Origin of the sequence: Bradyrhizobium sp. ISRA430 (assembly GCF_029909975.1) — a bacterium.
Classification (GTDB): Bacteria; Pseudomonadota; Alphaproteobacteria; order Rhizobiales; family Xanthobacteraceae; genus Bradyrhizobium.
Genome location: NZ_CP094516.1, coordinates 7,560,102 through 7,617,772 on the forward strand (window position 1 = coordinate 7,560,102; position 57,671 = coordinate 7,617,772).

A 57,671-nucleotide genomic window follows, 5' to 3' on the forward strand; every position below is an offset into this window, starting at 1 on the left:
GAAAACGAACAGGCCGCCACATCTTCACTTCGAGTCGCTGCTTTTCTTGCTGGTGTCTCGCACGGAGATCACGTAGCGACATTGCTGACTGAGGCTCGCTTGCTTGGATCTGAGGCAGGCAGTGATGGCGGTGCGATCTGGTATGTGGCTGCTACAAAGGCGGAACACGTCCTCCATGCAAGCCTCTTTCTCTTCTGCGGTCGGCGTTTGATCGCGCGCGTTGACCGGCCCGGGGATTACAGCTGTCATTGCGACGACAAGAGCGATGGCGCAGTGGTAGATTTTGAGGCGCGAAGTCAACTGAGTTCGTTGATTTTGAGTCATGATATCCCTTCAAGTCCGTGTGGCTGCGTTACTGTTCTTCCTGCGCGAAGCGCAACATGACCTGTCAACCGGGAAACAGGCCGGAACTGATTAAGTACGGTAGTGTGAGAAATGCGGACGCCGTGGCCGGCGCGGCGCCGGGTTGAAGGGGCCGGGCCAGCTATCGCGAGGCAGAGAGATCAGGCAAAAGCGCAGGTGCGCTCAAGCCACTGTTGATGATGCATTCAATCGTTCAGAGCGAACCATGATGGCGCGCGCCGAGACTAGTTTGGTGTAATCGCGCCCGTGTCCCGCGTTATGTGAAGACGTTGGGTGGGGTATCTGGGATGGAGCCTCCGTCTGGCGTTCCTCTGAGGCTACGGTTATGGGAGCGCTCTGCCGTGCAGAGCTCGAAACGCGCGATTTCGTCCAACCGCGACAGGAATAGCTCCGACGAAGCGCGGACAAGGATGCACCTGAAGGATCTTATCGTCCTGATCGAGTCGCGCCAGGTGAGTTTAGAGGTTTGAAACATTCGCGATTCTCATGACGTCTCCGGAACCGTCTGGATTGTCGGACGTGGTTCCCACTTGTCCAGGATCGTACAATCTAACGCTACGTGCGATTCAAGTCCCTTCGTGCGTCCGATCGTCTGAGGACGGCAGGGCTGTGCATTCTTCGTACGAGCCTCGGCTGCAACGCGCACTTTGGTGTTTCAGAATAGCGGCCGTGCATGGCGACCGTCCGCTTCGGCGACCGAGGCCACGAGCGTCGCTGTTACGTGGTTATACGGAGCGCCGCTGTCGCATTTCTTTGATCTGCGAATTGCATGCTCTCGGCATGAATCCGAAAAGTAAACTCTACCAGCCCGACCACTGGCGAGGCCGTGCGGAAGCAACGCGAAAGAAAGCGGAAGCGCTCGCTGACGGAAAAGCCAAAGACAGGCTGCTCAAAATTGCCGTGGAATACGACAAGCTGGCTCGGCGTGCCCAAGTGTGGCAGATGCACAAAGACGAGGACGATACGTGGCGCGAGGAAGAGCTGTAAAGCGTCGCTGCGGATCATCAAAAGGCTCCAGCCTGTTGATCGCTACCCAATGGCCACGCAAATGTCGCTCAGCAAGCAAGTCAGTGCCTGAAAGGGACGTTGAGGGGCACCGTAGGGCGAGGCATCCTGACGGTCCTGTGCCGCGCTCCAGAGCGCAACACATACGTGAAGGCGGAGCAGGCCGCCTGCCCAACGCTCCTTCAGGTCTACTTGTTTAGTCAGCTTCTCGAAAGCTAATTCTTATATCACGAAAATGCGCAACCCTAGACCTCAATTTGCAGTCAATGCGTCGCGCTTAACGCGGAGGCCCGAATGCCATCCGCGCGGGGACGTGTTGAGCTGTTACAGGTCAATGTTTGGCACTTCGTCGCCGCTGCAATTGGCATATCAGCTTCGCCAACTCGAGATATCTGCGTCATGTCTCAATATTTCCTTTGCGTTCGTCGCAGGGGTGGATTTCCAGGTAGCCGCGCGAAGTGTGCGCTGGAACTAAGTCTGTGAAAGAGATCTCCACGTCCGATCGATGGTACGCACACGGTGCGGCCGCGGCATGCGAGAGGCGTCGGAAAGCCCCTCGCGCGTTTGCCATTTGCAGGATTATTTCAGAAGAACGCTGCGATGATCCAGTAGATACCGGCCCAAAGCAGCGCATTTATGAGGAGTGCGGCCAGCGGCCAAAGGTTCAACCTCCTTTGCGCCTTCCGGGAGCGACAATCGGCGCCGTAATGCTTGATCGTTGGGCGCTTTGGTGCGCGCCAATGCGTCATTTCGGTCCACGGAAAAATGCCGGGCTTTGCATGCATCGTACCACTCATAAGTTCGGAGTCCTCTTTCACAAGGAGAGTATCAGAATCGTTGTCTGTTGCGCGGCGAGCCTCCGGCCGATGGTATGCTCGTGTATGGTCGGTACGGTTAGGGTCGCTTTCCGTCACCGCAGCAATCTACATGCCACGACGCAGAAGTATCAGCACCGCTTTGATGCCAACAAAAGCGCGTATGTCGGGCGTTGTCGACACAGAGCCGCTGCCAGAGGTCGGATTCGCGACGTCCATGTCCGAAAGACAACACCCGCATTAGCAACAGAAGGCTGAGCGTATCGCGAGCGCCATACCGTGAGCAATGCGTTCGGACTTGCATCGTAGTGTCGCGTGAAGATCGGCCGACGATCGCCCTGAATGAGATCGGCTAATCATTGTTTCTGACCGTAAGCTTACGAGGAGAGGCCGAGATGGCAGGCGATCCGCTGGATGTCATCGGTTCGATGACAGTTCATGCCAGGCGTCCACGGCTCTGGGTGCAGGCCGGCTCGACGCCCCCCGTACATTTCAATCGTGTTCACATAGATGGGCGCATTGCCACTGTTCAGTCTCGACGAGAAAGCCGTGAATGATCAGGTACGATCTCACCAAGCAGTAATATCGTCGGTTCAGCTGGAGCCATCACTGGCTTTGCGAGTCATCATGGAATGTAGATGTCAAAGCCCGCTATAGAGAGAATGCCATGATGCCGACCAATTCATTGAAGAGGAGGTGGCGCCAGTTTCTTGTGCTCAAGCGCCATGACATGAATGCGCACTAACGCTTGCTTGAAGCGCGGGAGAGCGATGGCAGACATAAGTGTTGCTGATGCGCGCTCTATTCGGCGAATGTGCGACCAACACTGGCTGGCATCGATGAGTAAGATGCTTCGCATGAGAGGGGCTCGATGACAGAGTTGTATTATGAGCGGGAAGGCGCGTCGGCGGACTGATTCGCCATCGCTCAGATCGTGCTACCTCGCACTCACGTCATCAGTGGCCCCTGAGAGCGTTCGGCCCACGATGCGATCGTTGGAAGACTATAGCAGGAGAACGAGTGATGATGGACATCTGCGGCTTTCTCAGATGGTGCTCTGAAGAGCGGCATAGTAGCGCTTTGCGAGACAACGTAATCTGCGTCGGTTTCAAGGCCCTCCGAAAGGCAAAGGAGCGAGCGTGCGAGCGCAGTTGATAGAGAAGCTGGAGGCCGGCCGCGTGCAACACGGCCGGTTCGCTACGGTTCCGGGATCAGGCCCTTGCGGCGTGTTCTTTGTGCAGGGGCCTTGCGGGTGTGAGCTAAAGATAAGTGGATTTGTCCGTCCTGGCTGGGAGCATGTTGCGGTCTCGACGCCGCGGCGCTGTCCGAACTGGGAAGAGATGTGCTTTGTCAAAGACCTGTTCTGGGATGAAGAGGAGTGCGTCATGCAACTGCATCCGCCATATTCGCAGTATGTGAATAACAGCCGATATTGCCTTCACCTGTGGAGACCGACTCATCGGGACATCCCGATGCCGCCACCGAGCTTTGTAGGCATCGTTGGGCTAGGACCCTCAGAAGCAGCAATGTTGTTCGCGCGGATGAGCGCGGCACCATGATGAGCTGAGTTAGGAATATCCAAGCGGAAGGTGACGCCGAGCGGCTGCAGAAGCACCGATTCGGCGCCGCCGAACTGAGACGTCAAAAGCGTGTATATGTCAGGATCGATCGCCCGTAGCCGTGCGCGGGGGGGCTGAGCCGAATTAGCTACTATCGACTAGGAGCAGCTAACAGTGCACTGATCCCGGTAAAGGTCGCGGAGCCGTGCTGAACGCGGTTCGGCGGCCACAACAGCATATCGCCGGGCCGGCGATCCTCACAAGGCATCACTGGGCGATCCGACGACGCGACTTGCGCACTCTTTGGAGCGAGAAGTGTGTGCCGACCGGCGGCGTAACGCGATGGCTGTGAGATCGAGGCCAAGGCGACGGTCGAATTCATTTTGACGAAGGCGCTGTCGCCCCATCACCCTGACTGCATCCGGAATTGCACAAGGTCGGCCTGCCGTCGCTGTGCGACAGTCATCAGCTCGTCGGCCACAATCCCGCATCTGGAGCGGGGCTCGTGAGCAGAGATGGTTGAGACACAAACTAGGCGTGGGGGCGGTAGCTTCGGCAAGCTTATCTGGTTGTCAGCTCGTCGTCAGCTTGCCGCAAGATCATTCGCAAGCAGAGCGTAAGCAGCCCGCGCTCGCTCTGAGGAAACGTACGCTGAAGAATCAGGCGAACCGGCATGTATAATCGAGTTAGTGGCCGATCCACACGCCCTAATCAAGCTGACGAACCGAGTCGGTCCGCGGACAGTTACGAATTTGCTCAAACATTGACGGATCTCGCTCAACGGGAGAGCCCGCCATCTGGGGAATTGTCCGACAAAATGGGGCTCTGCTGCAGCAAGCCACAGACCTCAGATGCAATCATTTATAGTCCAAGCACCTCGGAGCCCAGCACATCCTCTCTGTCCACCAGCTCAAATCCAACCTCTCCAGCGAGGCCTATCCGTCCTTTGTTCGAATACAGGACTGCTGAATTGTCCGAGGCCAATGTCAACGGAATCTGCGTTGGATTGGCAGCGGAGTGGCTCCTCAATCTCCCGAGCAGCCCATCATCCCGGATGAGGGCGCTGCGCCCGGGGACTCAAAATCACAGCTCAGCGGCCATGCGGCAGCAGCGGTATGAAGACCTCAAGAGCCTGTTGCGAAGGAATAGGGCGGAAGGTTCTCACAACCTTCAGGCAAAAAGTACGATGTTACGCGAAGCCGGCCTAGAGCCGTTCGCCCAAGAGACGCGATATAGGTTTGGTACATCTTCGCGCATTGACCAGATCGTGAATGAGGTCGCCGACAATGGGTCGATCTACTTGGTCAGCTTGCGTTTCGCCGCAGGTGGCGCCCACACAATCGCAACGTCGACATCGAATGGAATGACGACCCTCTTTGATCCTAATTATGGGGAATTTACTGTTCGCTCAGATCAGATGGGTGAGTTGTTCAAAAGTCTCGCCGACCGCTACAGGAACCCGAACCGACATGATATATCGGCCGTCGTCACACAAAGGATGACGTGAGTGTTTCGGAGGTTGCAACAGACCTCGCCGAGGCCCGCGAGTGGATCCTTTCGCGATCGATGCCGGACATCCGCATCGCGTCCGGCAGTGCAACCGGCAGGGAACATGGATTGCGGCGCCCTGAACGCGCGCCCGACGTGAAGCAGAGCTCACCGCCGCCCTTCGGACGTTGGAGGGCCATGCTCGACGGAAGCTCTCTGGAAGTAATGCAGCGAGGGGAGAATGCTCAGAGAGAGGCTGGACGGTCACTCAGGTTGATGAGCTCGTGCCCTGGCGCGTCAAAGCCTGAATGGGCTGCGCTTGCACTCAAGCAGGACCGCTGGCCCATTAGACTTTCCTGAAAGTTGGCTAAGCTCCTCGTGTGGGTTTCGACGCCCTTGGCCCTTGCGCTCAGGGCTCAGGGCGGGCATCACGCATCCAACACAATCGGCACAAGTTGTATTTTCGTCTGCTTCGGAATCGTCGCTGGCCACTTCTCTACTGACCTCGCCAGCCAAACAGCTGCTGTCGACGACAATGCGTGCCGTCGCACCAGCGGACGACCGAGTCGAGGCTCGCCACGAGCTCCGCAGCAATCCGCGCCTTGTCCTCGTCGCTGCGCTTCCGCTGAGGTCCGACTCTGGTTGAAGATCTCAAAACCGGAACCGACAGTGATAACACTATGCACTGTGTTCGTTCCAAGCCTAACGGTCAAACGTTGCGCCGAGCCGACGATAGGTCATTTAACAATTTTCTGAATTTACGGCCTGGAGCCCCTCTCCGCGGAGCGGGCGCAAGCTGCCTATTAGTTTGATCTGGAAGACGTCGTCCGATGATTTACATATGATCCCAGTCTCACACCGGAAGCAGCGCGGGCACGACTCGGCGCTGGTCAGGCTGGTCGATCAGACGCTGTCCCTGCCACGCCCGCGCTGGTTGAAGTTAGCAGAAACGTGACTCGGCGCCCAAAAGCCCCACGCATACACAGGGCAAGCGCTGTCCCTACCACGCGCCGCTAACTTCGACGTCGCTGTACACGGACTAGCTTTCCGAAAGCTGACGAACCCGACGCGATTCACAAAACGAAGGCGGCCGGTGTGGGTCGATGCCCTCCTGTCTGGAACCAACCCATCTGTCCAGCGGACGTCCGACTTAAGGCTATGGTCAAGCTTCAAAGAGGTCGTGAAACTCGCATATGCCATGTGCCGCGAGAAGGTGTCAGCAGAAGCCCATCGATATTTGCGAGGCGCGGCTCTGCGACATCATTCACGAAAGACGATCCATTATCTCTGCGACTTCGACGACACCTAGGCCCACAGCTTCTCGTTCCCGTCGAGATCACGCCGGTGGCGGCTCCGATCTCGAGCGACGCGCCACAACCGGCGTCTTCCCCGTCTGCGCAGCGTGCAAGGGCTGCAATCATCGAGATCGAGCTTGGCGGCGGCTGTCGCGTTCGCGTTGACCGTGACGTGGACGTTGAGGCGCTGCAGCGAGTTCTTGAGCTGCTGCGGCGACGATGATCCCGATCCCGAGCGGCGTCAGGGTTTGGATCGCCACTGGCCACACCGACATGCGTCGCGGCATGCAAAGCCTGGCTCTTACAGTTCAGGAGATTCTGAAGCGCGATCCGCACGCTGGCGATCTCTACATCTTCCGGGGCCGCCGCGGCGATCTGGTCAAGATCCTCTGGCATGACGGATTAGGCATGTCGCTCTACGCCAAGCGTCTGGGTCGCGGCAAGTTCATCTGGCCGTCGGCGTCGGCCGGCGCGGTGTCGATCTCGGCGGCGCAGATGGCTTACATGCTCGAGGGCATCGATTGGAGGAATCCGCAACTAAGCTAGCGGCCGCAGAGCGCGGGCTGAGCGAAGAAACTACGGATGCAGGCAGTTTAGGGAGTCCCAACGCGTCCAATTTGTGATTCACTGCGTCGCATGGATGAGGATCGCGACGCTGTTCCGAATGACGTTGCCGCCCTGAGAGAGGCGCTGGCAGTCGAGCGCGCGAAGGGTTTGGAGATCGCCGCCGAGCTCGCGGTCGCCCGCGCGAAAGCGTCGGAAGACGAAGCGCTGATCGCCCAGCAGCAGCTGCAGATCGCCAAGCTGAAGCATCAGATCTATGGGCAACGGTCGGAGCGTTCGGCGCGGCTGATCGAGCAGTTGGCGCTGACGTTCGAAGAGTTGGAAGCCGATGCCACCGAGGACGAGCTTGCGGCGGAACGAGCCGTGGCGAAGACGACGACGGTGCGCGGATTTACGCGCAAGCGCGCTGAGCGCCAGACCTTCCTTGAGCACCTTCCCCGGGAGCGGGTGGTGATCGAAGGACCTACGGCTTGTGAATGTTGCGGCAGCAATCGCCTTCGCAAGCTCGGCGAGGACGTGACGCGCACGCTGGAAGTAGTGCCGCGCCAGTGGAAGGTGATCGAGACGGTGCGAGAGAAGTTCTCCTGCCGCGATTGCGAGAAGATCAGCCAGCCGCCGGCGCCATTCCATGCCATCGCCCGGGAATGGGCTGGCCCGAGCCTCCTGGCCATGATCATGTTCGAGAAGTTCGGCCAGCATCAAATCGCCCTTGAAAAATGCTATCAAACACTCTAATTTGATAGCATTACAATCAGTCTCCGGAGGGCGCCATCATGGCCGCCGTCACCATCCGCAACCTCTCCGAGGAGGCGCATCGCGCCCTGAAAGTCCGCGCGGCGCAGCACAATCGCAGCGCGGAAGCGGAAATGCGCGCCATTCTGGAGGCCGCCGTGCGTCCTGAAGGCCGGCTGCAGCTCGGCACCGCCCTTTCGGAGATGAGCCGGAAGATCGGCCTCACCAATGCCGATGTCGAGGCACTTGAACACGGCCGCGACGCGCGTCCCGCTGAGCCGATGCGCTTCGAATGATCCTGCTCGATACTAATGTGGTCTCCGAGGCGATGAAGCCCGATCCGCACCCAACGGTCCGTGACTGGCTCGACGCCCAGGCGGCCGAAACGCTGTTTCTCTCCAGCGTCACCATCGCCGAACTGTTGTTCGGCATCGGCGCGCTGCCGCGCGGCAAGCGCAAGGACAGGCTGGCAGCTGCGCTCGACGGCGTGTTGGACCTGTTCGCAACCCGCATCCTGCCCTTCGATACCGACGCGGCGCGGCGCTATGCCGAACTCGCCGTCAAGGCGCGCACGGCCGGAAAAGGCTTCCCCACGCCCGACGGCTACATCGCTGCGATCGCCGCCGCGCACGGGTTCGCCGTGGCATCGCGCGACACAAGTGCGTTCAATGCCGTCGGTCTGACGATGATCGATCCCTGGACCGTGACCAGCTGATAGGGTTGTCGAGCGGGCGCGTCACCGTGACGGCAGGCAAGGAATTGCTGATCCGGGTAAAAACCACCCCCTTCACCAAGCTTGAGCGAGACCGTTCGGAAAAACCTCGGTTGATTGCGAGTTCAACATTGTAGTCCGAATAGCCAAACCCCCGGACTGCTGAAGCGGTGATCCTGCGGCCTACGCCGAATGGATACGTTGATGGTGCGCTCGATCTCGAACAGCGCATCGAGCTGTCTGACCGCCTCCAGCGCGATCGGAGAGAACGGTTTGCCCTGCACCAAGTCGTCGACCGAGCGGGTTGAGACGACGGCGGTGAGCGCCTTCTCGGCCATGCGCGGGGCTCCAGGAAACCCGGAAAATAGGAGCGTTTGCGCGGCTTGGGGACCCGAAGCTCGATCGTGCCGGCCCGGGTCCCTCGAGGTCCGGTCGCGGCAACCGTTGCGTTCGGCCAGACGCTCGGGGGTCTTCTCGCCGTAGGCGGCGCCGGTCTGGCAATCGATTTCCAGCTCCATCAGGGGCTGGGCGGCAAAGCCGGTCATCTCGCGCAACAGATCGGCATCAGAGGTCTTCTCCACGAGCGTGCGCAGGTTCATCACGTCAGCCGGTCATCGGTGGTTCCTTGGTGACGTTGGCATGCAATGCGATCCTACCGGAGAACTGCCGGTGGCCACCGCAAAGCCGCCCGCCCGCTACTGCGCTATTTGGGCGCGCGTCCGGGCGGCTTTGCTCTACCGAGCTACACCATCACTCGGAACACGACCATGAGATGATGATCGCCCTGGATCGGCTCTACGAGAGAGTGTGTGCCGCCCTTTCGCTGGACCACCTGCGAGTGTCGCAAGTTCAAGCGCGGTTAACGAATGGCTCGATGATCTTAGTCGTAAGCCAGACCGTCAGACGGCTTACACATGGCTGATGGGTTCAGTATACTGGCTTCGCCGCTCAGGCCCGAAACAACAGAAGCCTCATGGCATGGCTAAGTCATGGCGATCATCTCCCTGCGGCATGCGCTTCGACGCCCCCGTTCCAATGGAGCGAAACAGTACCAGGAATGAAGGGCGCGGGGCTTTTGAGTGTAGGGCGGCACTTCGGGGCTACATAGCGCTTCTCGGGCGCATTACGAAAAATGTCGGAACACGCATCCCTATCGCGCAGTCGCCAGCCGCGAAAGCACGGTGGCCTCAGTATCGACCGTGGGGACCACGAAACGGTGGCTGGCCATCATCGATAGGGTACCGAACGTGCTCAAGTTGATCGACGCGGCCCATTCTTCTGAAGTGGCAGCGGGTCGAGGAGCGGTGTCGGGTCCTCCTGAACGCGAAAGCCTGCGGCGGCGCGCCGCCCGGAGCGAGATTAGGTTAGGCCCTCATAGCAGAGCCTGCCGGAATTTAGACGTGACAGTGCATCAGGGATGCTTCGCCTTTCCGCAGTTGCATCGTCGCGCGCGGGACCATCAGGTGGAAGACGTCCGGCATCCGCCAGGTCAGACATACTGCACCAGTCTGAGGTAATCGTCCGTGAGGACAGGTGAGCGAATCGAACAAGCCGCGTCTTCAAGGAAGGTGGTCAGAGTCCGACTAGCCCGATTGCGGACTTCGACAGATTGCCGGGCCGGCGCGCGAGTACGGAGAGTTGCAAGTTCGGAACTGACCAGGTCAGCCGCCGCTGCGGCGCAATCTGAGGCAGAGAAGCAGCCAGCAGACATGACAGCTTTTGCCAGCCCCAATGTGGTGAGCCAACCCGCATAGATCAGCACGGCACCGTCTGTCTCATTGAGCCCAGAGAGCTCCTCAATTGCAGCAGCATGGACTGATGCCGCTCCAACTGACCGAAAGAGATCGGCTATTTCGTCACGCGTGGCTTTAGAGAGGAGGCAGCGGCCGAGATGTGATAGGAGCGCCTCAGTCGGACCTTCGAAGATGCGAAGGATGCGAGCGTCTCGATAGATTTTGGCTAAAGGCGCTCCCTCATCGTAACCACGGCCACCTAACAGCTGGACGCATTGATCAGCGACAAGGCCGCACCACTCCGAGGACAAAACCTTCGTTGCCGACGTAAGGTGGACGTTTGGCGCGCCCTGCGCTGAAACAAGTCGGCAGGATGCGGCCAGCATCGCCTTCACGACTTCCCGCCGCAGCACCATCTGCCCAAATAACTGCTCGATGTAGCTGTTCTCGATCATACGCAGTTTACCGAGCCGACGATGGCTTGCATAAGAGGCTGCGACCTGGATAGCGCGCTCAAGGGCTCCAAGACCCATAGCAGCCACACCGACGCGGCCGCGGTTCATACTAGATGCCGCCGCGCCCCAGCCGTCTTGATCGCGAGAGAGCACGTAAGAACGCGGCACCTCGACATCGTGGAACTCCAGGGTATTCTGAATGATGCCACGTAGACCGAGTGTGCGATGCTCGTGCGTGACCTTGAGGCCTGGAGCTTGCCTGTCAACGAGTACACCAACGAGCCGACCTTTCGCATCGGGTCCAGACGCGCGCGCAAAGCAAACGATCCAGCGAGCCCAGTCAGCGAGGCCGATCCAGATCTTGCGGCCAGAGATACGAACTTTATCTTCGCGCATGAGAGCCGAAGCCTCTATATGCCTCGGGGCCGAGCCAGCTCCGGGCTCCGTCAAAGCGAAAGCGCAGAGATCGCCGCGTGTTGCACCCCAAATGATATGCTTTTGTTCGGGGATGTGCGGTGCCGCTTGGATGCAGGGCAAGGCCAGGAAGTTATGGATGACGAGGGTAGAGGCAGCGGAGACATCGAAGGATGCAGTGGCGGAGATGAGGTTGATGGCCTCCTGCAAGGGAAGAGCTAATCCGCCGTGCTCTCCTGGTGTGGTGAGCCCGAACAGTCCATGCCTTGCCAATATGCTGTGTAGGGTTGGAGGGAATGCTCGGCGGTCATCCGCGTCAGCGAAATTCAGCTGACTGAGGTCAGCGATCAAACTGGAGTATAGTGCAGCTGCACGGCCTTCGGCTGTGCGTTCCTGCGCCTCCCTGAATTGGGCGTAAACCTGAGTATACATAGCCATAAGGCCCACAATGAACCCGGTCGCGCTTCGTGCCAATTCATCCCCGTGGCTATCTCGGTTACACATTGGTATAGTGTGGATGCAAGCGCAGTATCAGCACGTTCTCCGGGACTTGGATTTATTGCGGCCGCCGCGCGGGATCTCATCAAGTTGCGTCTTTCGATACGACCTATCGGAGGCGTACGCTCGTTTCAGTGATCTCCCATTCTCCTCAAGACTCACTCAGCGTCGTCGATTGGTGTTTCGTCCCAAAGAGAGCCGACCGGGAGAGATCCGTCATGCACCAATCGGCAGCATAGCGAGGCGAACGTGAAATATGGCATTTAAATCATGTCCTCCGTGGCTGTTCGGCATAGCGTGGACATACGCGCAACACCAACGAACCGAATGATCTTGTGCTCGCGTCTGCAAGCGGATCGCTCGCATCGTGTTCACGGCCGCCTACCTTGATCTCTCGCGATGGGCACCCGGGAGATCGAACGGTGATGTCGGACAATGGTCAAGGAAGGAACGCTTTCGAATGTGAACCGAAAGCCGCGGTTCGATCCCTGGGCTGGCTCCCTGGTGCGGGCCGCCGATCGTCATTTGTGCAGTTCAGCTAGTCCTTGCTCGCGCGTTCGTCGAACGCAACCCCGAAGCCGGTGCGTAATCGGTCCGGCAGTCGTTCGGTAGATTTGATACCAGCGTGGCCGCCGCAACATCGTCGTGAACCGGCGAAGATCTCTTCGTGTACCTCGCAGCGCGACGGTGCTGACGGACAATGTTTCCGATTGCACCATCGCCGCGCTTTAGGCCGCGAACGAGCCCCAATGCGCCGGCGAGTCGCTCGACGGTCAGCCCGAACAATGCCCAGAACAGCCCGCTTTTAGCCCATAGCGCTCGCGCTCTTCGACGGAGAATGGAGGCAGGAACAGGTCATCGACGGCCAGAGCGGTGTCGACGAGAGTGGCGTGGATAGGACCTCGCTGACGCGGTAGGGCGAGCCACTCTCGAACGGATCGATTGCTTGGCGGGCGACCGACGATGATGGTATGATGTCGTGCAGGCGCAGAATGCGGCGGCCTGAAATTTTGTCGTACCCCGTGCAGGTAATCTGGGCCGGGCGCGGCGGTGGACGCTGATCGCGGCAGGGGGCTATCACCCATCACTGCCGTTGGCCACGATCATCGGTCCTGGTACGATCGGCAGCGCGCACAGCTTTGCGATGTGCTCACGCTCTCGGCCTAATAGCTTTCGCGAAAATCATGCTCAAGCAAGAACCTAAACCGCGATCACGATTGATCCTTTGGCGCTGTCTTCGCGGGCCCTTCATCTTCTCAATGTGGCGCCAGGTAGATCACATTCCATGACGCCGGCTTGAGCGTCGCCCGCAACCTCCCGCGGTCAAAGGCCACGCTTTGCAAGGGCGCCGGCTTGACCTTGTCCGGCGTATCCTCGGTATTTGTCGCCATCGGATCATCGTGCCGGAGCTCGAGCCGCTCGTGAACTGTCAGGGGACCAAAGCTTCTGGCCTCGACGCTCACCTCCATCTCCTGCCTCAGATCACGATTGAGCAGAAAGAGCGACAAGCCGCCGCCTTGTTCGGCGACTGCCGCTATCTTGAGATACGGCACGTCAGGCACTGGAAAGGTCTCGGCCGGTCTACCGTCAGGATTGTTGTACGACGCATAGTAGGCCTCCGACTCGACTTGCGCGCGCAAAATCCTGCCGCGGCCAAAGCGGCTCATATACGCAAAAGGAAAGAAGATGGTTTGGCGCCACGCACCTCCGCCTGTCTTGGTCATGATCGGCGCTATGACGTTCACGAGTTGCGCCAGACAGGCAACTCTCACCCGATCGGCGTGATTCAGCAGGGAAATGCAGGCGCCGCCGAAGGCGAGCGCGTCTTCCATCGTATAGATTTCCTCGAGAATGGGTGGTGCCACTGGCCAGCGGTCTACCACCGGGGCAACCTCGTTGCGCGTTCGATACCAGACGTTCCATTCGTCGAAGCTCAGCATAAGACGCTTTTTGGAGCGCCGCTTGGCCGCAACCGCATCAGCTAGGACGATGACCTCATCGATGAAGCTGTCCATCAGGTCGGTGCTCGCGAGAAACGATGCGGTGTCCTGACTGTAGTTCTCCAGATAAGTATGGATTGAAATGTAGTCGACGTAATCGAAGGTGTGTTCGAGGACCGTTTCTTCCCATTGGCCAAAACTAGGCATCTTGCGCGACGATGAACCGCATACCGCAAGCTCGATGGTAGGGTCCACCCGCCGCATCATCTTGGCCGCCTCTCTTGCAACTACCCCGTAAGCGGCGGCGCTCTTTTGCTCTATCTGCCACGGCCCATCCATCTCATTGCCGAGGCACCACAGCTTGATCCCATGAGGCCTCCGCCAGCCGTGCTTGCGGCGGAGCTCCGACCACGCAGTTCCTCCGGGATGGTTGCAGTATTCGACCAGATTGCGAGCGGCGTCGCCGCCGCGGGTCCCCAGATTGACGGCCATCATGGGCGCGACATCGGCGGCCCTGCACCAGTCCATGAATTCATTGGTACCGAAGCTGTTCGGCTCGGTGCTGAACCAGGCCAAGTCGAGGCGCGCCGGCCTCGTCTCCAGTGGCCCAACGCCGTCCTCCCAATTGTAACCGGAGACGAAATTGCCGCCAGGATATCGAACGAGGGTCGGGCCGAGCTCCTTCACCAGCGCCAGCACGTCCTTCCGAAAACCTCTTTCGTCTGCGCTCGGATGGCCGGGCTCGTAAATGCCACCATAGATGCATCGGCCCAGATGTTCGATGAAAGCACCAAACAGACGAGGGTCCGTGTGACCAATGATGAAGTCGCGGTCGATCAGAACTTTGGCTTTCCTCATGTTCTTCTCGGGTGGCTTGCGGTTGATGACAGTTACGAGGTGGCTGCTGCTCTGCGAAAGGGAACGAATCAAGATTCGTGCCGACACTGGAGAGAACTCCATGAAGCCGATCCGCATCTACTGTGGGATTTGCGGAGTGCGAGCATTCCGCGGCAGCGACGTCGTGGAGATACCGGAAAGGGCCTGCAAAGAAGTGGTTTCGACGATCCGCATCGATCAGGGCAGCGAGTTGGTCTCGCGCAATCTTGACTGAGGGCTACAGCGCGGCGTCGCGCTGGGGTTGGCAGCCCAAACACTCGGCAGAGGCAGCTTCGTGAGACTCAAATAGCGACAGGCCCACTTCCATCGCAGTGCTGGACCGGTTTTACCTTGGCCGAGGCCGTGTCGCCGAACGAAAAGTCACAAGCAAATTAGGTCTCATCTCTACCGCCGTTCATAGAGGCCGATGGGTTGGGCCTCTGGCGCGGCTTCCAAGGGCTACGTTGCAAGCTCCCCGACGCAAAAAACCCTGGCATTCCTGCCAGGGTTTCGCATGTCATCGACACTGTGGGAGGTGGATCAGAAGTCCATACCGCCCATGCCGGCGCCCGGAGGCATTGCTGGACCAGCCGCCGCCTTCTTCGGCAGCTCGGCAACCATCGCTTCCGTCGTGATCAGCAGCGCCGCCACCGAGGAGGCGTTCTGGACCGCGATGCGCACGACCTTGGTCGGGTCAATGATGCCTTTGGAGACAAGGTTGCTGTACTCGCCTGTCTGCGCATCGAAGCCATAAGAGTACTGGTCGTTGTCGAGGACTTTGCCCACCACGATCGAACCGTCTTCACCGGCGTTGATCGCGATCTGGCGGGCCGGCCAGGACAGCGCCTTGCGCACGATCTCGACGCCGGTCTTCTGGTCGTCGTTCTTGGTGCGCAGGCCCTTGAGCTGCTCGGAGGCACGGAGCAGGGCGACGCCGCCGCCCGGCAGGATGCCTTCCTCGACTGCCGCGCGGGTCGCGTGCATCGCATCATCAACGCGATCCTTGCGCTCCTTCACCTCGACCTCGGTCGCGCCGCCGACGCGGATCACCGCGACGCCGCCCGCGAGCTTGGCAAGACGCTCCTGCAGCTTCTCACGGTCGTAGTCCGAGGTGGTCTCCTCAATCTGCGCCTTGATCTGGGCCACGCGAGCGTCGATGTCGGCCTTCTTGCCGGCGCCGTTGACGATCGTGGTCTTCTCCTTGTCGATCATCACCTTCTTGGCGCGACCGAGCATGTTGAGGGTGATGTTCTCGAGCTTGATGCCGAGGTCTTCCGAGATCGCCTGGCCGCCGGTCAGGATCGCGATATCCTGCAGCATGGCCTTGCGGCGATCGCCGAAGCCCGGAGCCTTGACGGCCGCGACCTTCAGGCCGCCGCGCAGGCGGTTCACGACGAGGGTGGCGAGCGCCTCGCCCTCGACGTCCTCGGCGACGATGACCAGCGGCTTGCCACTCTGCACCACGGCCTCGAGCAGCGGCAGCAGCTCGTTCAGCGAGGAGAGCTTCTTCTCGTTGATGAGGATGTAGGCGTCGTCCATCTCAACGCGCATCTTGTCGGCGTTGGTGACGAAGTAGGGCGAGATGTAGCCGCGGTCGAACTGCATGCCCTCGACGACGTCGAGCTCGGTCTCGAGCGACTTGGCCTCTTCGACCGTGATCACGCCTTCGTTGCCGACCTTCTTCATGGCATCGGCGAGGAACTTGCCGATCTCGACATCGCCGTTGGCCGAAATCGTGCCAACCTGGGCGATCTCCTCATTCGAGGTGACCTTCTTCGAGTTCTTCTGGAGATCCGCGACGACGGCTTCGACCGCGAGGTCGATACCGCGCTTCAGGTCCATCGGGTTCATACCGGCGGCGACCGACTTGGCGCCTTCGCGGACAATCGCGGCGGCCAGGACGGTCGCGGTGGTGGTGCCGTCGCCGGCAGCATCCGCCGCCTTCGAAGCTACTTCGCGCACCATCTGGGCGCCCATGTTCTCGAACTTGTCGTCGAGTTCGATGTCCTTAGCGACGGCAACGCCGTCCTTGGTGATGCGAGGCGCGCCGAACGACTTGTCGAGCACGACGTTGCGGCCCTTCGGACCGAGCGTGACCTGCACGGCATTGGCGAGGATGTCGACGCCGCGCAGCATGCGATCCCGCGCGTCTACTCCGAATTTGACTTCTTTGGCTGACATAAAGAATTCCCTCAGTTCTTATTTTCTCATCCATCAGCGCGCCCAAGCGGGCGCTCGTCAGGGGGAGCTGTGCGAGCGCTGGGTTAGGCGGCTTTCTTCTTGGAAAACGCATCGGTGAGAACGCCCATGATGTCGCTCTCCTTCATGATCAACAGCTCCTCGCTGTCGATCTTGACTTCGGTGCCCGACCATTTGCCGAACAGCACGCGGTCGCCGACCTCGAGGTCGATCGGAATCAGCTTGCCGGTCTCATCGCGGCCGCCCGGGCCAATTGCAATGACTTCGCCCTGCGAGGGCTTTTCCTTGGCTGTGTCGGGAATGATAATGCCACCAGCGGTCTTCTCTTCTGCGTCGATACGCTTGACCACAACGCGGTCGTGAAGCGGACGGAAATTCATACAGCTCTCCTGAGCGTTTGAACAAGTTGGAGATAGTCACATTGTGACAAGCCCAATTATAGCAAGAGTCAGGCCAAAAATGAGCTGAACGATCGATGCCTGCAGTTCTGCTGAATCGTTGCCTGGCCTCGCGTGTCTTTGTCCGGAAGCAAACGCCCTCAGGTACACAGCCCGCCAAGCTGTTGCGAAAATGACATTGCGTTTCGTCGAAACACCCGGATTGAGCCCAGGGTTCCTCAACATTGCACGCGCGGCCGTTACACCGATCGAAGCGCCGCGTGTCTCAACGACGACGGCCGGGTGCTGCATGCACATGATTGCGTCGTCTGACGGCAGCATCTAGCAACTGACGCCGGCGGACCGTGCGGTGCACAAGACTCATCGATGAGCAGCGCTCGATCAGTCTGACGTAGTCGTAATAATATGCCAACTATCTCGAAAACTCAGGCGATGTTTCCTGTTGGAGGCGGCGTGCTCCAAGAGAGCCCATCATCGAATTGTCGATATCCAGCCGTGGCACGGTTGCTCAAACCTGTTGGATTTACCCCGATCGAGTGATCGAAGATGATCGCCGGAGGCTTGCCTGCGCGCGGCAACGCGTGCGTCGGAGCTTTGACCTCGTACGCTCTTTTCCGAAGAACAAATGATTCCGAAGAAGGGATCACCCGGAGCTGCTCGCAAATTGCGTCAGCGAATCTGAGATGGCGACCGTCAGTCGGCAGAGCACATTTCGCCCAACTGTGATCGAGGCCATTGGCTATTGCTGCGCACGAGAGATCACTCTGCCCGGCACGCTCCACGGAGAATAGCCGATAGGTGACATTCGAGCGAAGCCGATCTTTCGGCCGCCCCGAAAAAGAACCTCCGACGACGATCTAGCTCACAGAGGGCGCGTCTGCCGACGCTGGGTTGGAATTTGCATTGCAGGGCAGTGCTGCACCTGTCGGTCCGAGAGGTTTCCCTTCTTGATGTCGATGGCATCCAAATAGCCGTCATGGATCAAGGGGACTGAGGGGCATATGAATTATATACGTTGATATACGTTGTGCCGGCGCGTCTGGCGTGTGATTGCGGCTTCGAAGTTCGAAATTTACGCGATCTCCGTCCAATGGAAAAAGCACCTGTGTCCTCTGTAGAAGTACACCAGCACATCGTCTCACTTCTTCAGAAGCCGAATCCCGTCATCCTGGATATCGGCTGCAATGACGGGACCGATACGCAACAGTTTCTCAATCTGTGCCCGCAAGCTCAGCTCTACTGCTTTGAGCCGGACCCCAGAGCGATCGCGCGCTTCAAGAAGAAGCTGGGCTCATCCCTGAATAAGGTGAAGCTGCTTGAAATCGCCATCAGTGATCGAAACGGGATGATCGACTTCCATCCAAGCAATGCAGATGGTGATGCGAAGGAATGGGACCTCTCCGGCTCAATACGCCGCCCGAAGAATCATCTTACCGAGTATGATTGGGTTCGGTTCGATCGCCCTGTCTCGGTTGAAACGCGGCGGCTGGACGACTGGTGCAGCGAAGCGGAGCTGAACACGGTCGATTTCATCTGGATGGATGTCCAGGGAGCCGAAGCCGATGTTATCGCCGGCGGCATGCAGACCTTGAGCAACACGCGCTTCGTCTACACGGAATATAGCGACCGCGAGCTCTACGAAGGGCAGTTGTCCCTGCAAGCTATTCTTGACCTGTTGCCATCATTCGAAGTGGCGGCCCACTATCCCCGCGCGGTGGAGGGTGATGTATTGCTCAAAAATACGCGCTTCTAGTGGCGACTCATATCGAGCGCCTCATTCATCGCTGGAAAACCTGACCAGCGCGCTTATGCCGCCCAAAGCTGCACAACGGTGATCATTCGAGCGGATATCGGTGGCCGGACGGGCGCTCCGGTTTCCGGTTGCCATTACAGACCCCGCACGACGTCCGCGTCGGGCGGGTGGTAGGTTTCTAACACTGCCAGCCGGCGCTCGAAGCATTCAATCGTCTGAACGGCTGCTGTGTGGCCTGGTCCTCTAGGAAGCTGGTGCACTGCTTCGAACAAGTGCCAAAGCAATTGCATCAGTTCTCGTAATTCCTTGAGATGGGCGGATTTCAGCACGCGCTTGGCGTCGCTATTGTTGTGTCAATGGGAAAGCGAGCTGAAGTGTGTGTTCATTCCAGAACAAGATCGCCGTGAGGCGTCCAGCATAACTGCAGCAGCCGATTGTCCGGCAAGACGTCCTGGACGCGGCGCAGGAGAAGGCGGCGGCGATCATCAGCGGCCGATCTCGCGCCGGATCGGATCAAGATCGTCATCGCAATCGGGGTTACTTGCCTGCTCATTTGCCGCAGGTGGAGCTGATCATCGACTCTGCGAGCACGGTCTGCCCGTGCGGCTGCGGCGCGATGACGAACATCGGCGAGGACGTCAGTAAACGCCTCGACGTAATCCCGGCGCAATGGCGCGAAGTTTCTCCTAGCCGCGCCGCTCGATCACCCGCAATTCCAGATCGGCCCGATCGGCGTCCGCGTCCAGCATGGCCCGAAACTGCCGCCATTGTAGCGTCCGCCGCGGAAGCCGGGCCGGCCGAAATAGTGCCACTCGCCATCCCAACCGTAGTACTGAGGAACCGCGTCAATATACCAGTGGCGCCGGTCGGCGCGCGAGAGCCGGCGCATCGCGTCCTTCTGCTTGTAGAGCGGAATGCTGTTGCTCAGCGGCTGGCGATATCCGGGCAGGAAGCCGTAACTTTGCCAGACCGGCTTGGGCCGCTTTTGAATTGGCGCAGCGTTCGCGACAACCGGCAACAGCGGCAGGATGATAGTAGCAGTTAGACACACAAGGCGAGACATAGATCGACAATAGTCGGTCGGTTGCGCGGAGGCCATTCAAATTTGGGTGTAGAGTTCTGCGCAATCTTGCGTAGAATCTTTCTCAGCTGATCACGCCCTTTCCTGATCAGAAAGCACGCATATCCCCTGCTGTCACCCACCTGCACGACGCCGAAGCCCGAAGCCGTAGCGCGAGATAATCCGGACGCGAGAGCTTGCCGGGACTGATGGAGCGGCCGACCGAGCGCTCGATCTCGGCCAGCGCCGTGCGCTGCGTCCGGGCACACGGTCGGGATCGTCGACCGGCATCATCACGCGCACGGATCGACGAGATCGTCGAGCGGATAGAGCGTTAGGATGGCGCGGACGGTCCTCTCCATAACTCAATGCCCGGCAGCTGGATCAGGCGCTCCGAGCAGAGTCGAGGCGGCGATGCGGGTGGCCGGCGTCGACGGCCACGACGTCGCCGCCATGGCCCATGGAGGCGAGCAGCCAGAGCAGCTCGGGCGCTAGGATCGGATCGATCGATTTCAGCATGTGACGAACTATCCTCCCAATCGATCTTACGTTTTGTCTCTGTCTCCCTAACCCTTCGCAATCATCAGATACCGCGGGCCAGAAACTCCAAACTGTCGTTCATCGTTGGCAAAAAAAGCCCGGCCTCATTTCGATAGCCGGGCCGAAGTCAGTCGTCGACAGAGGGAGCGCTGCCGACGGTTATTTGCGGCAAAACGTTCACCGCAAATTCCAATTACGAAAGGATCAATGATCGGAGAAATCTGGCGTCGTTTCCTTTTTATCAGACGATATTGATGGAATGCGGCTCAACACCGGCTTGCACAAACCTTGAAGGGGGTATTGTCCGTTGTCCCGAGGATCGTCGAAGTCATGGTGATCAAATGAGCGGCGCCGAACAGAGACGATCCGCAGCTGTTCGAACGGCGTCAACGTGCCGGCCGCAGAGCGCAGCAACCCAGCATCCCCTGGGTTGTGACGAAGTACGTTGTTGTTCGCATGCGAGTACTCGGAGCCGGTTCGCGCGATCCCGCAGGCGAGGGCCCTCTGCTGTACACACGTCGACCGCATTGGTATCATCCTCTCACCGATCGCAGCAAGCAGCGGGCCGGTCCGATTTGACGGGCATCCTCGTCAGCTACTTCGCAATGGTACAACGTGACGCCACGTGCGATTCAAGGCCTTTTAGCTCATCCGCATAAAATTCAGGCCGCCGACCTCTCACAGGCAGCTCAGGGATCCGCAGCGGTCGACGTGCGTCTCGCATTTTGTTTTTGAATGGGCTTGTGCACGCGAGCGCTCAAGGCACATTGCACGTCATATTTCGAAGGGCCGCTGATGCACGTCGCGCGTCAAGCCGCGGAGGTGTCGAAGGAAGGAGGGAGGGGGACATGACCTTACCGATCCGCGGCTCGCTGTTCGAGCAGCGCGACGATAATTCGCGCTGGCGCGCTCGCCCGTTGAAGCGCCGAGCAGCTCGCGGGCGCGCCGGAAGCGAGATTGCCTTGTCTGATGGGCCCCCGCTGATGGACTAGATCAGGCAGCGCCTGTGAAGAAAGATGACCATGTAGATCCGGCATTGATCCGGTCTAGGCACGTTTTTGAAGCGCTTCAAGATGCGGAAACTGTCCGGGAGGCGCGGGCCGTTTTTTGCTTCGCGCCGATGGCAGCCGAGCGGTCGTGTGAGGAAATGGGGCAAGTGCACGTGCTTGTTGTCCGACTGCTCAGCTTCTCGAAGCTAGCTTAGCTAGGAACCCTGACGTGCCGGTAGGGCAACGGCGGATCAGACGAGCCTGCAGGCGAGCTTTGAACAGTAATTGAGCCAGTTGCAGACAACTTTGCTTGATGAGGGCGCTGGAGAAATCCGGAGCGCCGACCTGCGACAAGAGCCGTTTAGCGGTCCGACGGCGGCGACGCCAGGCCCCGGCCCGAACAGCGGGGGACAGCAACCGCGACCCTTGCCGAGCGACTACACCTTCACCGGCTCATAAGTCGCAAACGGCAAGCCGAAATCGTCAGTTGGCGCCGCTCAATGGCAAAGCGCAGATCACGCGGTCGGACCCCGTTGGGGACCCTGGCGAGCCGGCACCGTTCATCCGATTGAAATCCATAATGCTCTCCTTGCTCTTATTCGAACAAAATCTCTTGCCGGTCGTCGAGGGGGTACACCAGGTTCGTCACCAGTCCAGTCATAGGCGGCATCGGCATCTAGAGACCAGGTTCGAATGCTAGGAAGGTTGGCTTTCGAGAATCTGACTAGTGCCTATCTACGGTGATTCTTTGAAAGGTTGGGTAAGCGCGGCCCAAGCGCGAAGTAAGCAACACGTGCGAGGTTCGGGCACGATCGCGCCGGATAGTTACTGTGTTCCAATTGACGTTCCCGTCTTGCTGCCATGGTGGTTGAAAAGCGCCTGTCTGTCCCTGTACCGGTCTGCCGGGCGGACGTCGCTCGCTCCTTTCAGCGACGGTGGCTTCGAAGGTTCGTGAGTTGAGCCGCGAGCCGTTGCGCTGAAATGTAAGTGGATCGTGCTCGACACGACAATGATCAAGGCTGGGGCCTAGAGACCTATGAGAGCGGTCGTTATGTTTGCGACGGGGAAGGGATGCTCCACGGATATGAAGTGGTGTTTTGAGCAGCGCCTGACCGCAAGGGTCTCTCTCTCTCTCTCTCTCTCTCTCTCTCTCTCTCTCTCTCTCGTCCTTTAAACAAGGCCGGCAGGCCGCCAGGTCCTGTAGCTGCAGACAGCATCATATCGCAGGTCCGGCAATCCGTTGCTGCGGGGCGTGCGGAACGTGGATGAACCACTTCATGGAAATCCCGGCTGTGCTGCATTTCCGAGTAGGAGTCGGCCGGCGCTCTGGAGCGTTCCCTCGTTTAAAGCTGCGTGCTGGGCAACCACGAAGCTGTCGCACATGGCGCGCGCCAGATTGCTGGTGGTATAGAGCGACGCACTTCCAGCGAGACCGCTCGCAATGTTGCAGACCTCAGCGCTCTGCCGCGCGGCGTTCGTCGCGGCGAGTCGCATCAGCGTCGCCGTGCTCGTGTTTACCGCACCCTTGAGCGCTTCCTTCCACAGCTCCTCGGTAGCCTCATAAAAGAAGGAACGGGCGGAACGCAGCATGGCTTCGGCTCTGGCCATCTCCAGTTGGACATAGCCGCGCTCTGCCATCACGGGCGCTCCAGTGATTGAGGCGCGGCTTCCGGCCATGGCGATCACCTCGTCTAGCGCGGAGCGCGCAATACCGACGCCGACAATCGCATGCGCCTGCGCAGCGAAAGTCACGGAGGGATAACGATAGACCGGCGCGTCGAGTGTCGGCGGACCGCCGCGGATCAAGGTCCATTCCTCCGGCACAATGACATCGTTGACAACGACGTCGTGGCTGCCGGTGCCTGGCAGGCCGATGACGTCCCAATTGGGGCGGATTGTCACCTTCTCGGCCGGCATCACGGCTACACGCGCAAGGCCACCGGTCGGATCGTCTTCCACAGTGATGCCAACGCCTATCAGATCCGCGCCCGGTGAGCCGCTGGCGAATGGCCACACGCCGTTCACGACAAACCCGTCGGTGCTTCGCCTGGCGGGCTGGAGCGGGAAAAGCGCACCTGCCAACACCACGTCAGGTCCATTCGCGTATACCTTGCGAAGCGTGTCGTCCGGAAGAGCAGCGAGGTAGCGAGCCCCATCGCCGAAGCTGGCGACCCAACCGGCGGAGCCGTCGGCTTCGGAAATGCGCTCGATCAGGCGACAAAAATCGGCCGGCGTTCGCTCCTCGCCGCCGAATCGCTTGGCGGCCAAAGCCCGATAGACGCCAACGCGCTTGAAGCCCTCGATGATCTCGTCTGGAATCTTCTGCGCGCGGGCGAACTCGTTTCGACGCGCGCGGATATCGACTAGTAGCGGCGACAGATTATCCCAGGTCGCGGCCGTAGCGTCAGTTTCTGCAGTGATCTTCTCTGGTGGAGCGTTCATAAGCTGTCCTCCGTGTCTTGAGTCAATCGATGCCGCGATTCACTGATTTGGATTGCGCGCGCATGGCGAAGCCGGCCGGATTGATACCCAGTCGGAAGGGATCGTCGAAACTGTCGCAGTTGATATCGGCTGTGATGCGATTACAGGCGGTTGCCAGTCCAAACCACACCCCGAGCGGATTGACTCAAAGAAAGATGTTGAGGGCCGGGAAGGCTGACGGAGATATGGCTGTCGATGCTGCCATTGAGGCTGAACCGGCAAAGCAACCGATATGCGGCGGCGAGATCGATCCGCCTCTGCTGCACTATGTCTCCGACGGCCGACGGCAGCGCTCGTTTTGTCATGTCTTCTCCAATGGACGATTTGTCACACTTGGGCCCGGCCGGCTCGAACCACGTTGTGAATTCCTGACTTGCCGACCGCGAGGTCGCCCAAGCCGCGGCTCTTTTCCATGTCCCCAGCAATCGACGTGCCATCAATCATGGTCTGCCGGCCGTGTCTGAATCGAGCGAGATCACGTGGCTCATGCCGCGCCGGCAGGATGCTCGCGCCTCCCGTGTCTGATTCCATGCACAAGACGTCATCAACCGAACACGGCGGAAGGAGAATGACTGAAGTGGACCTCGAGCGCGAACCAGTCGGGCTCGGCTTGCCTGCTGGAGTTTCAGGCCCGCTCCGACCTCCTGACATTACCAACAGCGCAATTTACCGTGCTCGCGAATGTGGGTCTCGCTGAGAGAGTGTGCATTGTCCGGTCAGTACGAAGCTTGCGCGCGCATGGCGAAGCCCAATCTGCAAATAACCATCCGGGGCGGAATCGTCCGCGCCGCAACGGTTCCTTCTTTCGGCGGGCCTTCGGAAAGGCCATTAGGTGCAAAGGATTGGGGGCGCAGGTGTCTCCGCGTGGCGCTGGCATCAAGGTGTCCAGCGGCATCACTGGTATGGACGAGCAGGCCTTGGTATGCTCGTTCTGCCTGGCCGAATATCCGTCAAGCACGAGCTGGTTGTCGGCGTTGAGACATCGGAGTGTGCTTGCTCGCGACATCTACCCCAGCTCGGGACTTGTCCGCCGGACGCTAGTACATGACGGATGACGCCGGTGGCGCTCGGCGTCTTTTGACCAGCGCGCGTTAGATTATCCTGCAAATGTGTGGCGCGCCAGTCATACGAAGAAAGTTTGTGCGACGAAGGCTCGATCGCGCGCTCCCGCGGGGGCGGGATAGTTGATCAACAGATACGCCGTGACCTGCCAAAACCGAAACCGAAGCGCGGTCATCTACGTAATCGAAGAACTACAGTCGCCAATCATGGTGACGGTCAATGGGCGCGGCACTGGCTGCAGTTGTGCGTTCTTCGGGGAAGGGAAAAACGCGCAGGCCGCGCATCGTGCTGGTTGATGCGAGACAGTTGCCTCCGACCGCCATTGAAAGAATGGACGGCAGATCTTCATCTTTTTATAGCGATCACAGTCGTTTCACCATTGATGGCATTTGGCGGATTGAGCAATGCGTCCAACCCGTAGCAGCTATGCCGCGGCCTAGAAGCCTTCAGAGGAGACGATCTACTGCGTTGCCTAAAGCCGCGCGCAGGGACTGATTTTGCTTCGAACGATTATCTGGTCCTGGCGAGCGCGCCGCGCATGAAGAAGTCTCTGTTCACCGCGATTGAGGTCGGCGCGCCGATCGGAGCTGGTGGGTCACGGCTGCCGCGCGGCGATTGCGAGAAGCACGAAGCTCTCGAAGCCGAGGCGGCACAATTCTTCCGATCAGAGACAGCGCTGTTTGCTCTATGTGATCTTCGGAATGCCTCGCACCGCGATCTGCCGCTTGCACCACCTCTGTTGGCCTAGCGCATCAACGTGCAGGCATGAATACTGTCGGCCGCGGTATGAGTGTTTCTTGGTGCTGGCCTCGCGTTGCCAACATGAGCACGTAGAATGCGAGCAGAATTAAGAGGCCGCGCATACCAAAGGTCTTCCCGAAGCTATGACAATTGTGGAGCGGATTGTATTCGGTGCATTTGATGCAGCCGATGCACGAGCGAATTGCGCGGAACTCGACCGAAGCCCTGTATCAGGCGGCAAACGAATAGCCGGCTGCGCGAAGGTGCCAGCGTCAGCTCAGCAAATCGACCCTGCCGGTGTCGAGCCGATACAGGCCCCCGACGACCTTCAGTCTGTTCTGCTCAACTGCCGCGTTCAAAATCGGCCCCGTCGATTTTAGTTTGTTGACATTATCGATTACATTTTGTCGGGTTGCTTCGGCGAGCGTGTCACCGGTTTGCTGGCGAGATACTTTTACCGCAGGCGCAAGCGCAGCGACGAGGGATGAAATGTGCCCCGGCGGCGGCTTATCGTCGTGGAGCGACTTGATCGTCGCGTCTATCGCACCACAATGATCGTGGCCAAGTACCAGGATCAGCGGCGTGTTCAGCACGGCGACCGCATATTCCATACTGGCGAGCGTGTCATCGTTGGCGAAGTTGCCGGCGAGGCGGCAGACAAACAGATCACCAAGTCCGCTGCCGAAGACAAGTTCAGGCGCCACGCGAGAATCGGCGCAGCTCAGAACCGCGGCATATGGATTTTGCCCATCCACCAAAACCGGGCGCTCGCGCTTGAAATCGTCGCCTCGTGATACGCCCTGGACATAGCGATCGTTCCCTTCCATCAGCCGCTTAAGGGCAGCATCTGGCGAGAGCAGGTTATCTGGCTTGGGCGGCGCTTTTGCTTCCTTCGCATCGACAATGTTGTTGCCAAGCCGCAGGCAAACCGCCGAAACAGCGAACAGCAACAGCGAGCGGCGCGAAGGCGCGATCTTGGTCAGATAGGACATATTCGGAGAATGGCCTGCCTGCATGCATCTCACCTCATCGCGCGGCTTTACGCCACCCGGTGGCTTCGGCTTCCGCTTCGCTGCAGAGCCAGCGTTCACTGGGCTTCTTCGTCATGTCAATTTGCTTGTAACTGAGTTGCCCGGGCAGGTGATAAATGCGCTCGCCGTTGCGGTCCACGGTGCCTTTTATCAGGCACTCGGACGAGGGCGGGTCCGATAGCAGCGCGGATCCGAGCAGGAGTTCCTGAGCGTCGATCGGAACCGAGCTCGCGCCGATGATGATCGTCCCCTTGTTGCGGCGACGCCAGTCCCAGGGCGCGATGAACGCCCCCGACCACAGCCCCGCATAGGCCTTGCTCGCCACAACCTCATAGATAACGTAGGTATGGGTAGAAGGACCCGACGATAGTGCCCAGCCGGAGCGTACCATCCAGGCGTTCACGTCCTCGCCTTCTATGAAGCAACTGCCGCGTGACCTGCTGTATTCATCAACTCCTGTGGTATGACAATCCCACGTTCGTCCGTTCGAATGCTTGATCAGCTCGTCGCGAGCAGCTACGCCGCAAGCCCATTTCCGGCCGTGGGCGTCGAGGCAAATCTGGTCAGTCTCAGGAGCTTCGATGCCTGAGAGCCGAAGCTTGGTTTGCTCGATCTCGATCGTATTGCCGTCGAGGATGCGCGCAGGGCCGCTGAGCTTCGCTGCGCAGACCGGAGATGTGATGACAGCGAACAATGCGACCATCATTACGCGGTGTTTCATCCCGACCATAACCTTTCGCTCTTGATCCATGTTCACGCACGATCCGGCGCCGCCACATTCGACTGCTTAAACGCTATGTCCGTTATTCGGTCGGCATCTCTCGACGTTTGCTTTATGAAAGCTTGGCCGTCATTTCCAAGCTACGACCTGACGCTGCGTGAGGTTCAAGCGATTTCTTCCGGTGTGCGGGTCGCGGTATGGTTCGAGCTCGCCGCTCTCTCTCTCTCTCTCTCTCAGAAGCTTACGCGCCTTTGCCCACCCTGCGAAACTTCGTCGCGTCCCGGAATGAACAGCTCACCGCAGCTTGTTCAATAGCGCCATCAGCGTCTCGCGCTCCTTGGCATCGAGCGGCCGCGGACTACCTGCCGAGCGACGCCGAAGTCGAGAAGCTGCGGCCGAAGGATTGATGTCGCCGCTCTCGCAGCTGCCGTAGGGTGGGTTAGCCGACTACGTTCGCCGTCTCTCTCTCTCTCTCTCTCTCTCTCTCTCTCTCTCTCTGCGCGCACTGCACCCTCTTGACCTGAGGAGGAGATCCCCATCGCTCAGCCACGAACTCGGTATGCGGGAGAAAGCCGAACCTCGGATGCTGTTTCTCACGCGCTTGAAGAACAAAAGCGCCTGTGAATTTTAACGGTCGAGCGGAAGTCAGGCGTGGAGGAGCAACCTGGCTATGCTTTGTGCCAACCTCCATCGGCAGACATAGGCTGCCGATGGTTTCGGCGAGGGTGATGACATTTCGCCGTAAATTCTTGTCACGAAAAGACTTATGTCCGAAAAGTCTGCTCTCGCTCTCCTCTGAGAGTTGGACAAAGGCGCCACGGAGTTCAGCTCAACGCTCGCTGCGCAAATGAATCGGTATCGTTTGCGCAAACCGCGCAAAACCCGGAGCTCTCTTTCGGAGAGCCTGCCGGGATGGTCGTTGATGCCAATCGCATTTTGGCTTTTCGCACCTCTGCCCTGCACCTGGTGCCGCCGCCCCGTTCGTACAAGGACCGGATTTTTCATGACCCAGGCGGCGCGACTGGCGGCCGCTCCCTCGTAGTACGCTTCCCCGTGATCACATATGGAGCGTTACCCAGCAAGCCCGGCATGAGGGTGTGCGGTTGCGCCAGAGACATTTGGAAGGGCAACCATGTGGAGCCGTGGCTTCGTCGTATACGCACCGGGCGAGGGGTGAGCCGCCCTCGTGTTCGGGCGATCGCGAGTGCCATCCTGATGCCATTCGGCGAGGCGTCAATCCACAACATGGGTTGGTCCCATCGCGGCACTCGGGCAGGTAGCTCTGGTGCGGTTTGGCCGACTCAAGCTACACATCATTCTCAACCACCTCGCTACACAATGGGAATGAAATGGTTGCAGCCCCCCGGGAATTGCCGGTCTCTTCTTACGCGCTTGAAGTGGATGGCCGACTCAGAGCCGAATTCGCAACCAGAGACGGCGCCAGGGCAGGTGGGACAGAATTAAAGAAGCGTTTTCCCATGCTTCAAATCCGGATCTATGACGCGCAGACGAATGCGCGCGAGGAAATCTAGCGCCGACTCAGTTCGGTCCTCGATGCCTCGGCTCCGGGGATCCTCGCCGGGGGCGCTCGGAAAAGGGCCGGTGCTCAGGGGGTATGCCGGCCCCGCTAACACTGCCCCATTGCCCTCTTAACCGGTTTCGTCGCAGCACTCCCGGGTGCCGCCTCGACGTCGGCAGGCTCACGCTCTTGCGGGTGCCAGTCAGTCGCGCGATGCGCGGCGCACGCCGGATCGGGCTTGAGCCCGAGGCATCTCCAGGCCCGGTCCCGTGAAGAATGGCATGGAGAGCTGGTTCCCTCGCAGATTGGTGTCCTCTCACTGCGTCGGGGCCAAACCACGTCTCGCAAGCTGGCACGCGTCGCTGAGCTCGACTCCTCGCAGAATCGTGCCGCCCGATTTTTTCGATGACGGCTGAAGGCTGCGGGAAAGGCTCGCGACTGTTGCGAAGGCGTAAACACCGCGGTTTTAGAGCGGATATGTCTTGCAGTTGCTTTGAGGCGTTCGGCGCTAAAGGAGCTGCGGCGCGATCTTGCTCTGCGCGACCATTTACCAAGGCCTTTCGCTCCCCTCTAACTCTTCCCGTTCCTTTGGCTCCATGCGAGCGAACCAGGAGCCGGGAGGAAAGGCTGCGATACGCTTGGCAAAGGAGGATTGCGGCTCCCAATCTTGCCCTTCGCTCTTCTCGAAAGTGATGACCCCGTTGTGTGTAAAAAAACGGGGCCCTGGGATATTACAGTTCACCAAAAGCAAAACGCGCCACAGATCACCTTTCTCGGTCGGCTTGTCCTTCTGCTTCGGCAAGTAGTCCACTCCAACAGGCTCAACGATAGTGCAGCGGCCCTGCCGCAGAAGATCGCCGAGCCGGCCTTGCGTGGTCGTCACGAAGTTGAAGTTGCTCGGATCATGCAGAAAGCGAAGATTTGCGTCCCTTTCACCCTCCTTGACTTCAGTGGCGATCAACGAGAGCGCCAGGGCGTGCCAGCCCAATTCGATCGGCTTCGCATAGGTCGACGCAAGTTGAAACGTGCCGTCGAGCGCGATCCTCCAGGTGATAACGTACTGTTCGTCTAATGTATCATCCGGGTGCCTGGTCCACGAAACGAAAATATAGTCGTTTTCGTCAAGTTCAGCGACGCCCCACATTCGAGGGACGAACTGTGCCACCTTCGAGACGTTGGAGATAATTTGTTCTATTGTCTCACCGTCTTGCGCTCGCCACGTTGACTTGAATCTTTCGATATGGGGGCTCTCGATGGCGCGAACACTGTTGCTCGTCGCAGCCAGCCCGGCCAGGCAGATCAGGGGTCGACCGAGACAAAACCATAACGCGCGTCTTCTAGACACTTTTCTCATAACTGTCGGCCTATCTGGCTTCATCCACACGTCATTCCAAAGCGGGCAACCTTCAACCTGTTATGCGCGAGCGCAAGAAGTTAGCGGCGACGCGACGGGAGACCGGTGGTGTCCCGTGCGAGCAGGCGCTCCCCTCTATGTCACGCGCCGCTAACTTCGCTGCCGGCGACAGCCTCAAGTTGCTGTGCTGGACATGCCCAGCAGGAGGAGACTGGGCATGCCGAAGACTTGCATTCCTCGTGCCAGGTAACAGACGGCAATTCGCACCGCTTTTATGTCCTCTTTGTCGGCTTTCCGACTTGGGCACGTCTCGATGTCTCCGTTCAGCGCTATCGAGCGCGGCTTATGCATCCTCGTCACGGACCGGATATTCGACGGCGCAGCGGAGCGCCTCGGTGCCAAGTTCCTGATGAGAATTGGAATCACGTTTGTCGCCATAGAACCGTTTGGTTCGGTATCGTTGCCGGGATGTGGGCTTTCGATCTCTGACATGCCTCTGGGCACTTGCGGCCAAGAGGCCAGAGCGCGTTTGGCGCTTCTTTCGCGACATGCGGCGCTCGGAACTCGAGAGCGGCCTTCGTCAGGTGCGCTTTGCTGTAGAAGGCCAACGACGCGAAGCCGATCTTCACCGCCGAGCATTTGGAGTCTAGCTGGCACTGCAAATCAACGTGCCGGCCAGGTATGTTGCTAGCTTGGCCAGTGTCTTAGGCGTATTCAGCACGGATCCAGCTGGTCGAGAGGGCGGCTGGATGGCGGACGCGCTAAGAACCGCTGCCGAGCCGGGACACGCATCAAATGCGTTCTGCTCCAGGCGGCAGTCCCGACCGCGGAAGCCGCATTTGTCCCTTCCACCGATCTGGCGTGCGGCCAGGGGGCGGCTGCGATGGTCATTACAATATCGCGGGCTGGAGAGCGCTTCTACATCGACTCAACGATAAAGATGCGCAGTCATTCGCGTAGCGAATGTCGCAGCACCAGCTTGAGACATAATCTGAGAGGTTGACGGAAGACTTGTCTTGCCGATAATCCAAGTCGTCGAGGTTCTCCGGTTCCCACTTGATCCGGAGCTAAGAGGGAAGCCGGTGAATATGCCGGCGCTGCCCCCGCAACTGTGAGCGGCGAGCCGCTGTCCAACGATGTCACTGAAGCCTGCGCGGCTTCGGGAAGGCCGGACAGCAGCGATGACCCGCGAGCCAGGAGACCTGCCCCGACAATATATTCGTCCACGGGCGGGGTGTCCCGGTGGTGCGCCAAGCAGCCGTCGCACCGCGCGACTTCCCCTGCCTGCGTCCGCCATGGCCTTTGCCCCCAACATGGGGTTAACGCTATGTCTCTTCTCTCCCTTCCGGTTGCCACGCTCGGAACGCCACGCATCGGTCCAAGGCGCGAGCTCAAACTCGCTCTAGAAAGCTACTGGGCCGGAAAAATCAGCGAAAAGCAGTTGCTCGAGGACGCAGCTGGCCTGCGTGCCGCGAACTGGGCTCGTCAGAAATCTATCGGCGTCACGGTCATTCCATCGAACGATTTCTCGCTGTATGACCAGGTGCTCGACACAAGTGTCATGGTTGGCGCCATCCCGGAGATCTACGCCTCGAAAGCCGAATCCGTTTCGCTCAAGACGTACTTCGCCATGGCCCGCGGTTCACAATGCGACGACCAGGATGCGAGTTGCGGTCACGGATCGCGCGGATTTGGCGCACCCGCGCAGGAGATGACCAAGTGGTTCGACACCAACTACCACTATATGGTCCCCGAGTTTCACAGGGGACAGACTTTCAGGCTATGCTCTCGCAAGCCGATCGAGGAGTATGAGGAAGCCAAGTCCCTTGGCTTTCAGACCCGCCCTGTCCTGATCGGGCCGGTCACATTCCTAAAGCTCGGCAAGAGTCCCGATCCTGCGTTCCAGCCACTCTCACTACTGGATGACCTGATACCGGCCTATATCGAGGTTCTGCAGGAATTGGCCAAACGTGGGGCAAATTGGGTTCAGTTGGACGAGCCCTGCCTGGTTCTTGATCTGGATGAGGGGGCGCGAAAATCTTTGCGACATGCTTATGACCGGCTCGCCAAGGAGGGGCCGGCCATCAAGATCATGGTTGCCAGCTATTTCGGCGACCTCGGCGACAATCTGGACACCGCCTTGAGTCTGCCAGTTGCCGGACTGCACCTCGATCTGGTTCGAGCGCCACAGTTGTTGGACCAGATCATCGCTGGCGGCCGAAGTGATCTCGTCATCTCGCTCGGTGTCGTCGACGGCCGGAATGTATGGCGGTCGAATTTGTCGTCGCTGCGCCAGCGGCTAGAACCCGCGATTGCGAAGCTCGGCAAGGATCGTGTACAGATCGCCCCATCCTGCTCGCTGCTTCATGTGCCGGTCGATGTTGAACTCGAGACCAGGCTCGCTTCTGACGTAAAGAGCTGGCTTGCTTTCTCGGTCCAGAAGATGCGGGAGCTTGCGATCCTGGCGCGGGCACTCGCAGGCGACCAGAATGTTGCGCTAGCTCTTGCCGAGTCGGAATGTGCCGCGACCGTCCGCCGGACTTCGCCGAAAATCCGTGATGCCAATGTCGCTGTCCGGATGAGAGCGATCGATCAGCCCATGCGTCGGCGCGCCAGCCCATTTGCCCGTCGGGCCGAGATCCAAAGCAATCGTTTCGGACTGCCGGCTTTTCCTACCACGACGATCGGATCGTTTCCGCAGACCACAGAGGTCCGGAATGCCCGTGCTGCGCATGCGCGAGGCGCGATGAGCGACGAGCAATACGACAGGTTCCTCAAGGAGGAGACAGCGCGCGCCGTACGTTGGCAGGAGGACATCGGTCTTGACGTCCTCGTGCACGGCGAGTTCGAGCGCAATGACATGGTGCAGTACTTTGGCGAGCAACTCGCCGGCTTCGCATTTACCAGGAACGGATGGGTGCAGTCCTACGGATCGCGCTGCGTCAGGCCACCGATCCTGTTTGGCGATGTAGTGCGGTCGAAGCCTATCACCGTGGACTGGTGGCGCTACGCGCAATCACTAACGAGGAAGCCGATGAAGGCGATGTTGACCGGACCGGTGACGATCTTGAACTGGTCCTTTGTTCGCGACGATATTCCTAGGAGCGAGGTCTGCCGCCAGATTGCGCTCGCGATCCGAGACGAAGTCCGCGATCTCGAGAATGCTGGTGCGACCATGATCCAGATCGACGAAGCGGCACTCCGCGAAGGATTGCCGTTGCGTCGATCGGAGTGGACGGCTTATCTCGACTGGGCCGTGGATTGCTTCCGCATCTGCTCATCGGGCGTCGCTGATCAAACGCAAATTCATACACATATGTGCTACTCGGAGTTCAACGACATCATCGGTGCGATCGCTGCAATGGACGCGGATGTGATCTCGATCGAGACGTCGCGCTCGAAAATGGAACTCCTCGACGCGTTCAGGAGCTACGAATATCCAAATCAGATCGGGCCGGGCGTGTACGACATCCACTCTCCACGCGTTCCCGAGACGGGCGAAATGAAGGAGCTGATGGCGTTGGCTCGGACACGGCTGCAGGATTCGCAGCTCTGGGTCAATCCGGACTGCGGCCTGAAGACGCGCAAATGGGAGGAGGTTCGGCCGGCGATAACGAACATGGTCGCTGCCGCCCGCGAACTGCGCGCTGCATCCGATCCGCGAGGCCGTTGATCCGGGACTTGGGTCTCTTATCGACAAAGCTGATCAGCTTGCTGTCATTTGCGCTCTCGATAATCGAGGGAGCCTTGGGAACAAAAAAATGCCCGGCCTCGCTTAGCGGGCCGGGCGAGAGTCTGGGAGGAGCGACGCTGACGCATCGCGCGGACTTCCATCGGCGGAGGGAGGACAGCCGCCGGTTCGATCACGGCAAGGACATTCGCCGAAAATCTGAGCCCAGTTGAAGCACAAGCTCAGCGTAGCTCAATTATGCCATGGTATGCGACCGTATAGCCTGAGGTTTAGAAATCTACACCAAGGTTTGTCGCTCATGAGCACGTCGGCAACGGTTGCGACAGTAACGAGGGGCAGTGATGCCGGGCGGTCGCCGCAGGGCACCGACCCAAACTCGTGCGCATTCCTGCCTGGAATCCTTATGCTCGATCAGCACGACGATACCAAAAACCCGGCTCCAAGGATCTCGCAAGCGTAGCCAATGCAGAGCGGTTGCTATTGATTTGGACCCTGCTTAAGCCAGTCGTTGGTCAACCGGTTCCACCCGATAGTCGGGTTTCGGCTTGAGCCTCTGTTCGAGATCTATCAGCGGACCACGCAGAGGATTTCATCAGAGGATGTCACGAGCTTCAAAATGGCCCGGTGCCGATAGGGTGCTCCTAAGCCGTGAGCGTGGTCCGCCCCCAAGTTAGGCCAGTTAAGTGATGGCGATTTCGGATCCGACATGACTCGGATCGGCGCAGCCGGTTTAGACCGCCCGACTGTGTGTAGCCCCGCACCGAAGAAGATGAGCGTCGAACGCCGATGCGACGTTCCGGAGCAGGAACTCTACGGCCATCTGCTACGGAAAGCTGGCCATCATCGATCACCACGACGGTCTGCGATAAGGCTGTCGATTCGAGAACGATCGACGACGGCGAACTTCGGATCCAGACCGTGACGACGGGATGTCTCGGAGCGATCGACTGCCGTGTCCCACATGATTCGCTCGATGATCTCGGCGCGAAAGCGATCCTCCTCCGTCAGCAAATAGCCCTTCGCGGTGGCGAGCCGATCCTCGGCGATGCGAGCAAGGTCGTCCTTTGCCGAGATAGCGTTCGCGACGAACCCTTGCTGCATGCGCCCGATCGCGCTGGCGCCGAGCCCAATGAGGGCGTCCGCGCAATCGACAGTATAGTCTAGAAGTTGCGCTTCAGCCTGCCTTCCTGCCTCGCCACGGCAAGACGTCCGTGCGGCATACGTACGTATCCAGCATCAACTAAAGCTTCCGCGATCGCTTCGGATTGGAGGTAGCGATCGACGCTGTCGCAGCGGTCAATACGCCCCATCCGTCTCGGCGCCGTGTCGCGGGTTGCCGGCCTTGGCGGACGAAAACGCGACCGAGCTCCGTTCGGCCTCAGCTTCTTGTTCCAATTGCAGAATATGCGCTCTTAACGCATCGGAAGTCGCTGCCGCTGTCTCGCTGAATAGCGGATCTCCATGATCGGTGAGGGCGGAAGCGATTTCGGTCCAATCCTGAGCCGAGAGAGTCTTCAGGGCGGCGGGAAAGAAATCTCGCTCTTCCCACATCATGTGGTGCCGCTCGCGTACTATAAAGTCGTGTACGATATTGCCGACGTCTTGCCGAAGGAGTTCACGATCCGCCAGGATGGCGTCAATAGCTTGCGCGAAGTGGTGCAAACGGTCGACGACTTCCTGGTGTTCAAGCGCGAGATCGCCGACGATTGCAGCTGCATCCGGATCGCGAGCCTTGAGCTTGGAAAAAATCAAGTCTTCCTGTGGATGATGGTACAGCTCCGGGTAAACCTCGAAATAGCTGATAATCGCGCGAATGACCTCATAGTCGGGACGGATCCCTTTCTCAAAAATCTCCAATTCGCGTTGAAGAGCGACCAAAAGCAGATCAATGTTGCGATGCTCTCGAAGCAAAAGATCGATGATCATTGCGGTGCTCCTGGAGGCACAAAAGTAGGCTGGGAGCGTTTCTGCCATTGGCAAGATCGCCCGATTTCGGTGTCCTTTGCGCTGCAATTTGTCCGCGCTGTTCGACGCAAAAAGCAGTGCGCTTCAATCTGAGCTGTAAATCGACTTAGCCTAGGTTTTGCACAAAGCTCCTGGGCAATCTGTCGTTACGCAGCTCGACTCGGCGTGAGGTCGGCAGGGCGATCACGCCATTTTGCTCAAGTTGGGTAAAGGTGCGCGACACGGTTTCGATCGTCAAGCCAAGATAATCGGCGACATCCTGCCGTGACATGGGCAGTTCGATGGCACCGTTCTTCGTAGCGCGGCGAGACATATCGAGCAGGAAGGTGACGACCCGGTCTTCAGCGCTGCTGATCAGGAGCATCATATGTTCCTGAAAGCGGCGGAGCTCGAGCGCCATCGCGTCCCACAGCTGCCGTGTTAGCTCCCTCTCGTGACTGGCCCGAACAATGAGGGCGGTACGCTTCACCATCAGCAGCTGCGTCTCACAAATCGCTCCGGCCGAAGAGATATGGCTTCCTCCGGCTTCGAAGCCGAACATGTCACCGGGCAGATAAAACGCACCGATCTGACGACGTCCGTCTTCCAGAATCTTGTAGGTTCGCACAGCGCCCGACGCCACCTGATATACGTATTCCGCTGACTCCTCTTCGCTGTAGATCTCGCTATTGCGAGTGAACCGCATCGGTGTCGCAATCATGCCAAACGGTCCACAACCATGAGGTTGCCCACGCAAGACGCTGGTTGGATGGCGGCTGGTCTCGGTAAAACTGGCAACCTGAGCGTGCATGGCGGACCCTATCTTGCGAGCGTCGATGGCACGCGGACATTGGCCGCTCCTGACGAACTGGGAAATTTGGATGTTTCCCCTACGGAGAAGCCCTTAAGTATTTACACGTAAGTCCGCTGAGGAGGGCGTCTTGAATGGTTCGGCGGTCCGTTGGTTGCTCAAACATGCTCAAATCGGATTAGAAAGCTGCATGCTGACTTCGTCGGCCGCGCCCGTGAAGAGCTCCAGCCAGGCCGAACGCTGTCGTCCACCGCCACTTTCGGCTTGCTCCAGGAAGTCTTGTTTGGACGCCGGGACTCCGATCCCCGTCAGCATCGGTGGGCCGCGGTGGTGACGAGGCGGACATTGACCGCATCCTGATCGATGTACGCTGGCCGACGTGGACGACGTGTTTGGAAATCATCCGATACGTGCGCATGTGGACCGAGTTGGGACCCGGATCATAGAACTCGGCTCGCGTGATATATTGACCTGGCTCAAAGACCGGCCTTGCCGCTCTCCGGCGACTGTTGCAGCCGGAGGAAATCGTGACTTGGCCTGGCCTGAAGCTGAGCTCGGGGCATCGTCGGATGGCCGGTGACAGACTGTCCGCGAGCAGTTCCTGCGGCATCTCGACCGTTAGCGCACGTGCAACGTTCGGAGCAGTGTCGCATGATAGCGGGCCCGGCCGCACCTCGTCGTTGGAGCGCCGGCGAACGCATGGGGCCGGACAGACGGCACTCCTCGTTCCTGATCGGGCCCCTGGCGTCGCCATTGCGCCGATTGCAACGGCGTTCTGATCGCATCTGGAATTCGTGCCTCAGTGCGACATCAGGACTGGGATGGTGATTGCACGAAGGCCGCACGGCGGCTGACCCTCCCAGCAAATCCCGATTCGTCTGATCGAAAAAGTGCCATGGAAGATGGATGGGAGGTACAGAACAGGGCCGCCAGCCGGCAAAGGGAATAGAGTTATCGTAGCTGTCGTAGCCCCTCCGACGCTGTGTGACCATGGTCAGGTTGTAGATCCGCGCTCGCGCAGATGATCCGGCTCGCCTCGGCCGGAACCGCACTCAGCGCACGGCTGGTGTAGGAAATGCCGACGTTCCGTGCCCGCAGATCAAGTACCCGAAGTGCCGCTTCGGCCCGCTCAAACGGCACGCGCCTGCTTGATCTCGAAGACTGAAGCGACTGCGGCCCAGCCGAGCGCAATGAGCGGAATGATAGTCGTCTCTCAGCCGATCACCACAACCTCAAGATGCGCACCCGTCCCCAATGCGAAGGAAATCGAACCGTTTACTGCAGCCCGCACCGGGAGCTCCGTGGGAAGGACCAATATGTTCCCGAACAATGCCGATCTCCGGGAAGACCCGCTGTCCATCGGAGCACAAATCCGGGCCGGCAATTGATCTGCTTCATATGCCGTCGTGATTTTGTTTAAGCACGATCAAACCGGAAAGCGGCAAGCTCTCGCGATGGTCCGTAGGCAAGAACCAGCATTGCGTGTCTTGCATCGGTAACGTTAGCCGCGGCACTCTAGGATTTGTGCCCAGCCAATCTGCCGCGATACCAGTGCGGCGATCAGGGTGGCGACGGGATTGGGATTGCCGTCTCTCGCCATTGCCGGCTCGACATTCATGTCATGGCAAACCAGGCCTGCTGGAGGAACAACGAGCCAGCGAAGGTCATGCAGGGCTCGTTCGTCGCGGTCCCGCGGATCCGCCAGTGCTCGGATTCTTGAACTGCCGCTGGAAGGCCAATCAGAGCCGCTCGCAGATGATTGATGACGGCCGGCAGTGCTGTTGGATCGTTTCGGATCGTGATTCCCTCAATCGATAGATATCAGTGCTGCGTCCGAATTGGCGCTTCTCGGAATTGATCAGAATGCTCGAACGCACGCATCGCTCTCGGATCTGGTGATCGTCCTTATCCGGCGCGCCACGTCGGGGCCGGCGCCCTTGGCGCGATAAGACGAAAAACGTGTTTCGGAAGACCGTACAGGAAGTCAAAGCTGCTGCATCAGCTTGAATGCATGAATAAGCGTTTGCGCTGCTGCTAAAGTCCCGCGTTAATGGCGATCCGCATCAACTCGGACATGCTGCGGACATTGGTCTTGGCCATGAGGTTCGCACGGTAAACTTCGACCGTCCGGGGACTAATGCCAAGGTCATGGGCGATCACCTTGTTGATCTTGCCGGCTAATAGTCCCTGCAGGACGTCACGCTCGCGCGACGAGAGGTCCGCGAGGCGGGCTTCCGCCTGCAGTTTCGCTGCGTCATCGGCTGGCCTTGTTGGCCGCGCTTCCAAAGCACTATTGATCGCACGCAATAGCACCTCCTCCTCGAACGGCTTCTCGATGAAATCGACCGCACCCGCTTTCATCGCTTCAACTGCGAGCGATACGTCGCCATGACCAGTAATCAGGACGACGGGGCAGTCGACGCGATCGGACTTCAGTTTGCGCACCAGTTCGAGACCGCTCATACCCGGTATGCGAATGTCCGATACAATGCAGTCAACCGGGCCGCTCGCGCCATCATTGAGAAACTCAGTCGCGGTTTCATAGGTTGCTACGTAGAAACCGTTCACATCAAGCAGAAACGCCAGCGAGTCCCGCATCGCGGCATCATCGTCGATCACAAGAATGCGCCGCCCAATCATGCCTCTTCACTAACCTCCGCAAATGGCAGGGTGAACTGAAACATCGTGCCGCCGCTCGGATTCGCTTCCGCGGAGATGTGGCCGCCATGTGACTCGATGATCGTCCGGCAGATTGATAGTCCCACACCCATGCCATGCTCCTTGGTCGTGACAAAGGGCTGGAACAGGCGGTCGGCGATATCAGGGCTGATGCCGGGGCCCGTATCAGCAACGGTAAACCTGGCGAGGCCATCGACCTTCGCAACTCCGACGGTCAATTCGCGGCGCGGGCAGGAAGCCATCGCCTCGATTGCATTGCGTATCAAGTTAAGCGCGACCTGCTGGATCTGGATCTTGTCGACGATTATTGATGGCAGATCGCGGTCGCTGCGGATAGCGACGCGTACGCCTTGCTCCCTGGCGCCGAGTAGAGCCAGAGCCACAGCCTCTTCAAGGAGCGTGAGCGGATTCTCCACAGTGTGATGCGTCTCGCCCTTGGCAACGAATTCCCGCAGGCGCTTGATGATATCGCCGGCGCGCAGAGCCTGTTGGGCGGCGTGTTCGAGCGCATCACCAATGCGGTTGGCGTCCGGCTTGTCGGACGCCAACAGAGCCTTTGCGCCGCGCATGTAGTTTGTAATTGCGGAGAGCGGCTGGTTGATCTCATGGGCAATAGACGATGCCATCTCACCCATGGCGGTCAGCCGCGACACGTGCACGAGTTCAGATTGCAGTTCTTGCAAGCGCCGTTCCTGCGCCCGCCGTTCGGTGAGGTCTCGGATGAAGCCGGTAAAGAACCGTTCGCCGCGCACTTTGGCCTCACCGACGGCAAGCTCCATCGGAAAGGTCGAGCCGTCGCTCCGTTCGCCCACCACGATGCGGCCGATGCCGATGATGTGCCGCTCGCCGGTGGTCAGATAACGTTCGATGTAGCGGTCGTGCTCGGCGCGGTAGGGCCGCGGCATCAACCTCGATACATTCGTTCCGACCACTTCGTCCGGAGACCAACCAAATAAACGCACTGCCGCGGCGCTGAACGAGCGAATGATGCCCTTCTCGTCAATTACGATCATGGCTTCCGGCACGGTGTCCAGAATCGACTGCAGATGGGCTAGCCGATACCGCGCCTGCTCTGATTCCCGCCGCAGCCGATTGCCCATGAAGCCAAGCAGGGGACCAAGTACCGCGAATTCTGCGATATCGATCATGTTTGCGGAATCGGTGATGAGGACTTTTCCAAGAAATGCCAGGCTGATGACGAAGCAGAGCGAGGTAGCGAAGATCGCCGGTCCACGGCCGCCGGCGAAAGCGGCAAAAGCGACGACCGGAAGGTAGATGATCGTAAACGTGCGGTCCTGAAGATACGGGTTTAGCGCCGCGCGCAGCACGAGACCCAGCGCGGCGGCTGCCGCGGCAGTGCCGTAGCGGTACCAGATGTGGTCGGGCATGTTTCCTGGCAGACCCTCTCATTCGATCGACTTTACATTGTTTGCCCACGAGAGGCCACCGGAGGCAGCCGCGCCCTAACTCACGCCAATCACGGTCGCCCCTATCCAGGCCAGATGCGCCAGTGCGTCGGCTGCACGGCGACATGTTCACCGGTCTTGGCCTTGATCCAGCCGCCGAAGATCCGGCGGCAAGGAAAGACCACCCGGTGAATGGTATTACCCTCGATCACGGCAATCTCCAGATCCCGATCAAAGGGCGCCGATTCGAGCCGCTCCCAGGTCAGGTTGTCATGAGATCCTGGACGGTGTTCATCGCCGCGGGCTGACAAATTCAGGCAACCTTCTGAACACTACGGACGAGATCGCTGGGCCTCCGCGGGAACAGGCTCAGCCCAATATTGCCCAGGCGGCGCGTGGTCTCGAGCGCGTCAGTCGCGGCCGGGACTTTATCGGCCGTGGCGTCGTTGAACCTATCGTGCCGGGACATGATCCGCTCGCCAAACGAAATATTAGGATTGGCGGCGCGAAACAACTCCCCGGCTTCGGTCGAATCGATCTGGATCAGCTCAAGCCCGCGGCGGTTGGTGTTGATCGTTGTTCTGCAGAAGTTAGACTGGACTGCCGCTCCCGCAATCTGGCCTGCGGCGGCGGGACGAATGTCGCCGTGGTCTGTCATGTCGAAACATCCTTCGTTGGTGAGAAATCTCCTTGTCCCACGGGGCGTCAGCGTGGGGCATTGGGTTTTGATGACGTCAGCCGCGCCCTTGCGAGCGGGGCGGCATCCCCAAGCGAGAACCGGAAGACGCCGGAATTCGCTTGACGCCATTGGCCTAGCTGCGCTCGGCTCCGATCATAGCGCCGGTCCGGAGGTCGATGAAGTGGACGCCATCGCAAGTGGCGCAGGTTATCGGGTGCAGGTCATTGGCACCCGGCTCGGGTGCGTCCGGCAGCAGTCCTTGAACTCGGTCGCCGGTATTTGGACATGAAAAGATGATGGGGCGCCAAGTCTTTCTGTTTGCCATGTGTCTGACCTTGGACTGGAAAATCGCTTATATCAGTGGGCGGCCGCCGCAGTATTGATACAGGTCAAAAGAGCTGATGCGCGTCCAGAACGGCCGACGTCGAGCGGCCGCTGCGAGCCGGACAGGGGCGCCTTGCAGACATGTTCCAACTCGGGCGATCCACCGGGGCCTCGCGTTGGTCCGCAACACGCCAGCGTGTAGCCGGGTTGATTTGAGGCGCACCGCACTCGGATTAGGCCACGGAGATGGTCAATCGATTGCTCGCCTCGCATTTTCGGTAGTCTTGCCGGCGCTGATCGCAGCCATAGGCTTTGGCGCGGAAGTCCTGAACTTGGGCTTATCGAAACGTTGGCTGCGACAAGCCTGATCATCGACTTTGCTGTCACGGCGGCAGGTTAGACCGTCCGGAGCGAGATCGGGGCGGTTCGCCTCTTTTGCCCACGATCACGTTCGCGTAGGTCTCGCCGTCGATAGCGCCCGGCCATCGGCGCGCGTCGGAAATGGCTCCGGCCGGTGATTGGCCAATGACCCGGCGCTTGCGGCAACGCCTCGTGAGACCACTATGCATCGCGTGTAAAGTTCGCGGCATCGAGGTTCCACATTGCCGGCGACTAAGTATGGGATTGACAGAGATCAATCGTCGGCATCTGGGGAGTGACGGCTTCATGCTGCTCTCAACCGTCTGTTCGAGACATTCCTCGAACCGCGCCTCAATTTTGCCGGTCGAGGGCAGAGCAGACGGAAGGCACTGTCCCTCGGCCACTTCAAAACAGAGTGCGATCCGCCAAGTTGGACAGATAGCGATTACGGGGTCTGCGGGACAACAGGAGCGCTCGCGCCGCACTGCCCAAGGCTCGACCTTATCTCGATGGAGCGGACAAACTCTTTGGCATGCTGCTTGAGACAGATCAAATACTCTTGTGGCGCGAATGGCAGAATGGGGGATAAGCAAACCCACGGCAAGAGGGTGCCATGCCTTCATTTAACGTTCGGTTCATTAAGACCGTTTGTGACGATACCGGTCACGAGCATCGTGCCTGTCAGGCATCGTTCGAGGTCGATGCCGCCTCGCTGAGTGCTGCTGCACAGCAGGCGGAGACCGATTTTTGCACCCAAAAAGGTGTCCGCGATTGGACAGTCTTCGCCGATGCGATGGAGCTTCGAACTCCGCCTGCATTGCCGCCGGCATGGGGTGGTTAGCCTGAGTGTGGCCGGGGAAGTCTGCGAATTCTCACCATCGAGACGGTGAGCCGGATCTTCACGAAGCTCGAGACTGACGGCGTGATTCATATTTATACGGTTGGCATTCGTTTCTTGGATCTGGAATGCGCCAGGCAGCTCGCACTGTGGGGTGCGTGAGACGCGGCATCCCCAAAATTGATCGAGGTCAAAGACGCATTCCTGAAAGTGACCATAGTCGGGACCTCAAAAGGAGATCCTCATGCCCCTCGATGCCGTTCTGGTTTGCGCAGTCGTCACGTCCATCTTCGTCGTTTTCGCCGCGGCCCCCGCCTGGGCAAGAGCGCCGCTAAGCCACCCGGTCACCGTGGCTGAACCGAAGCGTCGCGCGTTCTGATCTCCGAAACCCAAAGCCAAGTCCCGTTCTCCTGGCTCGAACCAGGACAGGACGCAGAAGGAAGACGGGCTGGCAGGTCAGCTCACGTTCACGAGGGACTCAATGAACCGATCTCAATCTGAGAAGCGGATGACGCACGGCGAAGCCGGGCTCGCGCTGTTCTTCGCTGCGCTCGGCTATTTCTGTGTCATCGCGGCTGCTAAAGCGGTTGATCCAGCCTTCGGGTTCCACGCAGCCCTCGGAGCGCTGGCCAGCATCGCGGCGGTATTCACGATCGTGAATCGATACTACGACCGTCCGGCGTTGCTGCCGCCTGCAGAGATTGGTGGCTGGCCGAACTACAACATGGGCCCGGTCAAGTTCAGTGCCGTCATGGCGATGTTCTGGGGGATCGCCGGGTTCCTCGTCGGACTAATTATCGCGTCCCAATTGGCGTGGCCCCCGCTGAATTTCGATCTGCCCTGGACGAGTTTCGGCCGCTTGCGTCCGCTGCATACGTCAGCGGTTGTGTTTGCGTTCGGTGGAAACGTGCTGATCGGGACTTCCTTCTATGTGGTGCAGAAGACCTGCCGCGCGCGCCTCGCCGGCGACCTGGCGCCATGGTTCGTCGTCCTAGGCTATAACTTCTTCATCCTGATCGCGGGCACTGGCTATCTGCTGGGCGTGACGCAGTCCAAGGAATATGCCGAGCCTGAATGGTATTCGGATCTGTGGCTGACGATCGTCTGGGTGACGTATCTGCTCGTCTTCGTCGGGACGATTATCAAGCGCAAGGAGCCGCACATCTTCGTGGCCAACTGGTTCTATCTCGCCTTTATCGTCACCATCGCGGTCCTTCATCTCGGCAACAATCCGGCGCTGCCGGTATCCGTGTTCGGCTCGAAGTCCTACATCGCGTGGGGCGGCGTTCAGGATGCGATGTTCCAATGGTGGTACGGCCACAACGCCGTCGGGTTCTTCCTGACTGCCGGCTTCCTCGCGATCATGTACTACTTCATCCCGAAGCGCGTCGAGCGACCCATCTATTCCTATCGCCTGTCGATTATCCATTTCTGGGCGCTGATCTTTCTCTACATCTGGGCTGGGCCGCATCATCTGCACTACACGGCGCTACCCGACTGGACTCAGACACTCGGTATGACGTTCTCGCTGATGCTGTGGATGCCCTCATGGGGCGGCATGATCAACGGCCTCATGACGCTGGCGGGCGCCTGGGACAAGCTGCGGAGCGATCCCGTGCTGCGCATGCTGGTCGTCTCCGTTGCCTTCTATGGTATGGCGACGTTCGAAGGCCCGATGATGTCGATCAAGGTCATCAACTCGCTCAGCCACTACACCGACTGGACTATCGGACACGTGCATTCTGGTGCACTGGGCTGGGTCGGATTCGTGTCGTTCGGCGCGTTGTACTGCCTCGTGCCCTGGGCGTGGAATCGCAAGGGTCTCTACAGCCTCAAGCTGGTCAACTGGCACTTCTGGATCGCAATGCTCGGCATCGTGCTCTACATCTCGGCAATGTGGGTGTCTGGAATCGTGCAAGGGTTGATGTGGCGCGCCTACACCTCGCTCGGCTTCCTCGAATATTCCTTCATCGAGACGGTCGAAGCGATGCATCCGTTCTATGTTATCCGCGCGGCGGGCGGGGCGCTGTTCCTGATCGGTGGGCTGATCATGGCCTATAATCTCTGGATGACGGTGCGCGTTGGCGAGGCCGAAGCGACGTCGCCCCGTGCCCTGCAGCCAGCTGAATGAGGACAGGGCAATGTCGTTCTGGAAGCGTCATCAAATCTTTGAAAAGAATTCGATCATTCTCATTACCGGCATCCTGCTGGTGATTGCCATCGGCGGCCTCGTCGAGATCACACCCCTTTTCTACCTCAAGAGCACCATCGAGGTGGTCGACGGCGTGAGACCCTACACGCCGCTCGAGCTCGCCGGGCGCAACATCTATGTCCGGGAGGGCTGCTATCTATGCCACTCCCAGATGATCCGCCCGCTGCGTGATGAAGTCGAGCGTTACGGTCACTTCTCGCTCGCCGCTGAGAGCATGTACGACCACCCGTTCCAATGGGGCTCGAAGCGGACGGGGCCGGATCTCGCCCGCGTCGGCGCCAAATATTCGGATGACTGGCACGTGGCCCACCTGACCAACCCGCGCGCCATCGTGCCGCGATCGGTGATGCCGGGCTATCCGTTCCTCGCCGACAACGAGATCGATCCGAGCACCATCGCCGACCACATGCGCGCCTTGCGGACCATCGGGGTGCCCTACAGCGATGATCAAATCGCGAATGCGGCAGCTGACATGAAAGCCCAGGACGACCCAGACAATGCGGGCAGCGATGGCTTCGCCAAGCGATACGCCAAGGCGTCGGTCCGTAATTTTGACGGCAAGCCGGGCCTGCCGACGGAGATGGATGCGCTCATAGCGTACCTGCAGATGCTCGGCACGCTAATCGAATTCAAGCTTTACAACGAAAAAGCCAACCTTCGCTGAGAAAACACGATGAAGGCGATTTTGACGGTCCATAACCTTGCGTCAGATCTCGTGACCACAATCTGGACGCCGGCTTTTGTGGCGATCTTCCTTGCGATCACCGCATATGCGTTCTGGCCCCGCAAAAAGGCGGAGTTTGACGAGGCCGCCAAACTGCCGTTGCGGGAGGAGTAGGAGATGTCCGATCACAGTGAATTTGACTCTCTCTCGAGAAGATCTACGACCGGGCATGAATGGGACGGCATCAAGGAGCTGGACACGCCGATGCCCCGCTGGTGGGTGATCACGTTCTATCTCACCATTTTGTGGGCGATCGGCTATTGGATCGTGTATCCGGCCTGGCCGCTGATCTCCGGCAGCACGATCGGTATGTTCGGCTATTCGACCCGGGCTGACGTCGGAGTCGAGCTCGCCAATCTCGAGCAGGTGCGTGGTGACAAGATGGCGGCGCTCGGCGCGGCTTCGCTCGTCGAGATCGAGAACGATCCGGCGTTGCTTGCGCTGGCGCGCGCCAAGGGCAAGACAGTATTCGGCGACAATTGCGCGCCGTGCCACGGCAGCGGCGGTACGGGCGCGAAGGGATACCCTAACCTGAACGACGACGACTGGCTTTGGGGTGGGACGCTCGAGCAGATCATGCAGACGATCCAGTACGGCGCGCGGTCCGGCCATGCCAAGGCGCACGAAGGCCAGATGCTCGCCTTCGGCAAGGATGGCGTTCTGAAGCAGGATGAGATCGTGTCAGTCGCCAATTACGTTCGCTCGCTGGCCGGACTTCCGATCCGCGACAAAGTTGATGTGACAAAGGGCGCGAAGATCTTCGTAGACAATTGTATCGCCTGTCATGGCGACGGCGGTAAAGGAAATCAGGAGCTTGGTGCGCCGAACCTGACGGACGCGATCTGGCTCTATGGCTCGGATGAGGCAACTCTGATCGAAACCATCAGCAACGGTCGTGCTGGCGTAATGCCCGCATGGGAAGCACGGCTTGACCCCGCAACGATCAAAGCAATGACTGTCTACGTCCACTCGCTGGGCGGCGGCAAGTAGTCGGGTGAGATCGATACGTATGACGGGAGCCGGGAAACTGCTGTCCGTTTGCGCCGGATCGATTGCGGGATCGCAGTGCGGTCTAGGGTCCATTGCGATATGGACCCCGCGATGAACAAGACCGTGAATTCGAGCGAGCTCACCTCCGACGACGACTATGGACCGCTCTATGCACCGCGCAAGAAGGTTTATCCGCAGAGCACCTCGGGCTCGTTCAGGCGGATGAAATGGGAGCTGATGGCCTTCTGCCTCGGTGTCTACTATCTGCTGCCCTTCGTGCGCTGGAACCGCGGGCTTGGGGCGCCCGATCAGGCGGTGCTGATTGATCTGCCCAACAGCCGGTTCTATTTCTTCTTCATCGAACTGTGGCCGCAGGAAGTCTACTACTTCACCGGCCTGCTCATCCTCGCGGCGGTCGCTCTCTTCCTGATGAATTCGATTGGCGGTCGCATCTGGTGCGGCTATTTCTGTCCGCAGACGGTTTGGACCGATCTGTTCTATGCCGTCGAGCGCTTGGTCGAGGGCGACCGGCGCGAGCGGATGAAGAAGGATGCGGTATCCGGCCCGTTCGCTCCCAAGCGCATCTTGGAGACCGTGCTCAAGCATGCAATCTGGCTGGTGATCGCGTGGTGGACCGGCGGCGCATGGGTGCTCTATTTCGCCGATGCGCCGACACTGGTGAAGGAGCTCCTGACGTTCCAAGCTCCCATGGTTGCTTATGCGTGGATCGGAATACTCACCGCGACGACCTATGTTCTCGCCGGCGACATGCGCGAGCAGGTCTGCACTTATATGTGCCCATGGCCGCGCATCCAGGCTGCGCTGACTGACGAATGGGCCCTCAACGTCACCTACCGCTATGACCGCGGCGAGAAGCGGACGTCGGTCAAAAAAGGCCGCGGAGCTGCGCGCGATCAGTGAGCATGTCGGCGACTGCATCGATTGCTATCAATGTGTTGCGGTCTGCCCGACCGGAATCGATATTCGCGACGGACCGCAGCTCGAGTGTATCCAGTGCGGGCTCTGCATCGACGCCTGCGACAATGTCATGAGAAAGATCGGTCGGCCGACCCGCTTGATCGGATATGACAATGACATCAATATCGAACGCCGGCAGGCCGGAAAGACGCCGATCTACCGGATCATCCGGCCGCGTACGATGATCTACAGCGTCGTCATCGCCCTCGTCGGTGGCATCATGCTGTATGCGTTGGCGACGCGCAGCCTGCTGGACGTCAATGTGCTTCACGACCGCAATCCGATCGCCGTCAGGCTGAGCGACGGTTCGATCCGCAATGCGTATACCGTTAAGCTTCTGAACAAGCGCGGCTTCGACCGCGTCATCGCCATCGACGTCGATGGTCCGCCAAACGCGACCATTCACATCATCGGTGTGGCCTCGGTGACGCCGGATCGCCCGATGATCGTGATCGGCCGGGACCAGACCTCCGAACTGCGCGTCCTTGTCACGGCTCCGGCGGACGACAAGCAGGAAAAATCGATCCCGATCGACTTTCGAGTGACCGATATCGGGCTAGGTGAAGTCGCCGCGACGACCGACAATTTCGTCGTACCTTGAAATGTCAGGAATTCCGTCATGTCGTCCACAGCATCGAAACCCCTGACCGGTTTCAAGGTCTTGCTGATCCTCATCGCATTCTTTGGGGTAGTGATCGGCGCCAATGTCACGGTGGTGAAGCTTGCGATTGCGACGCTTCCCGGCGCCGATGTGGAGAGCCCTTATGCGGCGGGCTTGGCCTACGAAAAGGAGATCAAGCAGGCACGCGACCAGGCAGCGCGCAACTGGCAGGTTGAGGCGAATGTTCGGCGCGATCTCGATGGCAGCGCGACGATCCAGATCGAGGCACGGGACGCGAATAAGCGGCCAGTCACCGGACTGAAGTTTGAAGGCAGCCTGGAGCGCCCGACCGACAAGCGCGGCGATCTGTCACTCGCGTTTGCCGAGATCGGCATCGGCGTCTACCGCGCCAGGGTTGCCTCCGTGGCCTCGGGCCAGTGGGACCTCGTGCTCGAGATTGATGCGAGCGGTACGCGCGTGTTCCAGTCGCGCAACCGCATGATCCTGAAGTAGGGGCTATCATATGCAGATCACGCGCGACTTCTCGCACTTCGTCCGGGAGGCGGGACCCGGCGTGCAGCATATGGATCTCGCCGTCGAAGGCATTCATTGCACCGGCTGCATGGGTAAGATCGAGCGCGGCCTGTCGGCGATGCCCAACGTGACGCTCGCGCGCGTCAACCTGACCGATCGTCGCGTTGCGCTCGAATGGAAGCAGGGCACGATTGATCCTGCGCGCTTCATCGACCGCCTCGAAGAGCTCGGCTACAAGGCTTATCCGTACGAGACCGCCAGCGTCGAGGCGGCTGATGTTGAACAATCCCGATTCCTTTTACGATGCCTAGGCGTCGCAGCGTTCGCCAGTATGAATGTCATGATGCTGTCGATCCCGGTGTGGTCCGGCAATGTCGGCGACATGCTGCCTGAGCAGCGTGACTTCTTCCACTGGTTGTCTGCGCTGATCACGCTGCCGGCGGCCGCCTATGCCGGCCAACCCTTCTTCCGTTCCGCCTGGCGTGCGTTGTCAGCGAAGCGCACAAATATGGATGTGCCGATCTCGATCGGCGTTGTCCTCGCACTCGGGATGTCCGTGGTCGAAACGTTCAACCATGCCGAGCACGCCTATTTCGATGCGGCGATCATGCTCCTGACCTTCCTGCTGGTCGGTCGCGTCCTCGACCAGAACATGCGGCGGCGAACCCGAGCCGTGGCCGGCAATCTGGCTGCGCTGAAGGCCGACACCGCCGCGAAGTTCGTCGGATCGGGCGGGATCTCCCAGGTGCCGGTTGCAGCCATTCGTCCGGGCGACATCGTCCTGTTGCGGCCGGGTGAGCGCTGCGCCGTCGACGGTACCGTGATCGAGGGACGCTCGGAGATCGACCAGAGCCTGATCACCGGCGAGACGCTCTATGTTACGGCGGAGCAGGGGACAGCGGTCTATGCCGGCTCCATGAACATATCCGGGACATTACGCGTGCGGGTTTCGGCAGCATCCGAAGCCACCTTGCTCGCGGAAATCACACGGCTGCTCGACAATGCGCTGCAGGCGCGCTCTCGCTATACGCAGATCGCGGATCGCGTATCGCGGCTTTATGCGCCGGTGGTTCACGCCACTGCGCTTCTCACCATCCTCGGCGGGGTCGTCTTCGGTGCAAGCTGGCACGATGCCACCGTCACCGGGATTGCCGTGCTGATCATCACCTGTCCCTGCGCGCTTGGGCTCGCGATCCCCACGGTGCAAACGATCGCGTCCGGCGCCATGTTCAAGTCGGGCGTGCTGCTCAATTCCGGTGACGCGATCGAACGATTGGCGGCGGCGGATCATGTCATCTTCGACAAGACGGGCACGTTGACGCAGCCCGATCTGGTGATGGTCAGCGCCGACAGCATTCCTGGCGCGATCCTCGGGTTGGCCGGGCGGCTTGCGCTGTCGAGCCATCATCCGGTTGCCGCAGCTGTCGCGCGGACCACCGGCGCGAAATCGCCAATTGTCGCCGCGGTCGAGGAGCCGGGGCAGGGCGTTCGCGCCACGCATGATGGTATGGAAATTCGCCTGGGTCGGCCATCATTCTGCGGTGCCGAGCTTCTGGCGACCAGGCGCGGCGATCTTGATCCTGAAGCCTCGGTCGTTGCCTTCAGCAACGGTGCTCAGAAATACATCCTCTCGGTGCGCCAAGCCCTGCGCCCGGACGCGAAGCCCGTCGTCTCGGCGCTTCAGTCGCGTGGGATGGGTGTCGAGATTCTGTCGGGTGACCACGAGACGGCCGTGCAGGCGACGGCTCTTGCACTCGGCATCCCGGAATGGCGCGCCGGCGTGACACCTGCCGACAAAATCGCACGGGTCGAGGAGTTGAAGGGACGGGGTATGAAGGTTCTGATGGTCGGGGATGGCATGAACGATGCGCCGTCCCTGGCGGCGGCTCATGTCTCCGTGTCGCCGATCTCCGCCGCCCATCTGAGCCAGGCGACCGCCGATCTGGTCTTTCTCGGCAAATCGCTGGCGCCGGTTTTCGCCGCGATCGATCTGTCGCGCAAGGCGCTGCATTTGATGCGGCAGAATCTCTGGCTCGCGATTGGGTACAATTTCCTCGCGGTGCCGATTGCAATCAGCGGTGCCGTGACGCCGCTGATTGCAGCAGCGGCGATGAGCGGATCGTCCATCCTGGTCACGCTGAACGCGCTCCGCGCCCGCTCTGCCTCGCGAAGGATTACGTGATGGAGGTGCTGGTAATCCTCTTGCCGCTGGCCCTGATGCTCGGGCTCGCGGGATTGGTCGGCTTCCTCTGGTCGCTCCGCAGCGGCCAATACGAGGATCTGGAGGGCGCGGCCTGGCGCGCGATCGCGGATGATGAGGCGCCAGCCGCAGACAAGGGGCGCTGCCCTAAGCGGTCAATTTGGTCTGGAGCAATGCGGATCAGGCGTCCTTCCGTGCATCTTATCCGAATGCAATGGAGGCTGCGATGACGTCAGCTTTGCGGTCAGTCACCGAAGGCCTGGTTGAAAGAGTTGCGCGTTGGCTCGGTTTGGACCGGGATGTCCGTGAGTTAAACAATCTCGACGAAACCGAAATCGCGGCCATCGCGAGGGATCTGCGAATGCCCGTCAGCCAGCTTAAAAAGCTGGCCGCCCATGGACGCGGCGCCAAGGAGTTGCCGCAGCTACTAAAGCAGCTTGGTCTGGATGAGGCTGTGATCGCAGAGGCGTGTCCGGACGTCTTGCGCGAAATGTCCAGCATCTGCGCACTCTGTGTTGCCAAAACCCGCTGCAGCCATGATCTCGCGCGCGGAAGCGCAGACCTGAACTATGATCGCTATTGTCCTAGCGGCCAGACCATCGGCGCACTGCAGAAGGCCAACAAGGCCGACGACATCGCACTCCACCGCGGTCCGCTCTGCGGCTGAGAAACTTCGTTTCCATGACGAGCAGCCCCTGACGCAACCGCTCAACCGTTGGTCGGAACGGTTGGCCGCGATGGGCCCAGGTAGCTAGGAGCATTGTTTGAAGGGTGTGCTGGTTTGGCTCTGAATCCTGCACCGCGCGTGATCGCTCGCCGGTCAGACTGCGCGGCTATGAGTCGCCTTGGACCCTGCCAGATGGGCGTCGAATGCGGAGGCGACACTTCGGACCAGAAACTCTGCGCCATCGTGGATGCGGAGCCGGTCGCCGTCCATGGTCACGGCGCCATCCGAGAGCAATTTCGCGAGCCGTGGTTCGTCGACGACCGCCGTCCGCGGGTCGCGGCCATGAGCTCGGGCTACTTTGGACAGGTCGACGGCCATATCGCACATCAACCGCTCGATGAGGTCGGCCCGGAACCGGTCGTCCTCCGTGAACTCATAGCCCTTGACGGTAGCGAGTTGGCCTTCCGCGATTTGCTTGAGATAGTCGCGCGTCCCGATGGCGTTCTGGACGGAACCCTGCGGCATCCGACCGATGGCGCTGGCGCCGAGACCGATCAATGTTTCGGCGCAATCGTCGGTATAGCCTTGGAAGTTTCGGCGTAGCCGGCCGTCCCGCTTCGCCGCGGCAAGACTGTCATCCGGAAGCGCGAAGTGGTCGAAGCCGACACGAACATAGCCGGCCTCGACGAGCGCTTCGGCAATTGTTTCTGACTGGAGATGTCGCGCGACGCTATCGGGAAGGGCGGCCTCATCGATTTTGCGCTGATGCTTCTTGAACGACGGAACGTGCGCATAGCCGAATACCGAAAAACGATCGGGACGGAGCTCGATACACTTGGCAACGGTGTCGAGGCACGAACTAACCATCTGATGCGGGAGGCCATAGAGCAAGTCGAAATTGATCTGACCGATGCCGGCCCTACGCAACAAATCGACGCTCGCACCTGTCTGCGCAAAACTCTGCACTCGATTGATGGCTCGCTGGACCATGGGATCGAAGCTCTGAACGCCAAGGCTCGCGCGGGTGACACCGCCATGGCTCAAGGCTTCTGCCATCGGTTCCGTCAGCGTGCGGGGGTCGATCTCGACGGCAATCTCCGCGCCGGGCACCACAAAGTATGAGTAGCGAAGCGTGCCCACGAGATCTGCGAAAGTCTCGGACGTCATGATCGTCGGCGTTCCGCCGCCGAAGTGGACATGGGAGATCGGAAGCCGTTTGCCGATCGTCTCGGCGACTAGGTGGGCTTCAGTCCGGAGGCCCGCGGCATAGATCGCAATCGGATCGTCGCGCCTGGTCACGGACGTATGACAGCCGCAGTACCAGCACATGGATCGACAGAACGGAACGTGCAGATAGATCGAAATGGATTCGTGAGCCGGTAACGATCCGAGCCATTGCCGGTAATCGGCTTCGCCGATATCTGATGAAAAGTGGGGTGTCGTGGGATAGCTAGTATAACGGGGCAGGCTGTCCTGACCGTACGATTGCGCCAAATCGGGTCGCATTCCATCTCCTTTGTCGAGAGATCATCTACCCGCACCGCGCATAAGGGTCGTTGATCTCGCGCAAAACCACGGGCTCAATGTTGGAATCTACCGCGGTAGCGCCGCGGACGTCGCCGCCGGGCGTTGGGATCTCGTGATGGAGGGCGACGCTGATGGACGCCGCATGTTTCTGTCGAGAAACCGCATCGGCACACGTGCATGCAGGCGGCCATCGACTTTTATCACTACCTGAGAGGACAGGCGGGGCCGCGTCCAACTCGACCGCGCGGTGGAGGCATCAATTGCACGGGCTGCATGGGGAAGATCGAGCGCAAGCTGTCGAGCATTTCGGATGTGACCTCGGCACGCGTGAACCTCCGATAACCGCTCGCTCCAGTCGAGGACCATCAAGCGCCCGCGGTGTCTCTACGCGAAATATCGATACACACCGAAAGCGAGTTGAACGAAGAGCGCGCCATCAAAGCTGAAGCGTTCACGATCTTGACGTTGGCCGCCTCTCTCTAAAAAATCGTCGCGGACGCCGAAACCATAACCTATTTCCGTTCTCTGTCCTTCGTCAAAAGAAATGAAAGCTGTTCATCCGAACACACATTGCCCCTCCGAGACGTTGAGCCGAGACCGACGCGAAGACGAGATCGATCTAGTATTCGCGCCCAGCCGATCGAGGCTCTGGCAGTCTAGACAATGCAACGCGCCAAGCGTCGGAAGGGCGACCATAGTAAGAGACGGCCACGATGTCTCACAGGGCCTCGATAGTTGATCGCTGAAGGCTTAATACAAATCACCAACCTGCCCGAGTTGGAGCTGTTCAGGTTCATCGCGATTGGCTTGCTCGTTTCTTTCCACAAACGTGTTAGTCTACGCGCTCGTACCAGGCGTCGATTGGGGGTTGCATTAAACGAAGCCTTGAAGACGGACTGTACGAACTTAGAATTCAACAGCCGCACTAGTCCAGACGCCTTGTCTCACAGATGACCGAACTTATACGTGGCGCGAGTTCCTACGAGTGGCTTTTTTTACCGTCGTCGCTCCGAAAAAACTATGTTACAAGCCGCTCCTCTCAAAAGGAGCATTTATGGTGAAAAGAGCAACCAAGAAACTTGTCAAGCGGCGCGAGTGGACAAAGGCAGATATCAAAGAACTCAAAGTCCATTCGAAGGCTCGAACCCCGGTAGTAAAAATAGCAAAAATGACCAAACGCAGCGTCGGGGCGCTACGCCAGAAGGCCTTGAATCTCGGAATCGGACTCGGACATCAGCGGTAGCTTACTGATGAGCGCTGGTAAGTGGCCCAGTAGGGTGGCTCGCGGGCCACCCTACGGCCATTGAAACTGTGTCGCAAATTGGCTCTGTCAATTGCGGTGAAAAGAGCTTTTCACGCATTTGGCCTTTCATTTCTGCGGAGCGGGCTCCAGTCTTTGTTGAGTCTTGAAAGGAGGTTTTGACGGCGAAGGCCGCTTGGCGTGGCACGCTCAACGGGCGCTCGGCGCCACTGCATATTCGAAGAGAAGCAGCGTATCGTTGGCGAGAGCTGCGGCGGCCATGATTGGTCACGCTAACGGCGCGGCGCGACCAGTTTCCGCAAGCCACTTCTATCAACCGGACCGAATCCAGCCGAAGTCGATACGTTGGCCAAAATGTGCAGCTTCGGCCCGGACCAGCTCTAGCCGACCTCAGCTCCTTAGCCGGTTTTGCAGCGCCAGCCGGCTGACCCTGAGGATATTTAGGTTCAGCAGGTCCGGCTGTCCTGTTGCCAGTCCCCGAAGCAGCGCTCGAGGCAGCCTTGGCCGCGCGGGGCCGAACACATGGGCCGATCGCGTTAGCCATATGGAAACAACCTCGCTAATGGGCACTCCTCGAAAGCTCATGCAGGCTAAAGTTTGGGCGTAAGCGAAGAACGCCGCCGAGCCTGTTGGCTAGCTCGAGCTCCGAGGTGATATGGCGCGCTCAACAGCAATTGAAAAAGCGCTCTGTTAGCTTGATAGATGGCGGCGGAACGGTTACGTCCTGAACCCGTCATCACCTGCCCGCCCTCGGCGTTGTGCACGGACCACAACCATCTTCGACCGCGCTGCTTCAAGACACATTCGAAGGATGGGAGACTCATGGTTAGCGAGCTCCATTTCTGACAGTCGTGCGTTTGGTCTTCTTAATGCCAGAGCGGGCCCTTTCCAGGCGATGCCTCACTGTAGCAGCCTTGGCAATGAACTCGCTTGATCGGTCAATGCCGCATTCATCAAAAGCGAGCTCATCCTGCGCTGCCTGTCGTGGCGCCAAACGCGCGAGATGCTTGCGCGTTTCGGCCGTCAGCATCTGCACGTTGCGCGCATCGTTTGCGGAGGACTTATGCCGCAGAAGACCGTTTTTTTCTAGCAGCTTTGAGTGGGTTGTCACGAAGGAAGGGTCGACGTGCATCAATCGTGACACCAGATTGACCGGTACACCCTTTCCTCTGCCCAAATAGGTCACCGCCATCAGGATCGTCCACCGTGGCCCAGTGATGCCGAGCACATTTGATTGGCAAGCTCTTCGAGACACGCATGGATCGATCTCATCTCCCACATGAACGGCCGGACAATCTCGTCTCCGTCAATAGAGATGCGGCCAAGCGCGCATGCTGGATCAGGTAAATCCGGAGGTATCTTAAGTCAGGTTCCATCGTTTACAAGCCTCCTTTAGCGCCGATTAGGGGAGGGGCAACGCTCCAAGAGCAGGCAAATCAAATCCTTATAGTTCGGACGGATGAGCTTGCGAACAACGGGCTGGCCGGAGCTATGGCTCAGTGTCTTGACGGGCCAACGGCAGCATGCACGGGAAAGTTGCGTCGGGATCCGCTGACAAGATAAGCTGCGCCCCGCCAAGTGAGATGTCCGCGATGTGGTCTGCTTCTTTGCCGCACTCGCCGAGCTGTCCGCTCTTTTGCCGAGCTTCTTTGGTGTATGCCGAGCATCAGCGAGGTGCATGTCGCATTTAAGTGCCCAAGCAACAGGCAGCTTATGACTACACGTAATAACCTTCCATGTACCGCAGGCGGTCTTCGGCAAACGTCCGTATAGTTCTTCCCAACCTTCCCATATCCGCGATCAATCTTCGTGCAATTGAGCTGGCGCTTGACTTGGTTTCAACTGTCGAGCAATCGAGGAGGCAATTGCAGTTATGCTTCCGTGATCCCGCCCGATCGATCGAACTGAACGGCTCTTAAGTCATGAGTGGCAGACAAAAGTCTTGTCGTTTTGACGCTTTGTACGCAAGCGATTGCCCATGTGATCGCGCGGCTGGCTTTTTTCGCTCAATCGACCGAGCGCCGCCAGGGTTTGCTTTTCAAGCACGAAGGTCTGAACGATGAGCGGACGTTTTCGCCGTTCGCCTGCGGTGTGCTTTCTTCTCGGTCTTCCACGATCCGGGACGACACTCCTGGCGCATTTGCTCCAGCACCATCCAGACATTGTGGCTCCGCCTGAACCCTGGTTGATGCTGGCGCTTGAAGCCTTTGGCAGGGTGGACCAGCGTCATCCGGCGGGCAGCTCACTGATTGAGGCCGCGACCTCGGAATTCCTGGGGCGTATAGATCGCACGATCGTCAGCCGCGCTTTTGCCGATGCAGCATACGATCAGTATCTGGCAGAAGCGGGCAAGCGCATCATCATAGACAAGACACCACGTTACTGGACGGCGCTTGAGTTTCTTGAATCTGTCTATCCAGAAGCGCCACACATCCTTTTGATGCGAAATCCCTATGCCATTGCCGCTTCACTGAAATCGACGTGGGGCATCCCACTGCGGGCAGAAACCTCGCATCCGATCAGCGTCTCCAGTCTCGCCGATCTCATGCTTCGTCTGCCCGACGTCATCATATCTTCACTCGCCGATTTGGTTCTGGGTCTTCCCAAGCTCGCCGCACACCGCGCTCGCCCGCAGACACAGCTTGTGCAATATGAACTGCTCGTGGCGCATCCGGACGAGGAAATCCGGCGTCTGTTGACGGGGCTCGGCTGTGATCCGGCGGCCGTCGCATCGGCGGGGATGAGACAAGCAGATTATCTTCGATCCAGCAGCTTCGGAGACCGAAAAATCCTGGAACGAAACGCCGTCGACGAAAGCTCTGTCAAAACATGGCAATCTCACTTGAGCGTCGAAGAGATGCAAACCGTGACCGATCTGGTTGGCGCCGAGCTTTTGCTAGAACTCGGATATGAGCAAGAACTGCTGCATGCGCAGCAAGCCGGAGTCC

The 57,671-nt window shown here is 59.3% G+C and carries 42 protein-coding genes, 7 pseudogenes and 1 riboswitch (1 of these 50 only partly in view); of the genes and pseudogenes, 25 read left to right on the forward strand and 24 right to left on the reverse strand.

What is annotated here, in order from left to right:
• Window positions 1-24 precede the first annotated feature (24 nt).
• The 3 genes from MTX21_RS35560 to MTX21_RS35570 all read right to left on the reverse strand — a co-directional run bounded on the left by MTX21_RS35560 (window position 25) and on the right by MTX21_RS35570 (window position 2,153).
• On the reverse strand, window positions 25-324 hold the full coding sequence (locus tag MTX21_RS35560; RefSeq protein ID WP_280969123.1) for a hypothetical protein: 300 nt from the start codon (window positions 322-324) through the stop codon (window positions 25-27).
• 756 nt (window positions 325-1,080) lie between these two features.
• Window positions 1,081-1,368: a hypothetical protein gene (locus MTX21_RS35565; RefSeq protein ID WP_280969124.1), complete on the reverse strand. Its 288-nt coding sequence runs from the start codon at window positions 1,366-1,368 to the stop codon at window positions 1,081-1,083.
• 584 nt (window positions 1,369-1,952) lie between these two features.
• Window positions 1,953-2,153 (reverse strand): hypothetical protein, encoded by a 201-nt coding sequence (locus MTX21_RS35570; RefSeq protein ID WP_280969125.1) that lies wholly within the window; start codon window positions 2,151-2,153, stop codon window positions 1,953-1,955.
• Window positions 2,154-4,559: 2,406 nt separating this feature from the next.
• Here MTX21_RS35570 and MTX21_RS35575 point away from each other — a divergent pair.
• The 5 genes and pseudogenes from MTX21_RS35575 (at window position 4,560) to MTX21_RS35595 (ending at window position 8,536) form a co-directional block, all read left to right on the forward strand.
• Window positions 4,560-5,249, forward strand: coding sequence for a YopT-type cysteine protease domain-containing protein (locus tag MTX21_RS35575; protein ID WP_280970898.1), 690 nt, complete (start codon window positions 4,560-4,562; stop codon window positions 5,247-5,249).
• A gap of 1,495 nt (window positions 5,250-6,744) precedes the next feature.
• Window positions 6,745-7,071, forward strand: a complete 327-nt coding sequence (tnpB, locus tag MTX21_RS35580) for an IS66 family insertion sequence element accessory protein TnpB (protein ID WP_280969126.1) — start codon at window positions 6,745-6,747, stop codon at window positions 7,069-7,071.
• A gap of 90 nt (window positions 7,072-7,161) precedes the next feature.
• Window positions 7,162-7,791, forward strand: a pseudogene (locus tag MTX21_RS35585) (IS66 family transposase zinc-finger binding domain-containing protein); the annotation flags it as partial.
• 71 nt (window positions 7,792-7,862) lie between these two features.
• On the forward strand, window positions 7,863-8,117 hold the full coding sequence (locus tag MTX21_RS35590) for a plasmid stabilization protein (protein ID WP_280971339.1): 255 nt from the start codon (window positions 7,863-7,865) through the stop codon (window positions 8,115-8,117).
• Window positions 8,114-8,536 (forward strand): type II toxin-antitoxin system VapC family toxin, encoded by a 423-nt coding sequence (locus tag MTX21_RS35595; protein ID WP_280969128.1) that lies wholly within the window; start codon window positions 8,114-8,116, stop codon window positions 8,534-8,536. The genes MTX21_RS35590 and MTX21_RS35595 overlap by 4 nt, the downstream gene beginning before the upstream one ends.
• A 275-nt stretch (window positions 8,537-8,811) precedes the next feature.
• On the opposite strand, the pseudogene MTX21_RS35600 reads toward MTX21_RS35595, so the two are convergent.
• The 3 genes and pseudogenes from MTX21_RS35600 to MTX21_RS35610 all read right to left on the reverse strand — a co-directional run.
• A pseudogene (locus MTX21_RS35600) lies at window positions 8,812-9,132 on the reverse strand (transposase); the annotation flags it as partial.
• Window positions 9,133-10,022: 890 nt separating this feature from the next.
• Window positions 10,023-11,639 (reverse strand): acyl-CoA dehydrogenase family protein, encoded by a 1,617-nt coding sequence (locus MTX21_RS35605; protein WP_348637465.1) that lies wholly within the window; start codon window positions 11,637-11,639, stop codon window positions 10,023-10,025.
• A gap of 1,250 nt (window positions 11,640-12,889) precedes the next feature.
• A complete protein-coding gene (locus MTX21_RS35610; protein WP_280970899.1) occupies window positions 12,890-14,431 on the reverse strand; it encodes an alpha-N-arabinofuranosidase in 1,542 nt (513 codons plus the stop codon).
• Between the two features lie 100 nt (window positions 14,432-14,531).
• On the opposite strand from MTX21_RS35610, the gene MTX21_RS35615 reads away from it, so the two are divergent.
• Entirely contained in the window at window positions 14,532-14,684 is a 153-nt protein-coding gene (locus MTX21_RS35615) for a hypothetical protein (RefSeq protein WP_280969130.1), read from the forward strand.
• A 305-nt stretch (window positions 14,685-14,989) separates the two neighbouring features.
• On the opposite strand, the gene groL is transcribed toward MTX21_RS35615, so the two are convergent.
• Window positions 14,990-16,630, reverse strand: a complete 1,641-nt coding sequence (gene groL / locus MTX21_RS35620) for a chaperonin GroEL (RefSeq protein WP_280969131.1) — start codon at window positions 16,628-16,630, stop codon at window positions 14,990-14,992.
• A gap of 83 nt (window positions 16,631-16,713) precedes the next feature.
• The gene (locus MTX21_RS35625) at window positions 16,714-17,028 is read right to left on the reverse strand and encodes a co-chaperone GroES (protein ID WP_280969132.1); all 315 of its coding nucleotides are present in this window, start codon (window positions 17,026-17,028) and stop codon (window positions 16,714-16,716) included.
• A gap of 1,123 nt (window positions 17,029-18,151) precedes the next feature.
• On the opposite strand from MTX21_RS35625, the gene MTX21_RS35630 reads away from it, so the two are divergent.
• A complete protein-coding gene (locus MTX21_RS35630; RefSeq protein ID WP_280970900.1) occupies window positions 18,152-18,799 on the forward strand; it encodes an FkbM family methyltransferase in 648 nt (215 codons plus the stop codon).
• A 562-nt stretch (window positions 18,800-19,361) separates the two neighbouring features.
• Window positions 19,362-19,463: pseudogene (locus tag MTX21_RS35635) on the forward strand (IS66 family transposase zinc-finger binding domain-containing protein); the annotation flags it as partial.
• 39 nt (window positions 19,464-19,502) lie between these two features.
• On the opposite strand, the gene MTX21_RS35640 reads toward MTX21_RS35635, so the two are convergent.
• From MTX21_RS35640 to MTX21_RS35650, 3 genes are all read right to left on the reverse strand, one after another.
• Window positions 19,503-19,862, reverse strand: a complete 360-nt coding sequence (locus MTX21_RS35640) for a hypothetical protein (RefSeq protein WP_280969133.1) — start codon at window positions 19,860-19,862, stop codon at window positions 19,503-19,505.
• A 381-nt stretch (window positions 19,863-20,243) separates the two neighbouring features.
• The gene (locus tag MTX21_RS35645; protein WP_280969134.1) at window positions 20,244-20,378 is read right to left on the reverse strand and encodes an RbsD/FucU domain-containing protein; all 135 of its coding nucleotides are present in this window, start codon (window positions 20,376-20,378) and stop codon (window positions 20,244-20,246) included.
• 225 nt (window positions 20,379-20,603) lie between these two features.
• Entirely contained in the window at window positions 20,604-20,813 is a 210-nt protein-coding gene (locus tag MTX21_RS35650) for a hypothetical protein (protein WP_280969135.1), read from the reverse strand.
• Between the two features lie 434 nt (window positions 20,814-21,247).
• Here MTX21_RS35650 and MTX21_RS35655 point away from each other — a divergent pair, with 434 nt between their 5' ends.
• Window positions 21,248-21,391: a hypothetical protein gene (locus tag MTX21_RS35655; RefSeq protein WP_280969136.1), complete on the forward strand. Its 144-nt coding sequence runs from the start codon at window positions 21,248-21,250 to the stop codon at window positions 21,389-21,391.
• Between the two features lie 1,272 nt (window positions 21,392-22,663).
• Here MTX21_RS35655 and MTX21_RS35660 read toward each other — a convergent pair.
• On the reverse strand, window positions 22,664-23,830 hold the full coding sequence (locus MTX21_RS35660; protein WP_280969137.1) for an acyl-CoA dehydrogenase family protein: 1,167 nt from the start codon (window positions 23,828-23,830) through the stop codon (window positions 22,664-22,666).
• 1,564 nt (window positions 23,831-25,394) lie between these two features.
• Here MTX21_RS35660 and MTX21_RS35665 point away from each other — a divergent pair.
• Window positions 25,395-25,613, forward strand: a pseudogene (locus MTX21_RS35665) (8-amino-7-oxononanoate synthase); the annotation flags it as partial.
• Between the two features lie 331 nt (window positions 25,614-25,944).
• Here MTX21_RS35665 and MTX21_RS35670 read toward each other — a convergent pair.
• The 3 genes from MTX21_RS35670 to MTX21_RS35680 form a co-directional block, all read right to left on the reverse strand.
• Window positions 25,945-26,688, reverse strand: coding sequence for a carbonic anhydrase (locus MTX21_RS35670; RefSeq protein WP_280969138.1), 744 nt, complete (start codon window positions 26,686-26,688; stop codon window positions 25,945-25,947).
• A gap of 10 nt (window positions 26,689-26,698) precedes the next feature.
• Entirely contained in the window at window positions 26,699-27,454 is a 756-nt protein-coding gene (locus MTX21_RS35675; RefSeq protein ID WP_280971421.1) for a thermonuclease family protein, read from the reverse strand.
• A gap of 2,036 nt (window positions 27,455-29,490) precedes the next feature.
• Window positions 29,491-30,108 carry a nodulate formation efficiency C protein gene (locus tag MTX21_RS35680; RefSeq protein WP_280969140.1) on the reverse strand — a complete coding sequence of 206 codons (618 nt, stop codon included), beginning with the start codon at window positions 30,106-30,108 and terminating at the stop codon, window positions 29,491-29,493.
• A gap of 1,210 nt (window positions 30,109-31,318) precedes the next feature.
• Window positions 31,319-31,522, forward strand: a riboswitch (cobalamin riboswitch).
• 102 nt (window positions 31,523-31,624) lie between these two features.
• Here MTX21_RS35680 and metE point away from each other — a divergent pair.
• Window positions 31,625-33,970, forward strand: a complete 2,346-nt coding sequence (metE, locus tag MTX21_RS35685; protein WP_280969141.1) for a 5-methyltetrahydropteroyltriglutamate--homocysteine S-methyltransferase — start codon at window positions 31,625-31,627, stop codon at window positions 33,968-33,970.
• Window positions 33,971-34,828: 858 nt separating this feature from the next.
• On the opposite strand, the gene MTX21_RS35690 is transcribed toward metE, so the two are convergent.
• The 7 genes from MTX21_RS35690 to MTX21_RS35720 form a co-directional block, all read right to left on the reverse strand.
• Complete coding sequence (locus MTX21_RS35690) at window positions 34,829-35,089, reverse strand: hypothetical protein (RefSeq protein ID WP_280969142.1); 261 nt, start codon at window positions 35,087-35,089, stop codon at window positions 34,829-34,831.
• A 195-nt stretch (window positions 35,090-35,284) separates the two neighbouring features.
• On the reverse strand, window positions 35,285-35,914 hold the full coding sequence (locus MTX21_RS35695) for a hemerythrin domain-containing protein (protein ID WP_280969143.1): 630 nt from the start codon (window positions 35,912-35,914) through the stop codon (window positions 35,285-35,287).
• A 145-nt stretch (window positions 35,915-36,059) separates the two neighbouring features.
• Window positions 36,060-36,653, reverse strand: coding sequence for a helix-turn-helix domain-containing protein (locus MTX21_RS35700; protein ID WP_280969144.1), 594 nt, complete (start codon window positions 36,651-36,653; stop codon window positions 36,060-36,062).
• Window positions 36,654-38,777: 2,124 nt separating this feature from the next.
• Complete coding sequence (gene fixJ, locus MTX21_RS35705) at window positions 38,778-39,383, reverse strand: response regulator FixJ (protein WP_280969145.1); 606 nt, start codon at window positions 39,381-39,383, stop codon at window positions 38,778-38,780.
• On the reverse strand, window positions 39,380-40,810 hold the full coding sequence (locus MTX21_RS35710; protein WP_280969146.1) for a PAS domain S-box protein: 1,431 nt from the start codon (window positions 40,808-40,810) through the stop codon (window positions 39,380-39,382). Before MTX21_RS35710 ends, fixJ begins: the two co-directional genes overlap by 4 nt.
• A gap of 101 nt (window positions 40,811-40,911) precedes the next feature.
• A complete protein-coding gene (locus tag MTX21_RS35715; RefSeq protein ID WP_280969147.1) occupies window positions 40,912-41,139 on the reverse strand; it encodes a hypothetical protein in 228 nt (75 codons plus the stop codon).
• Window positions 41,140-41,141: 2 nt separating this feature from the next.
• Window positions 41,142-41,486, reverse strand: a complete 345-nt coding sequence (locus tag MTX21_RS35720; RefSeq protein WP_280969148.1) for a hypothetical protein — start codon at window positions 41,484-41,486, stop codon at window positions 41,142-41,144.
• A 1,318-nt stretch (window positions 41,487-42,804) separates the two neighbouring features.
• On the opposite strand from MTX21_RS35720, the gene MTX21_RS35725 reads away from it, so the two are divergent.
• From MTX21_RS35725 to MTX21_RS35770, 10 genes and pseudogenes are all read left to right on the forward strand, one after another.
• Entirely contained in the window at window positions 42,805-43,032 is a 228-nt protein-coding gene (locus tag MTX21_RS35725) for a hypothetical protein (protein WP_280969149.1), read from the forward strand.
• 478 nt (window positions 43,033-43,510) lie between these two features.
• Window positions 43,511-45,160 (forward strand): cytochrome-c oxidase, cbb3-type subunit I, encoded by a 1,650-nt coding sequence (gene ccoN, locus MTX21_RS35730; RefSeq protein WP_280969150.1) that lies wholly within the window; start codon window positions 43,511-43,513, stop codon window positions 45,158-45,160.
• Window positions 45,161-45,170: 10 nt separating this feature from the next.
• On the forward strand, window positions 45,171-45,905 hold the full coding sequence (ccoO, locus tag MTX21_RS35735) for a cytochrome-c oxidase, cbb3-type subunit II (protein ID WP_280969151.1): 735 nt from the start codon (window positions 45,171-45,173) through the stop codon (window positions 45,903-45,905).
• Between the two features lie 9 nt (window positions 45,906-45,914).
• On the forward strand, window positions 45,915-46,079 hold the full coding sequence (locus MTX21_RS35740) for a cbb3-type cytochrome c oxidase subunit 3 (RefSeq protein ID WP_280969152.1): 165 nt from the start codon (window positions 45,915-45,917) through the stop codon (window positions 46,077-46,079).
• A gap of 3 nt (window positions 46,080-46,082) precedes the next feature.
• Window positions 46,083-46,955 carry a cytochrome-c oxidase, cbb3-type subunit III gene (gene ccoP, locus MTX21_RS35745; RefSeq protein WP_280969153.1) on the forward strand — a complete coding sequence of 291 codons (873 nt, stop codon included), beginning with the start codon at window positions 46,083-46,085 and terminating at the stop codon, window positions 46,953-46,955.
• A 111-nt stretch (window positions 46,956-47,066) separates the two neighbouring features.
• Window positions 47,067-48,534: pseudogene (gene ccoG / locus MTX21_RS35750) on the forward strand (cytochrome c oxidase accessory protein CcoG).
• 18 nt (window positions 48,535-48,552) lie between these two features.
• Window positions 48,553-49,047 carry a FixH family protein gene (locus MTX21_RS35755; RefSeq protein WP_280969154.1) on the forward strand — a complete coding sequence of 165 codons (495 nt, stop codon included), beginning with the start codon at window positions 48,553-48,555 and terminating at the stop codon, window positions 49,045-49,047.
• A gap of 10 nt (window positions 49,048-49,057) precedes the next feature.
• Window positions 49,058-51,250 carry a cation-translocating P-type ATPase gene (locus tag MTX21_RS35760; protein ID WP_280969155.1) on the forward strand — a complete coding sequence of 731 codons (2,193 nt, stop codon included), beginning with the start codon at window positions 49,058-49,060 and terminating at the stop codon, window positions 51,248-51,250.
• A pseudogene (gene ccoS, locus MTX21_RS35765) lies at window positions 51,250-51,393 on the forward strand (cbb3-type cytochrome oxidase assembly protein CcoS); the annotation flags it as partial. The gene MTX21_RS35760 and the pseudogene ccoS, both read left to right, overlap by 1 nt.
• A 101-nt stretch (window positions 51,394-51,494) precedes the next feature.
• A complete protein-coding gene (locus MTX21_RS35770) occupies window positions 51,495-51,935 on the forward strand; it encodes a hypothetical protein (RefSeq protein ID WP_280969156.1) in 441 nt (146 codons plus the stop codon).
• Between the two features lie 153 nt (window positions 51,936-52,088).
• Here the strand turns inward: MTX21_RS35770 and hemN are convergent, their stop codons facing one another.
• A complete protein-coding gene (gene hemN / locus MTX21_RS35775; protein ID WP_280969157.1) occupies window positions 52,089-53,441 on the reverse strand; it encodes an oxygen-independent coproporphyrinogen III oxidase in 1,353 nt (450 codons plus the stop codon).
• Window positions 53,442-53,487: 46 nt separating this feature from the next.
• Between hemN and MTX21_RS35780 the strand changes: the two are divergent.
• The 3 genes and pseudogenes from MTX21_RS35780 to MTX21_RS35785 form a co-directional block, all read left to right on the forward strand.
• Window positions 53,488-53,673, forward strand: a pseudogene (locus MTX21_RS35780) (hypothetical protein); the annotation flags it as partial.
• Window positions 53,640-53,804 (forward strand): heavy metal-associated domain-containing protein, encoded by a 165-nt coding sequence (locus MTX21_RS40190; RefSeq protein ID WP_348637466.1) that lies wholly within the window; start codon window positions 53,640-53,642, stop codon window positions 53,802-53,804. The pseudogene MTX21_RS35780 and the gene MTX21_RS40190, both read left to right, overlap by 34 nt.
• Before the next feature lie 712 nt (window positions 53,805-54,516).
• Complete coding sequence (locus MTX21_RS35785; protein WP_348637485.1) at window positions 54,517-54,705, forward strand: hypothetical protein; 189 nt, start codon at window positions 54,517-54,519, stop codon at window positions 54,703-54,705.
• Window positions 54,706-55,549: 844 nt separating this feature from the next.
• Here MTX21_RS35785 and MTX21_RS35790 read toward each other — a convergent pair.
• Entirely contained in the window at window positions 55,550-55,915 is a 366-nt protein-coding gene (locus MTX21_RS35790; RefSeq protein ID WP_280969159.1) for a MarR family transcriptional regulator, read from the reverse strand.
• An 867-nt stretch (window positions 55,916-56,782) separates the two neighbouring features.
• Between MTX21_RS35790 and MTX21_RS35795 the strand changes: the two genes are divergently transcribed.
• Window positions 56,783-57,671, forward strand: partial view of a sulfotransferase gene (locus MTX21_RS35795; protein WP_280969160.1) — the 5' portion only. It continues 377 nt past the right edge of the window; the window shows 889 of its 1,266 coding nt (coding positions 1-889); it begins with the start codon at window positions 56,783-56,785; its stop codon lies beyond the right edge, outside the window.

Excerpts from the sequence above, each read along its gene's own strand:
- MTX21_RS35560 (WP_280969123.1), bottom strand. The coding sequence starts at position 324 with ATGACTCAAAATCAACGAACTCAGTTGACTTCGCGCCTCAAAATCTAC.
- MTX21_RS35565 (WP_280969124.1), bottom strand. The coding sequence starts at position 1,368 with ATGATCCGCAGCGACGCTTTACAGCTCTTCCTCGCGCCACGTATCGTC.
- MTX21_RS35570 (WP_280969125.1), bottom strand. The coding sequence starts at position 2,153 with ATGCATGCAAAGCCCGGCATTTTTCCGTGGACCGAAATGACGCATTGG.
- MTX21_RS35575 (WP_280970898.1), top strand. The coding sequence starts at position 4,560 with ATGGGGCTCTGCTGCAGCAAGCCACAGACCTCAGATGCAATCATTTAT.
- tnpB (WP_280969126.1), top strand. The coding sequence starts at position 6,745 with ATGATCCCGATCCCGAGCGGCGTCAGGGTTTGGATCGCCACTGGCCAC.
- MTX21_RS35590 (WP_280971339.1), top strand. The coding sequence starts at position 7,863 with ATGGCCGCCGTCACCATCCGCAACCTCTCCGAGGAGGCGCATCGCGCC.
- MTX21_RS35595 (WP_280969128.1), top strand. The coding sequence starts at position 8,114 with ATGATCCTGCTCGATACTAATGTGGTCTCCGAGGCGATGAAGCCCGAT.
- MTX21_RS35605 (WP_348637465.1), bottom strand. The coding sequence starts at position 11,639 with ATGTGTAACCGAGATAGCCACGGGGATGAATTGGCACGAAGCGCGACC.
- MTX21_RS35610 (WP_280970899.1), bottom strand. The coding sequence starts at position 14,431 with ATGAGGAAAGCCAAAGTTCTGATCGACCGCGACTTCATCATTGGTCAC.
- MTX21_RS35615 (WP_280969130.1), top strand. The coding sequence starts at position 14,532 with ATGAAGCCGATCCGCATCTACTGTGGGATTTGCGGAGTGCGAGCATTC.
- groL (WP_280969131.1), bottom strand. The coding sequence starts at position 16,630 with ATGTCAGCCAAAGAAGTCAAATTCGGAGTAGACGCGCGGGATCGCATG.
- MTX21_RS35625 (WP_280969132.1), bottom strand. The coding sequence starts at position 17,028 with ATGAATTTCCGTCCGCTTCACGACCGCGTTGTGGTCAAGCGTATCGAC.
- MTX21_RS35640 (WP_280969133.1), bottom strand. The coding sequence starts at position 19,862 with ATGTCTCGCCTTGTGTGTCTAACTGCTACTATCATCCTGCCGCTGTTG.
- MTX21_RS35645 (WP_280969134.1), bottom strand. The coding sequence starts at position 20,378 with ATGCTGAAATCGATCGATCCGATCCTAGCGCCCGAGCTGCTCTGGCTG.
- MTX21_RS35655 (WP_280969136.1), top strand. The coding sequence starts at position 21,248 with ATGACCTTACCGATCCGCGGCTCGCTGTTCGAGCAGCGCGACGATAAT.
- MTX21_RS35660 (WP_280969137.1), bottom strand. The coding sequence starts at position 23,830 with ATGAACGCTCCACCAGAGAAGATCACTGCAGAAACTGACGCTACGGCC.
- MTX21_RS35670 (WP_280969138.1), bottom strand. The coding sequence starts at position 26,688 with ATGCAGGCAGGCCATTCTCCGAATATGTCCTATCTGACCAAGATCGCG.
- MTX21_RS35675 (WP_280971421.1), bottom strand. The coding sequence starts at position 27,454 with ATGGATCAAGAGCGAAAGGTTATGGTCGGGATGAAACACCGCGTAATG.
- metE (WP_280969141.1), top strand. The coding sequence starts at position 31,625 with ATGTCTCTTCTCTCCCTTCCGGTTGCCACGCTCGGAACGCCACGCATC.
- MTX21_RS35690 (WP_280969142.1), bottom strand. The coding sequence starts at position 35,089 with ATGCAGCAAGGGTTCGTCGCGAACGCTATCTCGGCAAAGGACGACCTT.
- MTX21_RS35695 (WP_280969143.1), bottom strand. The coding sequence starts at position 35,914 with ATGATCATCGATCTTTTGCTTCGAGAGCATCGCAACATTGATCTGCTT.
- MTX21_RS35700 (WP_280969144.1), bottom strand. The coding sequence starts at position 36,653 with ATGATTGCGACACCGATGCGGTTCACTCGCAATAGCGAGATCTACAGC.
- fixJ (WP_280969145.1), bottom strand. The coding sequence starts at position 39,383 with ATGATTGGGCGGCGCATTCTTGTGATCGACGATGATGCCGCGATGCGG.
- MTX21_RS35710 (WP_280969146.1), bottom strand. The coding sequence starts at position 40,810 with ATGCCCGACCACATCTGGTACCGCTACGGCACTGCCGCGGCAGCCGCC.
- MTX21_RS35720 (WP_280969148.1), bottom strand. The coding sequence starts at position 41,486 with ATGACAGACCACGGCGACATTCGTCCCGCCGCCGCAGGCCAGATTGCG.
- MTX21_RS35725 (WP_280969149.1), top strand. The coding sequence starts at position 42,805 with ATGCCTTCATTTAACGTTCGGTTCATTAAGACCGTTTGTGACGATACC.
- ccoN (WP_280969150.1), top strand. The coding sequence starts at position 43,511 with ATGAACCGATCTCAATCTGAGAAGCGGATGACGCACGGCGAAGCCGGG.
- ccoO (WP_280969151.1), top strand. The coding sequence starts at position 45,171 with ATGTCGTTCTGGAAGCGTCATCAAATCTTTGAAAAGAATTCGATCATT.
- MTX21_RS35740 (WP_280969152.1), top strand. The coding sequence starts at position 45,915 with ATGAAGGCGATTTTGACGGTCCATAACCTTGCGTCAGATCTCGTGACC.
- ccoP (WP_280969153.1), top strand. The coding sequence starts at position 46,083 with ATGTCCGATCACAGTGAATTTGACTCTCTCTCGAGAAGATCTACGACC.
- MTX21_RS35755 (WP_280969154.1), top strand. The coding sequence starts at position 48,553 with ATGTCGTCCACAGCATCGAAACCCCTGACCGGTTTCAAGGTCTTGCTG.
- MTX21_RS35760 (WP_280969155.1), top strand. The coding sequence starts at position 49,058 with ATGCAGATCACGCGCGACTTCTCGCACTTCGTCCGGGAGGCGGGACCC.
- MTX21_RS35770 (WP_280969156.1), top strand. The coding sequence starts at position 51,495 with ATGACGTCAGCTTTGCGGTCAGTCACCGAAGGCCTGGTTGAAAGAGTT.
- hemN (WP_280969157.1), bottom strand. The coding sequence starts at position 53,441 with ATGCGACCCGATTTGGCGCAATCGTACGGTCAGGACAGCCTGCCCCGT.
- MTX21_RS40190 (WP_348637466.1), top strand. The coding sequence starts at position 53,640 with ATGCAGGCGGCCATCGACTTTTATCACTACCTGAGAGGACAGGCGGGG.
- MTX21_RS35785 (WP_348637485.1), top strand. The coding sequence starts at position 54,517 with ATGGTGAAAAGAGCAACCAAGAAACTTGTCAAGCGGCGCGAGTGGACA.
- MTX21_RS35790 (WP_280969159.1), bottom strand. The coding sequence starts at position 55,915 with ATGGCGGTGACCTATTTGGGCAGAGGAAAGGGTGTACCGGTCAATCTG.